58 protein-coding genes, 3 tRNA genes and 2 pseudogenes (1 of these 63 running past the window's edge) are annotated in these 52187 nt (G+C 68.2%); 14 read left to right on the forward strand and 49 right to left on the reverse strand.

Annotation, left to right across the window (positions count from 1 at the left end; translation table 11 throughout):
* The 42 genes from Z164_RS0107520 to Z164_RS0107720 form a co-directional block, all read right to left on the reverse strand.
* On the reverse strand, positions 1-189 hold the 5' portion of the coding sequence (locus Z164_RS0107520; RefSeq protein WP_024890094.1) for a TIGR03745 family integrating conjugative element membrane protein. Its footprint begins 171 nt before the window's first position; only the first 189 of its 360 coding nucleotides appear in the window; its start codon is at positions 187-189; its stop codon lies beyond the left edge, outside the window.
* Between the two features lie 20 nt (positions 190-209).
* On the reverse strand, positions 210-443 hold the full coding sequence (locus tag Z164_RS0107525) for a TIGR03758 family integrating conjugative element protein (RefSeq protein ID WP_024890095.1): 234 nt from the start codon (positions 441-443) through the stop codon (positions 210-212).
* Complete coding sequence (locus tag Z164_RS0107530) at positions 440-820, reverse strand: integrative conjugative element protein, RAQPRD family (RefSeq protein ID WP_024890096.1); 381 nt, start codon at positions 818-820, stop codon at positions 440-442. Before Z164_RS0107530 ends, Z164_RS0107525 begins: the two co-directional genes overlap by 4 nt.
* A gap of 98 nt (positions 821-918) precedes the next feature.
* Complete coding sequence (locus Z164_RS0107535; RefSeq protein ID WP_024890097.1) at positions 919-1668, reverse strand: TIGR03747 family integrating conjugative element membrane protein; 750 nt, start codon at positions 1666-1668, stop codon at positions 919-921.
* Complete coding sequence (traD, locus tag Z164_RS0107540; RefSeq protein WP_024890098.1) at positions 1665-3848, reverse strand: type IV conjugative transfer system coupling protein TraD; 2184 nt, start codon at positions 3846-3848, stop codon at positions 1665-1667. The genes Z164_RS0107535 and traD overlap by 4 nt, the downstream gene beginning before the upstream one ends.
* A gap of 4 nt (positions 3849-3852) precedes the next feature.
* Positions 3853-4401, reverse strand: coding sequence for an integrating conjugative element protein (locus Z164_RS0107545; RefSeq protein WP_024890099.1), 549 nt, complete (start codon positions 4399-4401; stop codon positions 3853-3855).
* The gene (locus Z164_RS0107550) at positions 4398-4988 is read right to left on the reverse strand and encodes a transglycosylase SLT domain-containing protein (RefSeq protein WP_024890100.1); all 591 of its coding nucleotides are present in this window, start codon (positions 4986-4988) and stop codon (positions 4398-4400) included. The genes Z164_RS0107545 and Z164_RS0107550 overlap by 4 nt, the downstream gene beginning before the upstream one ends.
* Positions 4970-5692: a TIGR03759 family integrating conjugative element protein gene (locus Z164_RS0107555; RefSeq protein WP_024890101.1), complete on the reverse strand. Its 723-nt coding sequence runs from the start codon at positions 5690-5692 to the stop codon at positions 4970-4972. Before Z164_RS0107555 ends, Z164_RS0107550 begins: the two co-directional genes overlap by 19 nt.
* A gap of 16 nt (positions 5693-5708) precedes the next feature.
* Positions 5709-6350, reverse strand: coding sequence for a hypothetical protein (locus Z164_RS0107560; protein ID WP_024890102.1), 642 nt, complete (start codon positions 6348-6350; stop codon positions 5709-5711).
* Entirely contained in the window at positions 6347-6934 is a 588-nt protein-coding gene (gene pilL2, locus Z164_RS0107565) for a PFGI-1 class ICE element type IV pilus protein PilL2 (RefSeq protein ID WP_024890103.1), read from the reverse strand. Before pilL2 ends, Z164_RS0107560 begins: the two co-directional genes overlap by 4 nt.
* Positions 6935-7175: 241 nt before the next feature.
* Positions 7176-7619: a hypothetical protein gene (locus Z164_RS0107570; protein ID WP_024890104.1), complete on the reverse strand. Its 444-nt coding sequence runs from the start codon at positions 7617-7619 to the stop codon at positions 7176-7178.
* Positions 7620-7738: 119 nt separating this feature from the next.
* Positions 7739-10018 (reverse strand): DEAD/DEAH box helicase family protein, encoded by a 2280-nt coding sequence (locus Z164_RS0107575; protein WP_024890105.1) that lies wholly within the window; start codon positions 10016-10018, stop codon positions 7739-7741.
* Positions 10019-10121: 103 nt separating this feature from the next.
* Positions 10122-11255 (reverse strand): DUF6094 domain-containing protein, encoded by a 1134-nt coding sequence (locus tag Z164_RS0107580; RefSeq protein WP_269079009.1) that lies wholly within the window; start codon positions 11253-11255, stop codon positions 10122-10124.
* Between the two features lie 40 nt (positions 11256-11295).
* Positions 11296-11946 (reverse strand): hypothetical protein, encoded by a 651-nt coding sequence (locus Z164_RS0107585; RefSeq protein WP_024890107.1) that lies wholly within the window; start codon positions 11944-11946, stop codon positions 11296-11298.
* 76 nt (positions 11947-12022) lie between these two features.
* Positions 12023-12283, reverse strand: a complete 261-nt coding sequence (locus tag Z164_RS0107590; RefSeq protein WP_024890108.1) for a hypothetical protein — start codon at positions 12281-12283, stop codon at positions 12023-12025.
* 15 nt (positions 12284-12298) lie between these two features.
* Positions 12299-12706 (reverse strand): hypothetical protein, encoded by a 408-nt coding sequence (locus Z164_RS0107595; RefSeq protein WP_024890109.1) that lies wholly within the window; start codon positions 12704-12706, stop codon positions 12299-12301.
* A 103-nt stretch (positions 12707-12809) separates the two neighbouring features.
* Positions 12810-13136, reverse strand: a complete 327-nt coding sequence (locus Z164_RS21845) for a conserved plasmid protein (protein WP_081770113.1) — start codon at positions 13134-13136, stop codon at positions 12810-12812.
* Positions 13137-13229: 93 nt separating this feature from the next.
* The gene (locus Z164_RS0107600; RefSeq protein ID WP_024890110.1) at positions 13230-13919 is read right to left on the reverse strand and encodes a DUF3275 family protein; all 690 of its coding nucleotides are present in this window, start codon (positions 13917-13919) and stop codon (positions 13230-13232) included.
* Between the two features lie 60 nt (positions 13920-13979).
* A complete protein-coding gene (locus Z164_RS0107605) occupies positions 13980-14897 on the reverse strand; it encodes a DUF3577 domain-containing protein (protein WP_024890111.1) in 918 nt (305 codons plus the stop codon).
* 263 nt (positions 14898-15160) lie between these two features.
* A complete protein-coding gene (locus Z164_RS23310) occupies positions 15161-15670 on the reverse strand; it encodes an XF1762 family protein (RefSeq protein ID WP_024890112.1) in 510 nt (169 codons plus the stop codon).
* A gap of 5 nt (positions 15671-15675) precedes the next feature.
* Complete coding sequence (locus Z164_RS0107615) at positions 15676-16515, reverse strand: phosphoadenosine phosphosulfate reductase domain-containing protein (RefSeq protein WP_024890113.1); 840 nt, start codon at positions 16513-16515, stop codon at positions 15676-15678.
* 148 nt (positions 16516-16663) lie between these two features.
* Positions 16664-17017 carry a DUF3085 domain-containing protein gene (locus Z164_RS0107620; protein ID WP_024890114.1) on the reverse strand — a complete coding sequence of 118 codons (354 nt, stop codon included), beginning with the start codon at positions 17015-17017 and terminating at the stop codon, positions 16664-16666.
* Between the two features lie 82 nt (positions 17018-17099).
* On the reverse strand, positions 17100-17318 hold the full coding sequence (locus Z164_RS0107625; RefSeq protein ID WP_024890115.1) for a hypothetical protein: 219 nt from the start codon (positions 17316-17318) through the stop codon (positions 17100-17102).
* Positions 17315-18127 carry a hypothetical protein gene (locus Z164_RS0107630; protein ID WP_024890116.1) on the reverse strand — a complete coding sequence of 271 codons (813 nt, stop codon included), beginning with the start codon at positions 18125-18127 and terminating at the stop codon, positions 17315-17317. Before Z164_RS0107630 ends, Z164_RS0107625 begins: the two co-directional genes overlap by 4 nt.
* Positions 18128-18409: 282 nt before the next feature.
* Positions 18410-18688 carry a hypothetical protein gene (locus tag Z164_RS0107635; RefSeq protein ID WP_024890117.1) on the reverse strand — a complete coding sequence of 93 codons (279 nt, stop codon included), beginning with the start codon at positions 18686-18688 and terminating at the stop codon, positions 18410-18412.
* Positions 18689-18784: 96 nt separating this feature from the next.
* Complete coding sequence (locus tag Z164_RS0107640; RefSeq protein WP_024890118.1) at positions 18785-19522, reverse strand: DUF5983 family protein; 738 nt, start codon at positions 19520-19522, stop codon at positions 18785-18787.
* 79 nt (positions 19523-19601) lie between these two features.
* Positions 19602-20288, reverse strand: a complete 687-nt coding sequence (locus tag Z164_RS0107645) for a hypothetical protein (protein WP_024890119.1) — start codon at positions 20286-20288, stop codon at positions 19602-19604.
* A 173-nt stretch (positions 20289-20461) separates the two neighbouring features.
* Positions 20462-20854 carry a hypothetical protein gene (locus Z164_RS0107650; protein ID WP_024890120.1) on the reverse strand — a complete coding sequence of 131 codons (393 nt, stop codon included), beginning with the start codon at positions 20852-20854 and terminating at the stop codon, positions 20462-20464.
* 21 nt (positions 20855-20875) lie between these two features.
* Positions 20876-21100: a hypothetical protein gene (locus Z164_RS0107655; protein ID WP_024890121.1), complete on the reverse strand. Its 225-nt coding sequence runs from the start codon at positions 21098-21100 to the stop codon at positions 20876-20878.
* Positions 21101-21430: 330 nt separating this feature from the next.
* Positions 21431-21988, reverse strand: coding sequence for a hypothetical protein (locus Z164_RS0107660; RefSeq protein WP_024890122.1), 558 nt, complete (start codon positions 21986-21988; stop codon positions 21431-21433).
* Positions 21989-22231: 243 nt separating this feature from the next.
* Positions 22232-23839, reverse strand: a complete 1608-nt coding sequence (locus Z164_RS20195) for a DNA cytosine methyltransferase (protein WP_043689569.1) — start codon at positions 23837-23839, stop codon at positions 22232-22234.
* A 527-nt stretch (positions 23840-24366) separates the two neighbouring features.
* The gene (locus tag Z164_RS0107675) at positions 24367-26379 is read right to left on the reverse strand and encodes a DNA topoisomerase III (protein ID WP_024890123.1); all 2013 of its coding nucleotides are present in this window, start codon (positions 26377-26379) and stop codon (positions 24367-24369) included.
* Positions 26380-26653: 274 nt separating this feature from the next.
* Positions 26654-27106 (reverse strand): single-stranded DNA-binding protein, encoded by a 453-nt coding sequence (locus Z164_RS0107680; RefSeq protein ID WP_024890124.1) that lies wholly within the window; start codon positions 27104-27106, stop codon positions 26654-26656.
* Between the two features lie 73 nt (positions 27107-27179).
* Positions 27180-27707, reverse strand: a complete 528-nt coding sequence (locus tag Z164_RS0107685; RefSeq protein WP_024890125.1) for a DUF3158 family protein — start codon at positions 27705-27707, stop codon at positions 27180-27182.
* Positions 27704-28486: a PFL_4669 family integrating conjugative element protein gene (locus Z164_RS0107690; RefSeq protein WP_024890126.1), complete on the reverse strand. Its 783-nt coding sequence runs from the start codon at positions 28484-28486 to the stop codon at positions 27704-27706. Before Z164_RS0107690 ends, Z164_RS0107685 begins: the two co-directional genes overlap by 4 nt.
* Before the next feature lie 317 nt (positions 28487-28803).
* Positions 28804-30048, reverse strand: coding sequence for an STY4528 family pathogenicity island replication protein (locus Z164_RS21850; protein WP_081770114.1), 1245 nt, complete (start codon positions 30046-30048; stop codon positions 28804-28806).
* Between the two features lie 3 nt (positions 30049-30051).
* A complete protein-coding gene (locus tag Z164_RS0107695; RefSeq protein WP_024890127.1) occupies positions 30052-30612 on the reverse strand; it encodes a DUF2857 domain-containing protein in 561 nt (186 codons plus the stop codon).
* A gap of 15 nt (positions 30613-30627) precedes the next feature.
* Complete coding sequence (locus Z164_RS0107700) at positions 30628-32286, reverse strand: ParB family protein (RefSeq protein ID WP_024890128.1); 1659 nt, start codon at positions 32284-32286, stop codon at positions 30628-30630.
* Positions 32279-32527 (reverse strand): hypothetical protein, encoded by a 249-nt coding sequence (locus Z164_RS0107705; RefSeq protein WP_024890129.1) that lies wholly within the window; start codon positions 32525-32527, stop codon positions 32279-32281. Before Z164_RS0107705 ends, Z164_RS0107700 begins: the two co-directional genes overlap by 8 nt.
* A complete protein-coding gene (locus Z164_RS0107710; RefSeq protein ID WP_024890130.1) occupies positions 32511-33386 on the reverse strand; it encodes a ParA family protein in 876 nt (291 codons plus the stop codon). The genes Z164_RS0107705 and Z164_RS0107710 overlap by 17 nt, the downstream gene beginning before the upstream one ends.
* 42 nt (positions 33387-33428) lie before the next feature.
* Positions 33429-33641 (reverse strand): AlpA family transcriptional regulator, encoded by a 213-nt coding sequence (locus Z164_RS0107715; protein WP_024890131.1) that lies wholly within the window; start codon positions 33639-33641, stop codon positions 33429-33431.
* 118 nt (positions 33642-33759) lie between these two features.
* Entirely contained in the window at positions 33760-34506 is a 747-nt protein-coding gene (locus Z164_RS0107720; protein WP_024890132.1) for a hypothetical protein, read from the reverse strand.
* 794 nt (positions 34507-35300) lie between these two features.
* On the opposite strand from Z164_RS0107720, the gene Z164_RS0107725 reads away from it, so the two are divergent.
* Together Z164_RS0107725 and Z164_RS0107730 are read left to right on the forward strand one after the other, a co-directional pair.
* Positions 35301-35374, forward strand: a tRNA-Cys gene (locus tag Z164_RS0107725).
* A gap of 105 nt (positions 35375-35479) precedes the next feature.
* A tRNA-Leu gene (locus Z164_RS0107730) sits at positions 35480-35566 on the forward strand.
* Positions 35567-35625: 59 nt separating this feature from the next.
* Here Z164_RS0107730 and Z164_RS0107735 read toward each other — a convergent pair.
* Positions 35626-35841 (reverse strand): hypothetical protein, encoded by a 216-nt coding sequence (locus tag Z164_RS0107735; protein WP_024890133.1) that lies wholly within the window; start codon positions 35839-35841, stop codon positions 35626-35628.
* Positions 35842-36027: 186 nt separating this feature from the next.
* On the opposite strand from Z164_RS0107735, the gene Z164_RS0107740 reads away from it, so the two are divergent.
* The gene (locus Z164_RS0107740; protein ID WP_024890134.1) at positions 36028-37677 is read left to right on the forward strand and encodes an FMN-binding glutamate synthase family protein; all 1650 of its coding nucleotides are present in this window, start codon (positions 36028-36030) and stop codon (positions 37675-37677) included.
* A gap of 27 nt (positions 37678-37704) precedes the next feature.
* Here the strand turns inward: Z164_RS0107740 and Z164_RS0107745 are convergent.
* From Z164_RS0107745 to Z164_RS0107755, 3 genes and pseudogenes are all read right to left on the reverse strand, one after another.
* Positions 37705-38259 (reverse strand): annotated as a pseudogene (locus tag Z164_RS0107745) (PhoH family protein); the annotation flags it as partial.
* Positions 38260-38350: 91 nt separating this feature from the next.
* The gene (locus Z164_RS0107750; protein ID WP_024890136.1) at positions 38351-38830 is read right to left on the reverse strand and encodes a peroxiredoxin; all 480 of its coding nucleotides are present in this window, start codon (positions 38828-38830) and stop codon (positions 38351-38353) included.
* A gap of 8 nt (positions 38831-38838) precedes the next feature.
* On the reverse strand, positions 38839-39471 hold the full coding sequence (locus Z164_RS0107755; protein WP_152540884.1) for a glycine cleavage system transcriptional repressor: 633 nt from the start codon (positions 39469-39471) through the stop codon (positions 38839-38841).
* A gap of 131 nt (positions 39472-39602) precedes the next feature.
* Between Z164_RS0107755 and dapA the strand changes: the two genes are divergently transcribed.
* Both dapA and Z164_RS0107765 read left to right on the forward strand, forming a co-directional pair.
* Entirely contained in the window at positions 39603-40508 is a 906-nt protein-coding gene (dapA, locus tag Z164_RS0107760) for a 4-hydroxy-tetrahydrodipicolinate synthase (RefSeq protein ID WP_024890138.1), read from the forward strand.
* Positions 40509-40522: 14 nt separating this feature from the next.
* Positions 40523-41041, forward strand: coding sequence for a hypothetical protein (locus tag Z164_RS0107765; protein ID WP_024890139.1), 519 nt, complete (start codon positions 40523-40525; stop codon positions 41039-41041).
* 92 nt (positions 41042-41133) lie between these two features.
* Here Z164_RS0107765 and fdxA read toward each other — a convergent pair whose 3' ends face one another.
* Together fdxA and Z164_RS0107775 are read right to left on the reverse strand one after the other, a co-directional pair.
* Positions 41134-41457: a ferredoxin FdxA gene (gene fdxA / locus Z164_RS0107770; protein WP_024890140.1), complete on the reverse strand. Its 324-nt coding sequence runs from the start codon at positions 41455-41457 to the stop codon at positions 41134-41136.
* A gap of 165 nt (positions 41458-41622) precedes the next feature.
* Positions 41623-41698: transfer RNA gene (locus tag Z164_RS0107775), tRNA-Glu, on the reverse strand.
* 204 nt (positions 41699-41902) lie between these two features.
* Here Z164_RS0107775 and pcnB point away from each other — a divergent pair.
* From pcnB to pgi, 6 genes and pseudogenes are all read left to right on the forward strand, one after another.
* Positions 41903-43201, forward strand: a pseudogene (gene pcnB, locus Z164_RS0107780) (polynucleotide adenylyltransferase PcnB); the annotation flags it as partial.
* Positions 43198-43710, forward strand: a complete 513-nt coding sequence (gene folK, locus Z164_RS0107785; protein ID WP_024890142.1) for a 2-amino-4-hydroxy-6-hydroxymethyldihydropteridine diphosphokinase — start codon at positions 43198-43200, stop codon at positions 43708-43710. The pseudogene pcnB and the gene folK, both read left to right, overlap by 4 nt.
* A 40-nt stretch (positions 43711-43750) precedes the next feature.
* Positions 43751-44560: a 3-methyl-2-oxobutanoate hydroxymethyltransferase gene (panB, locus tag Z164_RS0107790; protein ID WP_024890143.1), complete on the forward strand. Its 810-nt coding sequence runs from the start codon at positions 43751-43753 to the stop codon at positions 44558-44560.
* A gap of 45 nt (positions 44561-44605) precedes the next feature.
* Positions 44606-45463 carry a pantoate--beta-alanine ligase gene (gene panC, locus Z164_RS0107795; RefSeq protein ID WP_024890144.1) on the forward strand — a complete coding sequence of 286 codons (858 nt, stop codon included), beginning with the start codon at positions 44606-44608 and terminating at the stop codon, positions 45461-45463.
* A 141-nt stretch (positions 45464-45604) separates the two neighbouring features.
* Positions 45605-45985 (forward strand): aspartate 1-decarboxylase, encoded by a 381-nt coding sequence (gene panD / locus Z164_RS0107800; RefSeq protein ID WP_024890145.1) that lies wholly within the window; start codon positions 45605-45607, stop codon positions 45983-45985.
* Positions 45985-47520: a glucose-6-phosphate isomerase gene (pgi, locus tag Z164_RS0107805; protein ID WP_024890146.1), complete on the forward strand. Its 1536-nt coding sequence runs from the start codon at positions 45985-45987 to the stop codon at positions 47518-47520. The genes panD and pgi overlap by 1 nt, the downstream gene beginning before the upstream one ends.
* 30 nt (positions 47521-47550) lie before the next feature.
* On the opposite strand, the gene queG is transcribed toward pgi, so the two are convergent.
* On the reverse strand, positions 47551-48630 hold the full coding sequence (queG, locus tag Z164_RS0107810) for a tRNA epoxyqueuosine(34) reductase QueG (RefSeq protein WP_024890147.1): 1080 nt from the start codon (positions 48628-48630) through the stop codon (positions 47551-47553).
* Between the two features lie 23 nt (positions 48631-48653).
* Here queG and Z164_RS0107815 point away from each other — a divergent pair, with 23 nt between their 5' ends.
* From Z164_RS0107815 to Z164_RS0107825, 3 genes are all read left to right on the forward strand, one after another.
* A complete protein-coding gene (locus Z164_RS0107815; RefSeq protein WP_024890148.1) occupies positions 48654-50147 on the forward strand; it encodes a bifunctional ADP-dependent NAD(P)H-hydrate dehydratase/NAD(P)H-hydrate epimerase in 1494 nt (497 codons plus the stop codon).
* On the forward strand, positions 50144-50620 hold the full coding sequence (gene tsaE / locus Z164_RS0107820) for a tRNA (adenosine(37)-N6)-threonylcarbamoyltransferase complex ATPase subunit type 1 TsaE (RefSeq protein ID WP_024890149.1): 477 nt from the start codon (positions 50144-50146) through the stop codon (positions 50618-50620). Before Z164_RS0107815 ends, tsaE begins: the two co-directional genes overlap by 4 nt.
* A gap of 88 nt (positions 50621-50708) precedes the next feature.
* Positions 50709-52187 (forward strand): N-acetylmuramoyl-L-alanine amidase (locus tag Z164_RS0107825; protein ID WP_024890150.1); only part of this gene is annotated, 1479 nt, incomplete at its 3' end.

Here is a 52187-nt window from a genome sequence, read left to right on the forward strand (position 1 = left end):
CAAGGCCACGAGCATGACGATGTCGTAGCCGTAGTTGCGGATGGTCTCCATGATGCCGTTGCCCGTGCCACGGCTCGGGTTCTCGATCGTCGGCAGGCCCTGCGCGAACGAGAGCGCGGGAAGCGTGAAGGCGCCCAGGGCAATGGCAGCGCGCTGGGTAAAACGGGAAGAGAGGTTGCGGCTTTGCATGATCAGTCCTTTCAGGTGGTTCAGGAGAGGAGGAAGAAACTCAGGACGAGGTACATCGCGATGAAGCGGATGCAGACGCCCACGAACTGGCGCTGGTTGAGGCGGTTCTCCGCCCAGCCCACGTAGGCCGTTCGGATGGCCCACACGCCCCAGACGAGCAGGACCGCGAACACGACGCCGACCAGGACGGTCGCCATCGCGGAAGGCGCGATGCCGCTGTTGGCTTGAAACGCCGAGACCTGGGCGCCGTTCATGGCTTGCCCTCCGCAGTCGGCGGCGGCGATGGCTCGATGGCCCGCTCGGTGCGGTAGTCGCCGGCCAGTTCCGAGGGATCGCGCGGTTGGGCGCGCGACGGCGTGAGGTGCGCCTGGATACCGGCGCGCACGCGCGCCAGGTCAGCCAGAAGCCGTGGGTAGTCGAAGTGGTAGCGTTCGCCCGGCCTGACGGGGGCATGCACGGCGCTGTCCGCGACGGTGCGCTCCAGCGCGTCGAGCTGGCGCAGCGCGGAGGCCAGTTCCTGACGCTGTGCTGGGGATTCGGAGAGGGCCGTCGGCGACTGGCCCATCAGGAGGGCCGTCACGAGGAGAATGGGCACGCCGCGATGCGCAGCGCGCCAGGTTAAAGCCACCATCGCGCCATTCCTGTGTGATCAGCAATGGGTTGATCGTGGAGATCAGGGCGGCTTCAGGCCGCAAACAATAGGAACCCGCACCCGACCGGATTGATGGCCTAGAGGTACTTCTTGAAGCTGGCCGCCGTCAGGCTTACTGCCAGTCCCAGCAACGCGGCGCTCGGCAGCAGGATCAGCAGCGGATGCACCGAGATCGGCAGAGCCAGGTAGGTCACCCACGGCAGCACGGCGAGCGGCATCAGACTCGCCTTCGCCCGGTGGTAGATGAAGCCGGATTCCCGGCCCGCGCCGAAGCGGCGCACGTCCCTCCGCACGAGACCGTCGATCAAGCCGACGAAGGCTGCCGTGAAGATCAGCGGTAGCGTGAGCACCAGGACCAGCAGACGCACGAGGAAGGTCAGTGTCGTGAAGGCCGCTGCGATCAGATAGCTCTCGGTCCAGACATAGACCTGGCTGATGTAATAGCGGAAGTTGCGGGCCTGACCATGGCTGGGCGCGCGGGCTCGTTCGGCGGTCTGGCTCATGCGCTCCAGCAGTCCCGTGCGCACGAAGACCCACTCGTAGCCGGTATCCACCAGATCGTGCGCGGTGCGCCCTGGCTCCTGCACGACCACGCTGCGCGTGAAGTGGTTGGACAGGTTTCCCAACTCGTACTGCAGCATCTGCCGGGAGTGATGCCAGCCCTGGTCCTTCCAGAAAATGTGCATGCCGACACACTCCATCACGATCGAGAACAGCAGCGAGCCGATCAGCACACCAAGCAACCGAAACGGCAAGGTGATGGTGCCGACGATCAGGCCTTGCCGACGGTTCTGTTCCCGCTGCGTGGCGGTGGCGGCGTCGCTCATGGCGCTGCCTCGTCGCTGGCCGTGCCGTCCACGCTGGCGGCTGGCGCTTCGGTTGTCGCCTCGTCGAGCAGATCCTTGGGCAGGGCCACATCCTGCAAGACCGGGGAGCTGGTGAACTCCCACCACTGCGTGGCCTCGCTGTAGCTCTGGCGCATGTATCCGGCCAGTTGCTGCAGGTCTGCCGGCATCACTTCGTCCGGGTCTGGCGCCGGCAGTGGCATGCGAACCTTCCAAAGCTGGCCGCCCTGCAGCAGCGCGAAGCACTGTCCTTTGGGCAGGCCGACTACATGCGATGGATCGATCATCGGCACGCTGGACATGCTGATGCGGTCCTGCGTGTTCGAGGTGAAGTCGGTCGCGCCGCGGATGTCCGAGCTGTCCGTCGCACCGGAGACGATGGTGGTGGTATAGACCTCGACCTTCGGCAGTTGCTTGGTCAGCAATTCGGCGGTGGCCGTCTCCCGCACCCGAAGCATGAACAGATTGTTGAAGTTCCCGATGACCTGACCGGCCTTCGCACGGTTGCCGATGCGGGCCTCGATGTCAGAGAGGGTCTGCGTGTACGCGGTGACTTGCAGCCCGGCGCCACCGCCCTTGTTGATCAACGGCACGAATTCGTCGCCCATGAGTTCATTGAATTCATCCGCATGGACGTTGATCGGCACGCGCGCGCCAGCCGAAGCATCAGGCAGACCGTCGTCGATCCCGTGCTTATAGATATGGCCTGCGACCGATACCAGGTCGGAGAACATGGAGTTGCCGACCGCTGCGGCGACCTCGGCGTCGGATAGCGCGTCCAGGCCCACATAGACGACGGCGCGCTTCCTGATCACCTGCATCCAATCGAAAATCGGGCGCGGGTCCGCCAGGTCGGAGTAGTTCGGGGCCAGGAGCTGCGCGATCTTGCCGCTGGTCAGCTTCTCCAACAGGGGCAGGAGCGAAGCGACGATCTTGTCGAAGTAGGTCTTGTCGTAGCGGACCGCCGAGCGCAGTCCGTCGAGCACCGGGTCGTAGTTGCGAGCCTGGCTCAGGTACTGCTCCAAGGCCACGACGCGCTTCTCGCGCCCGATCATGTTCCTGGGAATGTTCTTCTCGTTGAGCTTCGCCTCTATCTGGACGATCACCTCCCAGGCCTTGGGCTCGGTCTTGGCGAAGTAGTGCTGGGCGTACTCGATGAACAGCGCGTCGATGTTGATGACGTGCCGCTGGATCAGCATGTAGTCCGGGCGCTGCCCCAGTTCCACCAGGGCGCGGGCGATGATGTTGACGAAGCGCCATGCGAACTCGCGGAACGCCGCGCTGTTGCCTTCTCCCGAGAGTTGCCCCGCAACGCGGGTCGCCACTTCGCTGATGCGCCCGAAGCGGCCGACGGCGTTGTAGCGCGCGGAAATGTCGGGCCAGCCCAAATGGAAGACATAGAACTCGCCTTCGCGGCCTGCGCGCTTCGCCTCGACGTACATCCGCTTCAGGAGATCGGCATCGCCCTTGGGGTCGATGACGATCACGACTTCGTGCTCGCCCGCATCGTTCTTGCGCCGGATGTCCTGGGTCACGAACAACTCGGCAAGGCGCGTCTTGCCCACGCGCGTGGTGCCCAGGACCAGGGAATGTCCGACGCGCTCGCCGAGCGGCAGGCTGACGTCCCCTTCGTCTGGTTCGATGCCGTGCAGGCGCGGTAGTCCTCCAACGGGCGGCAGAGGCCGTACCGGGTTGAATGGCACATCCCAACTCGTGAGCGCGGACAGGCGAGACAGCGGGAACGGCGCGAACTCCAGCCGTTCCTCCAGGCGCCGCGCCAGCCGGTAGGCTGGTGTCGGCTCCACGTAGCGGCGGAACTCCGGCCGATACGTCTGCATCAGCCTATGGGTGTGCTTCTGCTCCCACAGGAAGCCGCGGCCCACGAACAGGCGTTGCTGGCTGACGGGCACGTCCTTGTTCGTCATCACGTAGCGAGGCAGGCGGCGGATGTTGCGCCGGTAGCGCAGGATGGTGCGGGCGTCGCGGTAGCGGATCGCGCCGTAGGCGCCGAACGCCAGCGCGCTGCCGACGCCCATCGACGGGCTCAGCGCGAGCGACCACGGGGCCACCAGGCACAGAAACGCGGCGCCTGCACACGCCGCGACGGTGTATAGCTCCACCGCGGGACGAAGCAGAACCTCAACCGGCAGTTTCCCCGACATGGCTTCATTGCTCGATGCCGGTGGCCGTGATCAGCGCCGGGTAGTGCCGCAGGCCCAGGCGATCGGCCAGGTCGTCGCCTGCCACGGGGGCGAGCGGGACGCCTGGCGCCAGTGCGCGCAGCCGCGCGAGGGCCTGCACGGTCTCGACATTGACGACCAGCCCGACCGCGCCACGCTCGCGCAGCGAGGCGACACGGCGCTGCAACCAGGCCCGGGAAACCTCGTCGTCGCCGACGACCACGAATGGCCGCAGGCCCGGTGCCTCAATCACCCGCCGCGCAACGGTGCCGGGCGAGAGCTTGGCGCTGCGCACCGGCAGCATCGCGGCTTCGTCCGCGGGCGTGGCGGGAACCTGGGGCGTCGGGATGGGCGGTCGGACCGGGGCATCGGTACGCGGTTGGAGATTGAGGGCTTCGTAGTACGGCAGCGCCGACGTGCCGCCGCGGTCCTCGACCACGATCAGCGGCTCGCCGGCATGCGAGGCCAGCGGCAAAGCCGTCAGCAGCACGAGCAGGCCCTTCAAGGTGCGGTTGGCCAGATGGAGTTTCGTCATGGGGAAGCCTCCTGACGCGCGGCGAGCGCCGTGGTGGTTGGCCGCGTGCCCTGCACGCGGGCGAGGTGGCGGGAAACGCTCCGCCGATAGCGGGCTGCGGGCTCGCCACCCGCGGGGCGGTGGTAGCGGCCGATCGCCAACAGCCAGTCCTCGCCCGGGCTGTGCTGTTCCTTCAGGATCTCGGACGCGATAGCGAGGTTGCGGTACGGATCGAGCAAGTCGCACGCGCTGGTGAAGCGGTGCTTGTGGTAGCCGAGGTTGATTTGACCCAGTCCTGCGTCGATGCGCGTGTGCGGCGTGGTACGCATCGCCTGCTGCAAGCCTGAGCAGGCCTCGGCGCGGGTGGCGAAGCGGCGCGACTGGCCGGCGACGTTGAGGGACCAGGGCCACGGGACGATGCGCCCGTTTCGCCGGATGCCGCTTTCTTGCAGGGCCACGGCGTAGAGCACGGTCGAGGGGATGCCCGCGCGCTTCGCGGCAAGCTGATAGGCCGGTGGCGGAACCTCCTGGGCAAGGGCCGCGCAGGCGTGGAGGCCAGCAGCGAGCACCAGTGCGCGCAGCGCCGCCGCTACGGCTGGCGCTGCCATTGGCCGTTCACCTCGCGCACGACTGCGGGCAGATCGCCGGGCAGGCCCAGCGACAGCCAGCGGCCGCCGTCATGGTTGAGCGTGATGGTGCCGCTGCGCACCCGTGCCGGATCGACGTTCGCGCGCTTGGCCCAGTCGCGGATGCGCGCGTCGTCCTGGCGACTGCCGACCATGTACAGGTCGAACTCGGCTCCCGAGGATTGCAGGCGCTGCACGAGCTGGCCGCAGGCGGCGCAGCCGTCCTTGACGAACACCGCCGTGCGACCACTGCCGCGCCCGGCGGCGCCCGGCTTGTCATCGGGCAGGTTCACGCGCTGCATACCGGGGTTCAGGCGCTGCCAGGCGTCGTCGTAGGCACGCTGGTAGGCCAGCAGCTTTTCCACGCGGCGCGCTTCGACCTGTACCTGCAGCTCCGCGTAGCGCCGCCGCTCTTCGTCGGAACGGGCCTCGATGCCCAGCACGGACAGCGGGTCCAGGTTCGGCGAATAGACGCCGATCGGCCCCTCCATCAGTTCGCGATAGCGGGCGAACTCGTCGTCGCGCAGGCCCCATTCCTTCGCCAGCCGTGTGTCCTGGCTGTGCGCGATCTGGCTCTGGCTCGTGCGAGCAGGCTGCACGTTGGAGGCTTGCTGGGGCGGCTGCTGTGCCGAAGCCGGCAGGTGCAGCGCAGACAGCAGCAGGAGGAGGATGGCGTGGCGTTTCATCGCGTGGCCCTCTGATTCAAGGAATCGCCACGCGGCGAGTCTGCTCACCGGCCTGGAACACCGCGGCGTTTCCGTCGATGGCCTGCAAGCGCCAGGAGCCGACGGCATCCCCCGGCAGCAGCACCTGCACCTGGTCGGCGGTGAAATCGCCGACGCTCGGCGCGACGGATACGCTGCGTTGGCCCGCGCGCAGCTCGGCACCCACGACGCGGAATGGCAATGGAGGTGGCACGAGGGTGGCCGCAACGGGTTTGGACGGGCGCGGCGGGTTCGGTTTGGTAGCACGCGCAGTTGCCTGGCGCGTCTTGATCTGCTCGACCTCTTCGCGCAGTGCTTGAAGGTCGGCGGCGGCCGCACGGTCACCCTGCGCCTGCTCGACCTTCGTGATGCGGGCTTCCAGGGCCTGGCGTGTCTCTTGCAGTCCCGCTGCCGTCGCGGGTGCAGGCCGCTGCTGCAGGGCCTGCGTGGTCTCCGCCAGGCCGGCAACCAGCGCTTCGAGGCGTTGCAGGCCGGAATCGACCCGCTCCCGGTCGGCAGGGTCGTTCATGGACTGGTAGCCCATGAGCACGAAAACGCTGAGGCAGATCAGCCAGAGCCACAGCAGGCTCTGCGCCACCACGGAGGCGGTCGGACGCCGGGGAGTCCGCGGGGCGTTCACTGCCGGTCTCCGGCGAGCGGGAACGTCTGCACTGCCTCGGCGGCAGGCGGTTCGGGGGCCGGCGCCGCTGCAACGTCGCTGCCGGGCTGCTCGAAGCAAACCTGTCGTGCCCGATCATCCGCGTGCAGTTCCCAGGCCGGTCCGGCCAGGGTCAGCAGCGCGTCGCGCAAGGTCATGGGGCCAAGATGTAGGTGCGCCACCGGCAACGGCAGTCCGTACAGATCGATCACCACATGTGCCGTTTGGCAAAGGCCGTAGCCGCTGCGCTTGAGCACATGCCGCAGCCCATCGCCGACAGTGGCGCGGGCATCCTCGGGCATGGACACGTCGATGGTCTGCAACAGCAAGTCGCGCTGTGCCGCTGTCGGTGCCAGCTCGACCAACGTGTAGCGGCCGTAGCGCACGACGGGAATGAACTCGGGTGCCTCGTGTTCGGTGGCCGCCGAGACTTCCTCGATGCCGTCGGATACGAGCGGCGCCGTGGTGGTCGCGCAGCCGCCAGCCAGCACCGACCAAAGCAGGCCAAGGAACCCGGTCATCAGGCGGCGTTCGGGGTGGTGAAACCAGGGTGGAGAGGGGCACATAGCTCGGCGTCCTGAAACATCGAGCCCTCACCATCGCCGCTAGGGTCGCGCGCGGCAGCAAACAATGCGAATCACGCCCCGTCCGGTTTTCCGGGGCGGCATTGGGGAGGCGGTCATTCCCAGCAATCTCTCGCGATGCCCATCGGGCCATTGGCCAGGATGGTGAGCAGCCCGAACTTTGGAGATCAATGGTAAAAAAAAACGGCCCCGAAGGGCCGTCATGGTGCAGGGAATGCGCGGATCAGTCGCGGGCCTTGATGAGGCCCGGATCGACGTCCGCGGTCCGGATGTGCGCCCAGCAGCGCACGAGTGCGCCGTTCTCGCCGACAGGGTGCTCGGTCACGACATCATCAGGTGCTTCGTCGAGGTTGCTTTCGTCGTAGCAGATCACCTTGATCTGTCCGGCGTCGCAGCACACCGAATGCACCTGGCCGTTGGTCATGTCGATCACGACGACCTGGGGAACCAGATCCAGTTCGTTGGCCGCCGACAGGATGGCGCTCTGTTCCGTCGCGTCGAAGAAGACAAATGGGCCTTCATAGCCGGCCTCATCGGCCAGCGCCTGTGCCCGGTCGTAGTGGGCGCCGATGTGATACTCGGCATCCGTCACGGTGACGTCGAAGATGGGCATGTCGGCCATGCCCGAAGCGTTGCGGCACGCGGCCGCGATACGTAGGGTTTTCATACGATGACTCCTTGGGATGAGAATAAGCGCAGCCATGCCCGCGCAGAGCACGGGCATGGCTGCAGGGCGGGAAGGAACGAGAAAGCCGGCGGCGCGAGGGCCGGCGTATGGCTTGGGAATCAGGCGGCGACCAGTTGCCGGGCCAGAGCGACCTCGACGGAATCGCCGTCCTGGTTGAGTACATCCAGCCCGGACTCGGGCACGTCGCCCGAGGTGGACTGCGAGACCATGATCTTCTTGGCCATCAGTTCCAGGCAGGTCATCTGAGAGGAGCCGGCGTAGCCGAGGTAGATCACGCGCACGGGCTGTTTCTGCCCGATACGCCAGGAGCGGCGTGCCGCCTGCTGGAGCGAGTACACGTTGTAGCCGCTTTGCATGAACACGATCGTCGGGAAGTCCAACAGGTCCAATCCCGTCTTCACAAGCTCGGGGTTGGTGATGAGCACGTCGATGCCACGGTCCAGTTGCTCGGCGATCCAGTCCTCGCGGCGGCTGGCATCCACGCTTGCGCGCAACACCGCCACCCGGAAGCCTTCCTGCTCCAGCAGCACCTTCAACCGGCTCGTCGTATCGCGCGTGCCGGTATAGACCGTGTAGGCCAGGACCTTGCGGCCCTGTGCCTTCTCTTCCTTGCAGATGTCGATCAGCTCGCGCTCTTTCGGCGTCACCTCGAACTCAGAGAACTGAGCCGGGACGAACGCCAAGGTGTTGCGCGTGCGCGGATGCACCACGGTCTCCGACCGGAAGCAGCAATCCGGCCAAGCCAGCAGCACGTTGAGGACCACGCCCAGCAAGGTCGTGTCGCGTCGCGCCAGAGCCTGTTTCAGCTCTGCGGTCAGCCGACTCGCCAGATCGCGGTAGGCCGCGGCTTGCGCCGTGTCCATCGCGACTTCACGGAACTCCTCGTCATACGGCGGCAGGACATTGCCACCGATGTCCTTGAGCTTGAGGAAGATCGTGAACGGCAGGATGCAACGCAACACGCCCTTGGGGCCGAAGCCCGGGGCCTTGACCGTTCTGACACTGACTTTCGTGCCTTTCGCGGTCTTGTGCGCCGTGCCGGTACTCTCGGAATAAATATCCCGAAGAATCCCGTGATCCCTCATGAACGCCATCGCGGCCGACGTCATGCTGCCGCTCGTGGTCGGGCGGTAGCCGTCTTCGATCATCCGCCCCGGGAGGGCTCGGAACAGCAGGTAGAACAGGTCGTCGCCGTAGCCGCCCATGAGCGTTCCGGTCAGCAGCAAGGTCTTGCGAGCCTTCGCCGCCAGTACGCCCATCGCCTGGCCCTGGGCACTACCACCGTTCTTGTACTCGTGGGCCTCATCGGCGATGAGCAGGTCGAACGTGCCTTGTGGCAGGTAGCGCTTGATGAACTCGGACGGCTGGTAGCCGCCTTCTCCAAAACCGAACTCCATGTTGGCCATGGCACGTTCCATGCGCGTGGCCTGACGGTCGGAAAACACCAGCTCGCCGTTGCCGTCCATCAAGTTGATGAACTCGTGGATGTTGTCGCCCAGCATCGACGCCAGGAACCCGTCGCCGAACTTCTGCATCAGCTTCTGCGCGGTGACTTCCCCAATGGTCGGGATGCGCTTCAGCGCTTTGAGAACGGCCGAGGACTGATCGCTGCCGGACAGGCTGCGCGGGCGGATCAGCGTCCACAGGGGGGCGGCGCAATGGCTGCACTTCCTGCGGTACTCCTCTGCTTCGAGTTCGATCGGATTGACCGGCTCGCCGTCGAGATCGGTGATGACCGTGCCGCAGTCCGGGCACGCTGCCACGTCGCCGTGGCGAGTACGCCGCGTGGTGAAGACAGGCTTCCAGTGGAACCCCATCCTCATCCTGACGCGGCCAAGGACAAAGAACTCCTGGCCCGAGGGCTGCACACCCAACTGCTCGCGCAGCTTGATGAGCTTGACCAAGGTGTCGGGGCCGTTGAGCACCCACACCTTTGCGCCCGCTACCGTCTCCTGGATCTCGCGCCGCCACTTGTAAACCAGATGCGGGGGCGAAAGAACCAGGGTGCGGCGGTAGCCTTCGGCGTTGAGTACGGCGGCCGTGGCGATGCCGACGGTCGTTTTGCCGCAGCCCATTTCGCCATTGACGATCGCAGCGCGTTCGTTGCGATCGATCAGCAGCTCGGCGACGGCATGGACGACTTCGGCCTGAGCCTGGAACAGCTTGCGCTTGAGGCTGGCGACGATGAGTTGCCGGTGCGCCTGCGGCTGGCCGGCATAGACCGGCGGGTTGGCGCTGTTGAGGGCGTCGAGCAGTTCGTCGCCGAACTCACCGACGAAATCCTGAAGGCTCAGGGTCAGAGGGGAAGAATCCGCGTCGAGCAGTTCGCCTTGGACGGACGTGGCATCGGCAGCGGTAGTTTCGAGATCGAGGGACATGGTGATGCTCCAAAGAAAATGGGGCATGCACCACCCCCAGCGGGGCGATGGCATGCCCCGTGGTGGGAAGAGAGACGGCGAACCGTCAGCGGTGGAGAAACAATCAGCGGATGGTCAACACCTCGCCTCGTGTCGCGGAGCCAGGCGTCATGTCCCACGCGCGGATGACGGGAACAAACTTGTCGGTGAGGATGCGGGTCTCGGCGATCGAGCCGTCTTCGCGTTCGGTGAATTCCCGCTGGAGCGTCTTGTCCTTGTGGGTGTCACCTTTGACGACGAGCACGCGCCCCGCCTTGGAGCGCACGACGCCGGAGATCGCGCCCGCGGCCAGAGCCAGGGCGAGATGCCATTGGGACAGGGCCCGCGCCGGTGGACGCAGCGACTGCTGCGCGGCCCCCAGGTGCGTGTCCAGCGACGGCCAGAGACCTTGCAGGCGGCCAACTTCGTCGGCGAACTGCTCGGGCTCCATCGTCACGCGGAAGAAATGCTCCGGCTCGGCCGGGCTGGCAGGGACGATGTACGGCAGGAACGGCCATTCGCTCGGCAGTTCCTCGGCTTCGACTTCGCCCAGCCCAACCTGCAGCAGCAGATTGCGCACGGCCTTGACGCCATCGGGTACCTGCTCGCGCTGGCGCACCCGGCGTCCGAAGATGACCACCTGTTTGAACTGCGTTTCCACCGCTCGGTAGATCCTCAGGTCCGTATAGTGGCGAGTCAGCCAGCCGACCAACTCCGCGTCGAGCACGTAGCCGGGGACGATGAAGACCAGCACGCCGCCGTACTGCAACAGCGACAGGCTGCGCTGGTAGAACAGCTTTTCGAGGCGGGCACGGCCTTGGCCCTGGTAGCCGATGTTGCCGTTGACGTCCTTGGACAGGTCGCCATACGGCGGATTCAGCCACAGCAGCCCGAAGGACTGCTTGGAGATCATCGTATCCATCAGGTCTGCGTGCAGGCAGTGATCGACAAGGCCGCGGGCATGGCGCGCCCGCTCCGCATCGAACTCGACGGCGAACGCCTTGGCGTGCTCGCGCCCGAGGGCATGAGCGGCTTCGGCGATCGCCACGCCTTCGCCGGCGCAGGGATCGAGGATGCACATCGGCCCATCGCTGGGCATCAGTGCGTTGAGGGCTCTTTCGAGCGTGGGCTCATCCGTGGGGAAGTAGCCGTTGCGAATGAAATTGCGGGCGAGCCGCGGAAACATGAGAGCCATGGAAGTCTCCTGGTTGGCGGGGATGAATCGCGGAGGCACGCCAAGGCGTGCCTCCGCAGGTGGCTCAAGCCGTTACCGCTTCCGGCGTCCAGATCCTGGCCGGGTACGGGTAGGCGGTGAGTACGTCACTGCGGATCAGGGAGCCCAGCGCCAAGGTCAGCGCCGGCACGTCGATAGCGAGCCGATGGCCTTCCAGCGGCCCGAGGGCGAACGGAAGGCGGGCCAGCATCTCGCGGGTTTGCAGCAGTTCCAGCACGGTCTCGCGCCAGTGATCGAGCAGCGGCAACGGGCAGGTGTCCCGCACCAGCATCCACAGGCGGTCGAGCCGGTGGGTACTGTCGCGTGGCAGCAGCGCCATCGCGCTGGCGTTGGCCTTGTCGGGCTTGACGCAGCGCCGGTCGAACAGCCACACGTTGGACAGCGAACCGAACAGCGTTCGCCGGTAGGCGCGCGTCATGCGCTTTTCCAGGCGATCGACGTTGCCGATGAATACCGGGATGCTGCCGCCCTGGTCCGTGATGACGTGGAACTGGTCCAGCCCTTGCTCGTCGCGCCCGAGGGTCAAGCGAGCAAGGAACTGCTGGATGGCGGTATCCCGCGCCCAGATAGACAGGAAGATCAGGTTGCCCTGGTCATCGCCGACGCAAGCGTCGGCCATCACGTCCGGGCATTCATCGATGCGATACAGCGTGGTGGAAGAAGGATTTGCGGGCATGGTGGTGTCCTCGGATGAACGGGAACAGCACCGCCCGATGGGGCAAGCACTGCCCCAAGGGGTGGAAGAAAATCGCTCAGTCCGGCTCGAACTGCCGGGTGTACGGGTTGAAGTGAAGCGCCTCGTCTACCGCGGTGATCGGCGTGAAGCCGTCCAGGTAGATGTTGTTGAGGTACTGGTCGCGGTAGGTCAGTGCCTGCCGCGCCTGTTCCTCGGTGAGGCCGTTGTCGATGAAGTACCCCAGCATTTCCTCGTCGGAGCACACTTCGTCGTTGGACAAACTCCCCTCGACGAGCTTCAACAGCGAGTGCGGGAGCGCAGCCAGGATCGGGTCCATGTCGGTCCTCCTGGCTCAGGCCATCAGCACCGCGGCGGTTGCCGCGGATGCCGTGGGGATGCGCCGCCGTGTGTGGTAGGCGCGAACGCCTGCACGCCAGTCGGCGGACTGCTCCGGTGCAAGGTCCAGATAGGACAGCGGGCACGTGTAATAGTACGGGTGCATGGACTCGTCCAAGGGCTTGTAGCCCCACTGGCCGCCGCTGCGTTCGAGCAGATCGCAGCGGATGTAGCGCAAGCTCTGGCCCGGTGCCAGATCACGATGCACGCCTTCGACCTTGGCAGTCATTTCGACCACGGACCACAGCACGTTGCCGCGCAGGGCGTGGGCGATGACCTTCGCGCTGGTGCGCTCGGTTTCCTGCGGTGCGATCAATTCCGCGATCAGTTCAGTTCGCGATTGGTTTGAGAAGTACCAGCCCATGAGAGGCCTCCTGAATAAGTTGAGCCGGAGGCCTCCCGCAGGGGAGAACCCCCGACGGGTGATGGAATGCCGCATGTGCGGCGATGGAATCCAGTGGCGGCTTTCAGTACGAACCGCAACCGGCCGGGCAGCAGCCCAGCGTGATCCCGTGCGAACAGCAGCCGTTTTCGGCAAGCCAGTCCTGGGTTTCCTGCCGCTCGGCAGGCGTTGCGTAGTCCCATTCCTGGGCTGCGATTTCCAGGGCCTGAGGGCGCTGGTCTTCCGGCAACCGACCGACTTGCGTGTCGATCTCCGAACTGAAAAGCGTGACCCAGTGTTCCCAGGACAGGCCGCAACCACGCTGGGCGTGCTCGGCGGCTGTCTTGCAAACAGCCCGCCACGCGGATTCATCCAGCGCGGACCGGGGGACATCGCAAGCGATGGTGGACATGATGGAGACCTCCAGAAAAAAGCCGGGCCTCCCCCGCAGGGGGAAGGAACCCCGGCGGGTGGATGAAAAACACCGCGGATGCGGCGTCTGCGATCACGCAGGTTGCAGTTCGGCCTCGCGGCTCCACTCCTGCGTCTTGGGGTTCATCTCGTAGCCCAGCTCGCGCAGGCGGGCAACCTGCGCGCGCAGGGTGCGGCGGTCGATGGTCGAATCCAGTCGCACGGTTTCGCCCAGCGGCCACAGCAAACTGAACAGCACTGCGTCCCCGTCTTCGGTGCCGCCAGAGGCAGCGGCCGCAGCGGGTGGCGGTGCATCCACGCCGAAGGGCGTGGTATCGACCAGCGGGTCCGCGGACGCCTGCACGGGCGCGGGCTTGGCGGGCCTGGACGTCTTGGCGGGCTTGGCCGGCGTTGCCGCAGGCTGCGTCCCCAGCTCTTCATCGAGCGGATCGACGTCCTGCGTGGCGAAGCTGCGTGCTTCGTCGCGGCTCAGTTTGTCGATGCCGTAGAGCGTCATCCCGTCCAGGCTGGCGCGGATCTCGAACCGCATGCCACCGCCGACCGGGTAGGACTTCGGGAAGATGTACCTGATGATGAATTCCCCGTCGTACTTGCCTTCGGGGTACTGCTCCAGTTCCGGGTCTTTGACCTCGAACGTACCGAGGTGCGTGGCGAGGCGGCCGACCGTGAACGGGCCGTTCTTGCCGCGAATGGTGCGCAGCGTGAGTTGGCCGGGGACGACGACGGGCGAGACCGATTTTTCGGGCGCCGATGTGACTGCCATGATGGTTCTCCTGTTGACGAATAGGAAAAACGACAAGGCCCCGTGAGGGGCCATGCCGGATCAGAACGAAGCAGCCAATGCCGGCTCCTGCTCCTCGACTTCACCTGCGGGCTCGCGCTCGGCGGGCTCGTCCGGCTGGTCGGCAACGGTGTCGGCGGCAACCTCGGCTTCGGGCGCGGGTGCGTCCTCGGCCTGCGGCGCCTCGGCTTGCGCCTGGCTCGTCGGATAGACCTGGGTGCCGTCGATCTTGATCAGACCGATATGGACCAGCGTCGATTCCAGGCTCGCTCCCGGTTCCCCGGCGCGCTCGCCCTTGGTGCGGATGTACGGATCGACCTTCATGTCGTTCAGACGGAAGGCGATCAGCACCTTGCGGTCCCCTTCGATGGCCTGCACGCACCGGCGAACCAGGTGCTCGGCTTCAGGGGTGGAGACGATGGTGTCGATGTACCGATACTCCGGTTCATCGACAGGCCCGGCCAGCGCGGCGACGGTGCATGCGAGGAACGGATCGCCATCCTTGGGGGTGACGTCCTTCGGGCGGCTGAGGTAGCCGATGCCGCGGGTGATCAGTTCGTGCTGCCTGATTGAAGCCAGTTCTGCCCGGTCAAGCGGCTCGGCCTTGAGCAGTCGCGCCTTGAGGGACGCGCCGGCCTGGCCCTTGTGCTCACCCTTGTCGCGGATGTACGCATCGCCCCAGAGGTCGCCGAGGCGGAAGCGCACCAGCGGGCGCTGCTTGGGATCGTCAACGCCGATGTAGCGCTGGACGAGCTTCTTGGCCTCGGCACCGGAGACCTTGACGTCGAAGTAGCGGTAGATCGGGTCCTTGGCGGAACCGACCAGCGCTGCGATGGTGCATGCCAGGAAGGGCTGCGCGCGGCGGCCGCCCCGGACAGGCACTTCACGGGCACGCTGGATGTAGCCGATGCCCGAGGTGTGGATGTCGAAATACGATTTCTCGTTGGACGTGGTGTTCATGGTGAATCTCCATAGGGAAGAAGCGGAGACACACCGGCCCACGCATGCGGGGAAAGGTGCGTAACCCCGCGGTGGGTTGAAAAGGCGAAAGCATCCGCCACCAGAGACTGGTGGCCGCTCGCGAACGGATGCGGTGCGAGCTGGCTCGGTCACGCAGCGGGAGCTGCGCCGCAACCTCAAAGACCGATGGCTGCCTGGCATGTCGCTGACAACGTCAGCAGGCATGGGATCAGCATGGCCGGGCCTCGCGCGCGCGACAGCAATCAATCGGCATCCGGGCGCTTCCCTTTGTCCACGCCGCCCGGCGCCTGCCACAGGCACTTGGGGCCGCGCAGGTGGTCGGGCGTGTCGGCGCGGGGACGGCTGGGGCGGCTCCAGGCACCGCCGCCGCGCGTGCCGACCAGCCGCCAGCCGGCGGCGCGCAGGCTGGTGCCGCCTTCCATTGGCAGCGTGTAGGTGATCAGCCGCGTGTAGCCCAGGGCCTTGGCCGCCTTCCATGCCGCCCCGTAGAGCTTGCTGCAGGCGTTCGGCGTGCCATCGGTGCAGAGCCTGGTCACTTCGAGAGTCCAGCCGTCGTCCAGGTGGCGTGCGACCGGACGGCCGACGATGGCCACGCCGCAGATGCAGTCGCTGCCGGACAGCGTGATCGCCAGGGCGAACTTCGCCCCCTGAACCGGACGGTGGTGGCGATGGTGCTTCTGCACAAAGGCATTGGCACAGCGCAAGGACACCGGCAGCAGTTGCAGCGATGGCGAGATCGGTTGCCTGGCCATGCGCGTCAGTCGCCGCAGAAGCAGGCGATCGGCTCCTCGGCGTCGAACAGGTCGCCCTGGTCGGCGGCGAAGCGCGCCAGGTCGGCGTAGCTGGGGCCGTCGGCGCGGAACCGGGCGCCGCTGGGCTTGCTGGCCAGGTTCAGCGATTCCATGCGAATCCACCACACGGCGGTCTCCGGTCGGGCCTTGATGAGGGCCAGGCGCTGTCCGCGCGGCTTCAGGAAACACAGATCGCAGTTGCCTTCCAGCGTGCGCCCGTTCACCGTCAGCAGGTCGAGGTCGAACGGCTGCGCCTGCCAGAAGGTGCCCACGTCGCGCACGGTGACGCCGGTGTCCGCCAGCGGCATGCACATCGTCTCGTGGGTCGATTCGGTGGAATGGCCGCGCGCACGAATCTTGGCGACGCGCCGCTGCTCGTCGGCGCGGATGCCGATCATCTGGTCCCAGTCCGTCCAGCCCAGGTGCCGCAGGAAGCGGTGCATCGGGCGAATCTTCAGGCTGGTCGTGCAGCCACGCGCGACGGGATTGGGCAGGTACTGGCGCTTGCGGATCAGCGCCTCGAACGGTTCGCCCTGGCGGCTGGCCCGCTCGAAATCGACCAGCGTGAAGCCCGGTTCTGTGGGCAGGTACTCCAGCCAGTGGATCGGTACCTGCCAGTGTTCGGCGCAGTCGCGCACGAAGCGCAAGGTCGCTTCCACTTCCTTGCCTGTGTTGGCGAAGCAGACCACGGTGTCGGCAGGCAGGCCACCATTGGTCTGCAACACGCGCCAGAGCATGTAGGCGCTGGTGCGGCCACCCGAAAAGCTGATGCAGGTGGGTTGAGTGATCTTGAATGGGTCGTGCATGCGGTCTTCTCCGTGGGCATGTCGGCGGTGGGCCGACGAGGCAGGCCATGGCGGCCAGAGACGAACGCGCACGCGCGGCGATGGCCGCGTGCGAAGAAAAGAAAGCCCCCGGTGCGGGGGCTGCGAGGGTCGCGCGGCGGTTGCTGCGCTATGCCGGAGGAACCACCTCCAGCGATAGATGCGTGGCGGTGGCGGACAGCATCAGGTCGTCCGTGCCGTGCAGGATGCGTGCGAAGACGCCTTCCTTCGGGTCGAAGAACTCGCCGAAGTCGTCACCGCCCAGTTCGGCGCGCGCCAGTTCCCACCAGTCATCGAACGGGTCGGTGTCCGGGTTGCAGCCGACGGCATAGGCCAACAGCTTCACCCGGCCGTCCGGGCGGCGTTCCCCACGCTCGGCGAGGAAGTACACGCCCTGGTCCTTGGCGAGGACGATGCGGCATTGGTTGGCGACGGCCTCGGCCAGCACGGGACGCAGGTCGGAGCCTTTGAATCGAAGTGACATGGTTGAAATCTCCTGAAGAAAAAGGCCCTCCACCCGAACGGATGGAAGGCCTGTGGGGGCAAGTCGGCGGGAGGTTGAGGACTCAGCCGTAGTGCCGCGTGGCTTCCTGCCAGGGAACGATGCGTGCATCACGGCCGGTCGAGGTCGGAAGCGGCAAGCTCCCGGTCTCTTCCGTCGAGAAGCGCGTCGCCTGGTCGAGCCGGACCCAGCCGAACTCGTTGGACCAGAAGCCAGCGCTGTCGCTGATGGCGGACTCGTTGGGCGAATACACCACCCAGCAGTCGCCCGACTCGGACGTCACGCCGGCACTGCCTGGCGCCGCCGGGGAGCCTTGGCGTCGAGAACGGTTACGTCGATCAGGCGCCAGCGCCCGTCGTCGATGAGCCGCTCCAGCACTTCACCGAGCATGTCGAAATACACCTCGTCATGCCGATCGACCAGTTCACCGTCGCGGCGCAGCTCTACAACGTAGGTGTCGCCGCCGCGGTCGTAGAGGATCGTCACCTGGCCGTCAAACTTCGCGGTCGAGACCGTGAAGCTGATCGCCGGAGGCGTTTCGATGATCTTGGACGGCTTGGGATCGACCCAGGTGAAGTCGCGGGCGTCCGCATCGACCAGCATGTGGGTGATGCGCCGGAACCCGTCGGGCGCCGGCATTTCCTCCAACTGCTGGATGAGCTGGCCCAGTTCCATGCACTGCGGCTCGGGGATGGGCAGCTTGGCCGGCGCGGAACCGAGGATGTGCCTGGTGATGGTGTAGGGAACACCATCCGAGGTCTTCTCGGTGGTCACTTCCGGGGTGTCCGCGCGCAGGCCGTCGAAACGGCGGCGGGCATACGGTTGGACATGCACCTTGGCGCCTTCGCTGGGAACGGAGGTCACCAGGTTGGGGTCGAGCACGGCGAACTCGGAAGGCTTGAGCTTGACGACGATGGCATTGTCTGTCGCGGCGACCACCTTGCCGTCGAAAGGCTGGGGGTCGAAGGCGAAGCCCAGCGCCGAGGACTGCGGCTGATCATCGAACACACGGTACTTGATCGACCGCACATTGCGGGGCACATGGCCCGCGACAAGCGAAGGCATCAGAGTCTTGATGAGAGAGCGATCCATGGGAATCTCCTTGAGGAAAAACAAGGGATTCCCCGCCCGCAAGGGAGAGGTCCCTTGTGGGTGGATGGGCGCGATGCGTCCGTAGGAAGAAACGACCAGCACGGTCTCCCGCGCTTGCAGCCTCGAAGGTCTCGGCTGCCTGGGCATGTGTCGGCGACGCCGACGAACATGGGGCAAGGATGGCCTTGGGGTGAGCGGCCCGCCCGCAGGAAACCGCACCGCGCCGCATCCGCTTTCTTGAACTGCGGGCAAGAAAAAGCCCCTCGAAAGGGGCTGGATGGGTCAGGCTTCGTACACGAAGTAATGCTCGCGCTGACGTGGAAAGAAGACATGCTTCCACGTGTCGCCGCTGGTATTGCCACCGTCGAACACGACCATTTCGTAGTCGTCAAAGTCGGTGTCCACCAGGTCGGCGCTGGCGATATGGCGCATGTGCAGCGTGCCGCTCATGCGCTCGAATACCAGGATCTGGCCGATGGCGTCGTCCTGGCCCATGGCGTTGACGCAGGCTCCAAGCTGATGCTCGAAGTCGCGTGTGGGTGAGATGAGATCGGGGAACATGAGGTTGCTCCTATGAAAACGGACCAGCCCGGTTCCTGGCGAGGAGACGGGCTGGCATGGGGGGACAAAGAGGAAGGCTGGCGCGTAGCGCGGCTGCTAGGACTCGGCCAGTGGCAGGCCCAGCAGCGCGGGTGCGTCGGCGTCGAGGATCAGGATGCGCACATCGGCCTGGCCAGCCAGTTCAAGGATGTTTGCCAGGTCGTCCGGCATGTCCTTGTTCCGGTGTTCCTGCCGAAGCTGCTCCGCGGTGATGCCCTCGGCATGCTCCAGGTTCCCGTCCGTCCATGGCGTGGAGATCAGCTTGATGCCGATCGCCGGGCTGTACGGAACCCGGAAGGCGATGAACAGGAAGGCTTCGGCCGTGGCGAGGTCTGCCAGATTGGCGAGGTAGTGCCAGGTCTCGATGGAGATGTGATCGCGGCTGATTTCCCAGGCCCGGCTGAAGTACCCGGTCTCGAAACTCAGGCGCTGTACGACTTCCCGCGCGGCCTCGGCCGAGTAGGTGTCACCGACGTGGACCGGGCGGCCGTCGAAGTTGTCGCCATGGATGGCATAGACCACGGCACCGATCACGCCTTCGCCGTTGACGCCTTGACCGGCATCGCACTCGGCCAGCACTTCGGCACTCACAGGTTCAGGGCCATTGCTGACCACGGCGAAATCGCCGGTGACGATGCAGGAGGACGAAACCAGGTCCTCGTCGGAGAAGTGCTGTTGGCTCGCGTGGATGTTTCGCCAGACATGCGGGCTTCCGTCCTCGTAGCCGATACACAGCGTGCGGACAATTTTCAGATTCCAGTAGCCGCGGAGAAAGGGATTGGGTTTCTGGGACATGGGAACTCTCCAGATTGAATAATGGAGCCAATTCCCGCCACCGGGAATTGGACCCGGTGGGTTGAAAGGGGGAAATGCGTCAGTCGGCGCTGATCGTTGGCATCTGGGCCAGTCGTTCGGCGGCGCGATGGCGGACATTCAGGCGGAATTGCTCATCGCTGATGCCTGCGAGCAAGTTGGCTGCCTCCAGCGCGATCAACGCCGAGGCCTCCTCGATGTCGGCGGCCAGGATGGTTTTGCGCAGTTGGTCGCCGAGTTGGAGCGCCTGCGATGACGTTCTGAAAACCTCAACCTCGCGGCTCAGATAGCAGCCATTGCCGCCGAACTCGAACAGCCTCGGCCTGCTGCAATGCCAGCAACCCTCGAACTGGATGGCGGTCAGGTGATGGCCGTCATCGAAGCAGGTGGCAATCAGAAGCAAGGCTTCCAGATCGGCACTGTCCTCGAACTGGTGGTGTTCGATCAGGTTCTCCAACTCTTCGTCCTGCTCGGCACCGAAGTGCGCGGCCAGTCGTTCGAGCAGAGGTGGAATCGACAGCTCTTCGTCGTCGGGCATGGGGATGTCGAGTTGTGCAGCCAGCTCTTCCAGACCGTCCAGCACATCTGTCCATCGCGGATCATTGGTCTCGGCGATCAGGGCGATGTAGGCCTGCCCATTGCCGGGATGACTCTCGTCCAGTGCGAAGGTGCCGAACAGCGCCTTGATGACGGGGGTCACGTGGTCGAGCACGAGAACGCCCGTACCCTCGTAGTAGTTGTTTGCCATGGGGGCTCCTTTCGGGAAGTGAGCGGAGCCAGCCCATGCGGACGATGGCATCCGCAGGAAATTGCCCAAGGCCGGTGGCGTTGGGCGATGAGGAAGAAATCGAGGGACATGGCCTTGTGGGCGCATGTCCCTCACGGGGGGAACGAGGAGACGGTGGTGTGCCGGAGACCGGCTCACCAGCCGCTGTAGTTCACCAGCAGGTCGGCGATGACCTTGCGGCGTTGCAGATCGAGGCCATCGAAGTCCGACAGCCCGTCGAAATGGCAGCGTTTGAGCATGGCACCGCCCTCACGCGCGTTGTAGAAGCTGACCATGGCGGACAGGAACATGCGTTCCCCGCTGCTCAGGACGCCGAGGGCGTCGTTGAGCCGCAGCATGTTGGGACGAAGATCCCACTTGCTCTTGGCCTGGTTCAAGCCTTCACGAGTGCCGTCGCCGAACCATTCGGGGCCAGCGATCTCGACGCCGCGCTTCCAGGCCTCGAAGAAGGCTTGGGGCGCGGCAGCGAAATGCTGCTCTTCCCGCATGATCTGATCGACGACTTCCTGGGGCAATAGCTGGTTCATGACGTGATTCCTCCAGTTGGATCAGGGAACGGCGAGCTGGGACCAGCCGCCTCTAACGAGGGCACGTTGAGCCGCGGCATAGCTGCGGAAGTACTCGCGGGATTCCCGCGAAACCGGGCCTTCGGTGTCGCGCGTGCCGATGTAGTGACCGGCGGCGCTTTGCAGGACTTCGAGCGGCAGGAACTTGCCGCAGTAGGTCAGGGCCAATTTCCCGAAGGACTGGCCGAAAGAGGCTTGCTGGGACATGGATGGGCTCCTTGGAAAGAACGGGGCCGTGTCCCTCACGGGATGGCAGCTCCCGCACGCGGTGGATAAAAAGCATCGGCGTCACGGGGACGCTCGCCCGCGGAATGGATGCGATTCGGACTGGTGGGTGACGCGGGTGAGACCCGCGACAGCCTGAAACCCTGGCTGCTGGCATGTGCTGACGAATCAGCGAACATGCGGGCAGCTTCGTGCGAGGCCCGCACTACGTCAGTTGGAAAACGGCATCCGGCCCAGCCCCGATTGATGGGTGCAGAAAAAGAAAGCCCCGCATCGAGTGCGGGGCTGTCAGGCTCGTGCGTCGGCGCTGGGTCAGTCGGGCTTACCGCCCAGGACATGCTGCTTCCACAGGTCGAACGCCTGAACGGGAGGAAGCTCGGCGAGGATGACGATGGGCTGGGCCTGCCGGGTGCGCAGCGAAGCGAAGTACGCTTTGCGGTCGGCGATGGCCTTGAGCTTGATGCCCTTGATGAACAGCAGTTTGCCGTCCTTGATGAACAGCACCTTGTTGCCGATGTCGCGGTTGAACGCGGCTCGCACCTTGCGATCGGCGTGCATGGCATCGGCCAGTTCATCGACCAGGAAGTCGAGCGTCATGTCGATGTAGTGAGGGTCTTCACCCTCATGGCCGAGATCGAGCGGCGCAGGCGGCAGGCTCTTGGCGAAGGCTTCGGCCTGAGCCAGCAGCGCCGCCTTGCCATTGAGCGCGCGGACGAACGTCGAGCCGCCATGCCCGTCGTTGCGGGCCTCGGCGATGGGAGTGCCGTCGAACACGACGGTGGCGCTGAAGCACATCGTTTCCTCGCTGGCGAAGTCGGCCACCTTGAGGTTCTTCAGCGTGATGCGGTCTTGCTTGGTGATGTTTTCCATGTGAAGTCCTGAAATCGACCGGGTGGCGACATGCCCCTGACGGGACGTGGCAGCCATCCCGTGGGTTGGAGAAAAGAGGCATCGGTGCCCCGGTGGGCAGCGTTCGCCGGTGAGATGCCGAGGCGAACTGGCGGGTGGCGTGGGCGGAACCCACGGCAGCCTTGACACCCTGGCTGCGGGCTGCTGCCGATACATCGGCAATGCAGGAGGGAGAATGGCGCGGCCCGCAGGCTGCGTCGCCGATCAATCCGAAGCGGTCGAGCCCGTCTTGTGCAGGCACTGCACCAGGCGCTGGCCCAGCCATGCCATGCACGGGACGGCCATGGAGTTGCCGATCGCCTTGTAGCGCGGTGCGTCCGCGGCGGGCTTGCCGCGGTACGGGATCAGCGTGTAGTCGTCGGGCATGCCTTGCAGCCGCTCGCATTCCACGGGCATCAGCCGCCGCACGCGCCAATGCGACCAGTCTCCGTGGCCGGGGTCAGTCCAGTCGTACCGGAAATGCGCCTCGAAGTCGGGGGTCAGCACATGGGGCTTGTCCGCGCCGCCGCCGCTGGTGCGCAGCGCGGCCGCTACGCCGCCACCCAGCTCAGCGGCAAGACCATGCTGCCGTCCCCGTAGGGCAACGCAGGCCACCATCGGCACCCCGTAGCCCGGCTTGCCGTTGGACAAGACGGTGCAAGCCACCTGGCCGTGGCCCGACTCGAAGCGCACTTCGCCGCGGTTGTTCTGCGCGAAGGCGATGGCGGGCACGACACCGGCGTTCGCATGGCTGTTGCAATGCCCGCCAGCACGCAGCGTTGGCGTCAAGTCGATCGTGGCATCCGCGCCGCTGCCCTGGGCGGTGAAGGCGATGATCGGCACCCCCTTGCCCGTGCCGTCCTCGCTGCTGCCCTTGCCGTTGTTGGCGGTGTCGAGGGTGTGGGCGATGCTGCCGGCGATCGACTGCACCATGAACGTCTCCGTGCGGATGTCGTGCTTGGGGCCTGCGGCCATGAGGCATGCCGCCACATCGACGGGGCCGGCGCCGCCGCTGAATCCGAACGTCGTCGTGACCGTGCCGTAGGGCTGCTTCAGTCCTGCAAATCCCGCGTGTCCGCCTGCTGCTGCAACACCCGGTCCAGCAGCGTGGGCAACTTCTTGCCACGGCGCGCGGCACGCAGAAGAATCCCCGAGCAGGCCTGCGCGCTCAAAAAGTACTTCGACGGGATCGAGGCCATCTCCACCACTTGCCACAAGAAACACACGCTTGCGGCGTTGGGCGACGCCGAAATATTGAGCGTCGAGCACGCGCCAGGCGATGCGGCGGCGGGGTCCAGACACACAACCTGCGTGCGCCCATTTTTCCCCTGGCGGCTGGAGCGCACGGCCTTCTCCGGCCAGTGCGCCCAGGAAATGCCCGAAGGCATTGCTGCGGTCGTTGAGGACGCCGGGGACGTTTTCCCAGACGAGCGTTGCCGACGGGCGGCGGTCTTGATGGCGGGTTTGGTCGATGGCATTGGCAAGCTCCACATAGGCAAGGGTCAAGGCACCGCGCGGGTCATTCAGTCCCTGGCGTGCGCCGGCAACGCTGAACGACTGGCACGGCGTGCCGCCGACCAGGATGTCGGGCGCGGGCACGGTGCCGGCGCGCACTTGGCAGGCAATCGCGGTCATGTCGCCCAGGTTGGGCACGCGGGGGTAGCGGTGGGCGAGCACGGCGCTCGGGAACGGCTCGATCTCGGCGAACCAAGCGGCTTCGAGGCCGAGGGGTTGCCAGGCGAGGCTCACGGCCTCGATGCCGCTGCACACGCTGCCGTACAGCAGTGGCGCGGCCTGGGGCGCACCCTGAAGGGTGCATGGTTGCGGGTTCATGTCGGGTCTCCTGTTCGTGTGGCCCTGGGCCCCTGGGCGGGCCGGGACGTTGATGGGCAGGAGAAAGGCGCCGAAGGCCCATCGGCCTTCGGCTCGGGAGGACAGAACCACCCGTGGGCTGTTGCAGGCCCGGTCGTCGCTAGAACCGTCTGCTGTCAGCAATCACACCCGGCCCATGTCGTGGCTGGGGCCGGCATCGTCTGGCGCACATCCGCGCACAAAGGGAGCCCGTTTTTGCGCCGGCGGGCACCGGCACCGAATACCGCTGACCACGAAGGGTCTCCGGGTGGCTCGCGCAACCTGGCAAACCATCAGGGGACCCTTCGCAGAGGCGGAAAAAATGCAGATCAGCAGAACGCGCAGGAAGCGGTTCGCGGAAGAGCTACCTTCAGGTCCCGCGGCCGGGGACGGCTGGGCGGGACGCGCACACGGACGAAGAAGGCGTTGCGCGCTGGGCGTCCCGCAGGGCGTGCGGGACACAGGCCACGCCGCCGATGGCGGGCACGGCTCACGGGGAATGGGGTCGGTCAGGAGCCCTTGCGGCCGCTACTGCGCGGGCGCGAGGCACCACGCTTGGACGTGCCGGTTTCGACCGGCAGCGTGCCTTTGCAGCCGGGGTAGCGACTGCACGACCAGAATGGGCCGCTCTTGCCGGTGCGCTGGCGCGTCGGTGCGCCGCACTGCGGACAAGCCGGCCCCAGGGGAACCTTGATGGACAGGGACGTGCTGCCGTACTGCGCGATCAACTGCGAAATCCACGCGGCCTGCTTGCCGATGAACACGTCCAGGGTGAGCTGTCCGGCCTCGATCATGTCGAGCGCCTGCTCCCACACCGCCGTTGTACCGGGATCTGCAATCGCCGCAGGTACGGCGTCGATCAGCGTGAATGCCGCATCCGATGCGCGAATGGAGCGTCCTTTCTTCACGAGGTAGCCGCGGGCGATCAGCCCGCTGATGATGTTGGCCCGTGTCGCCTCGGTGCCGATGCCCGTCGTGTCCTTGAGCTTCTGCTTCAACCGCGGATCGCTGACGAAGCGCGCAACGCCCTTCATCGACTTGACCAGTTCGCCCTGCGTGTAGGGCTTGGGCGGCATCGTCTTGAGCGCCTTGATCTCGGCCTCGGCCACTTGGCACGCCGCGCCCTCGCATAGTGCAGGCAGCATCTGGCTGCGCGCGGCGCTGTCGCCGTCCTCGTCCGCTTGCGGCTCGGCCAGCACCAAACGCCAGCCCTTGACGATCACCTGCTTTCCTGTGGCCACCAGCTTCTGCTGGCCACAGGAAAGCTCAGCCACGGTGCGGTCGAATTCGTGGTGAGGAAGGAACTGCGCCAGGTAGTGCGCCCGGATGAGCCGGTACACCGCCAGTTCCTTCTCGCTCATGGCAGAGAGGTTCGCAGGTTCGAGCGTCGGGATGATGCCGTGGTGCGCCGTCACCTTGCCGTCGTTCCAGGCGCGCGAGCGCTGGCAGGAGTCGAGCTGGCCCATGATCGGGCGCAGCGAGGGATCGGTCTTGAGCAGGCTGTTCAGGACCGTGGGCACCTCGGCGAACATGCTTTCGGGCAGGTAGCCGGAATCCGAACGTGGGTACGTCGTGGCCTTGTGCGTCTCGTACAAGGCCTGCGCGATTTCAAGGGTCTCTTGAACATCCAGCCCAATCTGCTTGGAACAAACCTCCTGAAGCGTTCCCAGGTCGAACAGCAGCGGCGGGCCTTCGCGCACGCGCTCTGTCTCGACCGATACTACCTGGGCGCTGCCCGCAGCGCGGATCTGCTGCACGGCCTGCTGAGCGATGGGCTGCTGCAGACAGCGGCCGGCGTCGTCGGTGCAGCCATCGGGCGGAACCCACTGCGCGCTGAAAGCCTGTCCACCCTCGGACAGGGATACGTCGATGGCCCAGAACGGCACCGACTTGAAGGCTGCGATCTCGCGGTCACGGTCCACGACGAGCTTCAGGGTCGGCGTCTGAACTCGGCCGACGGACAGCACGCCGTCGTAGCCGGCCTGTCGGCCCAGCACGGTGAACAACCGGCTGAGGTTCATGCCCACGAGCCAGTCGGCGCGCGAGCGCGCCAGTGCCGAGTAGTACATCGGTAGCGTGTCGGAAGACGGCCGCAGCTTGCCGAGCGCGGTGCGGATCGATGCATCGTTGAGTGCCGACAGCCATAGCCGCTCGATGGGGCCGCGGTAGCCGCACAGGTCGATGATCTCGCGGGCGATCAGCTCGCCCTCGCGATCGGCGTCGGTTGCAATGACCAGATGGGTCGCCTTCGCCAGAAGCGCTTTGACGACCTTGAATTGCGTGGCGGTCTTCGGTTTGACCTCGGCCCGCCATTGCTGGGGAATGATGGGCAATTGCTCCAGCGACCAGCGCTTGAGCGCCGCGTCATAGACCTCGGGAGCTGCCGCTTCTACGAGATGGCCGATGCACCAGGTGACGGTGACGCCGGAGCCGCTGAGACAGCCTTCACCGCGCTGCGTCGCGCCGAGAATCCGGCCAATGTCTTTGCCCTGGGAGGGCTTCTCGCACAAGAACAGCCGCATGTCCGTCCATCCGAATTCCGTGGTTCATTGAGTTGCTGGAATCGAGGATGCCGAGCAGCACCGGGGGCAGCAGCAAACAAGCCGCATGCGATGGCGACCACTTTCACGGGATGGAATGGCTGGGACGGGAGAGGCGTGCGGCCCGGGGGGGTGTGGGCCGGGAGCCGCGGTTTTCGGGAGCGCGTGGAATCCGGTGGAAGTCGATGGAGCTATCCCCTGGGGATAGCTCGCAAGGGCATGGGGCGACGGACAACTGCCGCCGCCCCATGCCGGATCACTTCCTGCGCTTCGGCTCCTTCGGCGCGGTCGGTTCCTGGGCGGCTTGGGGTTTCGGCTGCGTGTCCTGCGTGTTCTCCGGCTGCCTGGGGCTGACGGTCACGGACTCGATGCGGAACGGCAGGATGCCGACGCTGCGCGCGTTGATCTGCCAGGTCTCGCGCGGCTGATCCTCGTTGTCCGTCCAGGGTTCGCGCTCCATGCGGCCGACGACCAGCACGCGCATGCCTTTCTGGTACAGGTCCTTCCAGTGCGCGGCATCGCGATGCCAGATTTCCACCGGCGCCCAGAAGCCGCCGCGATCCTCGAAGTCGCCGCCCTTGGTGGGGACCGGGTTGTCGAAATACACGTTCAGCCGCAGCAGCCGCCGCGGCTCGTCGTTGCCGTTGGGGAACTCCCGGTACTCGGGGGGCGAGCCGATGTTGCCCTCGCCAGAAAAATGCGTGCTCATGTTGCAATCTCCATGGTGGTTGAAATACCCGCACCTGATCGGCGTCGGGCGCGTGCTGGGGTGCCCGGCGTGATCACCGATCACGTAGTGCGGGTGGGGTGGACTTGAGCCGGCGCAGGTAGGCGTCTTCTGCCTTGGACGCCTTGCTGGCGCATTCCTGAGCCTGCCTGCCCAAGGTGTGCAACAGGCTGATCTGCATGTTCAGCGTGATGCGCTGAAGCTCAATGGCGTGCAGGTCGGCGAGCAGGTTGACGGGCGTGCTGGTGCTCGCCATCAGCTCCTGCCACAAGGCCACGCCCATGGCCGACCTGTCGTGCTTGCGCCAGCGCAGAAACGCTGTGCCTGCGCCAGTGGTCTGCTGGGCCAGTTCGATGGGTAGCAGGTGGAAGGGATGCCCGACTGCCTGTTGCAGCACCTGTCGCTGCGCCAGGGCAATCAACTCGTCGCGCATGGCGAAGCACTGGCTGGCCCAGGCCTCCAGGTCCCCTTTACCTTTAAAGGGCTTTAAAAGGCCTTTTTGAGAGCCTGCGTGTTCCAGCCGCATGAAGGCTGTCTGTTGCAGCGGGTGGAAGTAGCGGGCTTCGCGGTTCGGGTCGCTCATGCCTGCTCGTCCTCGCCGGACGTCGCTTCGGGGGCCTCGGTGGCGGCGGCTTCGTCACTCGCGGATGGTGCTGCGGCAGGACCGTCACCGCGCTGCTGCAGGCCACGGCGCACGATGGGCGGCGCGAACTTCGAGCGGCGCGTGCCTTCCAGCACGTCCTGCGGCAACTCGCCGAATTTCTCCAGCGCCGCCCGGGCTGCGGCGTTTTTCGCGGCGAAGTCGTCGCGGGTGCAGCCCGAGTAGCGGTACTGCTGGGCCAGCGAGAACAGGCTGCGCAGTGCATGGGCGCCTTCGTTGAGCCAGCGTTCGAGCGTCGAGCGATCGATCAGCGCAGTGTGGTGCGCGAGGATCAGCTTGCGGGCGATGTCGTCGTAGTCAGCGAGCAGATACACGGCGGCAAACCCGAGCTGCGCATTGACGAACAGCGGCAGCTTGACGGGCTGTACGTTGAGGTTCTCGCCCAGGGTGAGTGCCGGCGGCACGCTCGCGAGCGCCTGGTCCACCTGTTCGCGCAGCGATTGCAGCGTGGCCTTGGTCTGGTCGAGCTTGTCCTCGATGCGCAGCATCCAGAAGTCGCTGTACGGGTCGTCCTGCTCCGAGCCGCGCCGCATCTTGTTCATCTGGGCGATGTAGCCGTTCAGGCCGACGATGCCCGGTCGTCCCTCGGCGGCGGCGCGGCCGTGCCAGATGCGCGAGGCGTGGTGCGTGTGCAGCGTCAGCGACATCGCGCTGCGCAGGGCTCCGAGATTCAGTTGCAGGGGGTCGTTGGTAGTTGCCATGGTGTCCGCTCGTTGTTGGAGAAAGAGCGGCCAGCTTCGGCAGGAAGCGGAAGGCAGTCAGTCAACAAACCGAAACCCGCCAGTCCCCGGTTCAGGGTGCGGCGGGTGCATGCGGTGCGAGCTATCCCCAGGGGATAGCTCCATGGAGCGCCAAGGAAGGCTGCACGCCCGGATCAGCGCGGACAAGGCCGATCCCGCGGCAGGCGATCAAAGCCTGGCGTGCAGCGGTTCGACGTCGTAGCCGTCAGTGGAACTATCCCCAGGGGATAGCTCTACTGGAAGCCACCGGCATCCACTTCACCGCCTTGCAGGCCCGCTTACTTGCTGGCGAGCAGGTTGCGCAGGCGCTCGATGTGCTGCTTGGCGACTTCTGGCGGGACAGGCTTGCCCTGCGGCTGGGATGGTGGCGGTGCTGGTGGTGACGGCCGCTCGTTCGGCGGAACGGGTGACGATGGCGCGTCCTTCTTGGCCCAGGCATTGAACTCGCCATGGATGGCCCGCTGGATGATGCCGAACAAATACCCCGCAGGATTGCGGATGCCGTGGCTGCTGCATCGCGTAGCCCATTCGTCCAGCACGGCCTGTCTCAGCGAGGCATCGACCTGCTGCAATGCCACCCTGGCACCTGTCTGCTGCTCTGCCTTCAGTTCTGCGAAGCGCTTGGGCCATTGCAGGTCGCCTAGCGCGCGTGCCTGTGCGGTAGTACGTACTTCATTAATACGACTACTACGTACTGTACGGGCCTGCTTCGGATTCCGAAGAGAGGCGGCTGGCGCGGGTTTCGGCCCTGCTTCGGATTCCGAAGACGGGTCATCAGCATTCCGAAGAAGGCTCGGAGCCCCTGCTTCGGATTCGTGGGCGGTGTCTTCCTGTGGATAACTTTCGGTGGCCGTGATGCCTTGGCTGGCAAGGCGTTCGGCCAGAACCTGCAACCGCGACGGCAGCGTGCGGCCGGATAGCAGCGGGTCTTCCGCGATCTCCCGGAGCGTGTTCAATCCGACCATCTGGATGGCCTTGGCCGAATGGCCCAGGGACTGGCTGACCAGCGCCAGGTAGTCGGCATCCAGTTGCATGGCCTCGAACGGCGTCAGGGGTTCATCGTGCAGAACGTAGAGGTTGCCGAGGATGCGGCCGGTCTTGGGGTCGCGCCGTCGCCGCACGAGGCTCAGCCATCGGGTGAGGCGCAGCAGCGTCAACGCCCGTGCCACGGTTTCATGCGAAGCCTGACCTGCGCAGGGCATGGAAGCCAGCCAGGGCCGCAACTGCTCATAGGTGGGAAATGCGGTAACGCCATCGTCGTTGAGCATCAACCGAAACACCTGCCAGGCATTCCGTTCTAGCGGCGTCAGGCGGCGGTCGAGGAACAGCCTCCGCGGCACCGTCTCGTGCCGGTTGCCACTGAACAGGAACGCATCGCCGGACGTGGTGGGCGTGGGCGGCGGTACAGGTGTGGACGCTGGCGTGCTGGGATTGAGCTTGGGCGCAAGGTCTTTCAGCGCAGCGTCGAACAGGTCTGCGAGTGCGATGGGGCCACGGCGTGGTGCGGTGTCGTCCACGGCCATGGCTCAACCTAATCCCTGATCGACCCAGCTCTTGATCGAGGCCCAGACCACCGACAGAGGCAGCGTCATGCCTTCGGCCAAGTCCATGGCGGCGTCGAGGATGGAGGTTTCGTCTTCGAGATCGACGTTCCTGCTGCCGGTCACGGCCTTCCATTGCCGCCACAGCTCCGTGTCTTGCTTCTCGTCCAGCACGGGGTGCCGGCCTTTGCGCTTCGGCAAGCCGAGGATGTCGCGGCGAAGCGCCACTTCCTGGTGGGTCAAGCCGTAGAACCGGCTGACCATCTCGGTGCTCGCGCCCAGCCTGAGCATGCGATCGACCGTGGCGATTTCCTTCTCCACGTCCTGCGCCTGCCTGAGCAGACGCCGAAGCACTTCGCGGTTGACCGTCACAGAGCACCACGACACGTTGGCGTTGGCCAGCACGCTAATCAGCGCGGGATGCTTGAGAGCGTCCAGTTCTGCCTCGCCAAACCCCATCAGCTTGCAGCGGCGCAGTTGCCCATTGCGCAGGTCATAGAGGGCCTGGGCGATGACGGCCTGGTTGAGTGGGTGTGGTGTGGACATGCTGGCCTCTCTCGCTCAGGTTCCAGAGGCCGCAGCCCCAGCTTCCAGGTCGAGCAGGCGACGGGCCAGCCGCAGCAGCCGGAACAGCTTGACCAGCGCGGTGTCGCTCAATCGCCGGGTTGCGTTGTCCTGGCCGTGCAGCAGCGCCGGCAGGTCGATGACGACCTGCCCGTTGTCCAGGCCGACGTCGGCGGGCTGCTGACCGGCCAGGCAAGCCAGCAGCGCGAGGACGGCACGGCCTAGCACCACAGGGTTTTGGGCGCGGGCGCGACAGGCGAAGCCGATGCCGTCTGGACGGTCATCGATGCACCCGTCCAGGCCTGCCTCGCCCGCGATCTCGCGGGCGAACTGCGCGATGTGGATGCGCAAGCGCTCGGGTGTGTCCAGGCCGGGATCGATGTACCAGACATCGGAGATCGGATAGAGACCACCGGCTTGCACCGGGATGGACTGCAAGACGTTCTCCGAGAAGTCGGGCGGCAGCGCATCGCCCAACTGGTCGGCAACCATGCGCTGGATGGACTGGAGCCGTTCGGTCGTCGGCGCCGGCGAGACGATGTGCTCCTGAAGCAAGTCGCCATCTGCAGCGGAACTGGCTGCGCCCGCCTGGCTGGCATCCGCGTCGCTCTCGCACGTCGAGGGCGTTCCCGCAGGCCGGCCTGCAGACGGTGGCGCTGACGCAGGCCTTGCGGCGGGGGGCGCGGTATCGGCAGGTGGGCGCGCGATGGCTCCAGGCTCTGGCAATGCAGGCGGCGTCGAGGGTGGCGTCGGATCGCTGGCCAAGGCACGTTGGCGGCTATCGGATTCGGTCATGTCCAGGGCGAGCACGTCGTAATCGACGCCCAGCAGTTCGGCCATCTGGCCGATCAGCTCGTCCTGTACACGCTGCGCGGAGAACTCGTCAGCCTGGACATCGAATTGCGACAGCACTTCCTGAAAGAACTCGTCGAAGTCCTGGACCAGTGACCGGCCTTTGGCGTAGCGCTCCCATGCGAGCATGCAGGCTTTGCGCATGACCGACAGGCGTTCAACCTGGTGGCGTCCGAGGCCGCCATAAAGCACCGTGGGGATCGCCGGCAGGAGGTAGCGCACCGCGTCGTTCATCCGGCTGATGTGCGATTGCTGGACCGGGAAGCCATCGGCAGCGAGGCGGCGGGCCAACTCGGACTGGCTCAGGGCGGTGACGCTTTCCTGCTCGTAGAACTCGCGCGCCTTCTCGACGCCGAGGGCGCGTTCAATGAAAGTGAGCCCGCCGCGCAATTCGTTTTCGGCCAGGTGGCCGGTCAGCATCACAACTTCGCCGCGGCTGGGCCAGGGCCGGAACAGGCACGAGATGCGGAAGAACCGCTCGTCCTTGGTCTCCGACCACAGTTCGCGCAGGATGGCCAGCCGCGTATTTCCGCCGTTGCGGATGATGTAGTGGTCGTCGCCGGGCCGCCGCGTGATGGCCGGTGCCGCGTCCAGGCCGCGCTCGCGGATGGACGCCTTGATTTCCTCGTAGGCCGAGTTGCGTTTTTTCCTGGGATCGTGGTCGTAAGGGCGCAACTGGTCCAGGGTCACGACCATGGGCGTGTCCGCGATGGGGTCGCTCAAGGCCAAGGCGGACGGGCCGCTGCGCTCGAATCCGGCTGCGAGCAGTTTGCCGGCCATCTGCTGGGAGGTGATCTCAGCCATGGCGGCATCCCTGCGCTTGGGACCGGGCCTCGCGCTCGGCGCGGCGGATCTGCGCCCGAGCGTTGAGCGCCGCCCGATGGTCGCTGGCCGTCGAGCTGGTGTAGATCGCGGCGCAGCCTGCCTTGGTGAATTTGAGGTGTCCGCCCGGAGTGCGTTTGACGTGCCAGCCTTCGCCCACAGCGAACTCGATCAGGGCGCGCAGTCGTTTGTGGCCGCGGGCCAGGTCATGTGCGTTCGCCATGATGCCTCCCGGTTGCAAGAGGACGTGGCGGGCGGCCGGAGACCTGTGCAAATCGATCTTGCCATGGCGGGAACAGTTCACTGGCGAGCGCGCGCATGGTGTGGAGCGCAGCGGGAGCAACTCTGCCCACTGGCTGGCGATGTTCGACCCGATGCACCGGCAGGCCACGGGTCGCGGCGCGTGGATAGGCTTCGATGGCCGGAACGTCGGTATCCAGCACGCGGATGCCGACATGCCCCTGGAACAGGTCGCGCAGGGCTTTCTGGATCATCCGGGCGTTGGCCGACACCGGGTGGGCGCGGTTGATCAGCAGGTGCAGCGGCGGCGGCTCGATGCCCAGGTGCCTGTATGGCGCGATGTCTTCGAGCAACTGCATGGTGCCGCGCCGCAGCTCGCGGGCCGCGAGAATCTCCGGGGTCACAGGCGACAGCGCAAGGTCGGAGGCGAGTACCGCCATCTCCAGCAACACCGAGCGCGCGCCCTGCGTGTCGATCAGTACCAGATCGTAGAGGGGGGCCAGCACTGGCAGCAGGTGCCGCAGCCGCAGGCGACCATCCGGCGCATGCAGCAGCAAGGTGTTCAGCTCGCCCCGGTGGTCGTTGGAGAGCACCAGATCGAGACCCGCGATGATTGTGCGGGACACGAGCTGGCCGAGGTCGCGCTCATTGAAGGCCAGCAACTCGTAGATGCCGCCAGGTGCGCGGTGGCCCAACTCGTAGTAGGACGACAAGGTGGGCTGCACATCGAGATCGAGTAGCAGCACGCGCAGCCCCGCGTCCGCGGCGAGCCCGCCCAGGTTCGCGGCTGTGGTGGTCTTGCCGACGCCACCTTTGGTTGAAATGATGGATACGACCTGCATGGCGTTCTCCGTGTGAGGATGGGAAGTCCGCGGGAGAACGGGTCACGCCCGGTTGTTGACGCGCTCGGCGATCCACTGATCGATCTCGATCGAGTCCCAGCCCACGGCGCGCACGCCCAGGCGCAGCGCCTGGGGGAATTGGCGCTTCCTCATCAAGGCGTAAATGTGGGCGCGCTTGAAGCCGGATTTCGCTTCGACTTCTTCCAGGCGCAGGATGCGGCGCTCGTTCGGTGGCAGTGCAGGTGTTTGCGACATGTCGGTCACTCCTGAACGCTCAGTGGCGTTTGTTGGCGTGACCCCTATTCAATAGACTTGGCTGCGGAAAGACATTGCAAATGCAATCTCCGCGATTGCACATACAAGCTGGAAAATCTCAGAGGGTGGCGCTATGCAGCCGGCGCCTGGCCGTGGCGAACTTGCCGTTCAACGTCCGCTCCGCTATGCCCATGGCGCCGCTGTGATGGGCGACCAAGGCGCTCACCACGGCCTCCTGCGTCCTGAAGCTGGAGTACGGCGTGCCTGATGGGGACTGGCCGAGCATCAGGCCCAACATCCCGCCGATGATGTTCAGGTAGGTGGCCTCGGCCCGATCGCTGATCGGGCACTGGGCGCAGGCCGGGATCATCGTGGACTGCTTGAGCAGCGCGTCGTGCTTTTCTTGCAACTCGTGCAGTTGCCGCTTGCATTGCTCCAAAGCGGATTTCAAGGCCAGCCGCTCGACCAGCATGGCTTGCCCAGTTTCCAGCGAGATGAAGGGATGGGCGATGCGCTCGCTGCGGGAGAAGAGAAAGCCGGGCCGCTGCTCGGGGTAGTGCTGGCACATCCAGCGCTTCAGATCAACGTGGCGAACCGTCAGATCAGGAGAGTCGATCAGTGCGGTATCGCGCGTCGTGATGCCGTTCCTCCCGAAGGGAAGTTCCCCATTGAGGATGCCGTCGTAGATGCGTTCGGTGTACAGCCTCAGCTCACCCCAACGTGGGCAGTCCAACGACTGTGGCAGATTCCTTGACGACGAGATTGAAGTCAGGATGACATGCTCGAACCGCAGAAGCCCGGCCCAACGCAGGGAGGCTTCAATGGGACGATAGAACACCTTCGATGTTGGTGCATTGTTGTTCATGCTCCCATCTCCTTCCAGGAGAACTACATGGCCGACTCCTTTGGCGCCGACCCGATGGGCCGGCCTGTTGTCTGTGCGTGAAGCGAGGTCCGAGACCCGCTTCGTCATGAGTCCTGAGCGCTACTCGCCAACTGGTGTCACTGGTAGCCGCCATGTGCTCGATGTGTAAGAATCCGTGATCGCAAGATGGTCGATCTGCCCCAAGGCAAGGTTCGACGGTGACGTTCACATCGGCAGCGTCATGAGTGGCGGCGATCCTCGCAAAACCGTTCCGGTATGGCCTGATATGCCAGCGGTTTCACAAGGCGCGAGGGGATGGCAATCGTTGCACGACGTCCAGCGGAACGTAGCGATGCCCGAGCCTGTCATGCTTGCCCGGCATCCTGATATAGCGACAAAGAATCGTGCGGGGACGCACGATGGAGGGATGCACGAGCCGCGAACGCGGCGGTCTGTGGTGAGTTCGAGTCCGTGGTGGACGGAGACGTACTGTGTGCGACTCCGGTGTGCGGAGTGGGGGTCTATGGCCGTCGGTGGATTTCTTTAGACGGACTTGTTGCCGAGGGCAAAAAACAAGGCTACAATTGAGGTCTTCGCTGGCCACCTCGGCGAAGAAAGTGTTCGGGAAACAACGACTTACGCGCCTAGTAAACGTCTCGTTTCCCGCTCCAGTTTTCGATGCGAGTCCCCCGCCGCAGGCGGCGCGGATCGCCCCGGCCAGGACCCCGCTTGCGGGGTCTTGTCTTGTCGGGGCAGCCCGATCGGGTTTCCGATAGACTCGCCGCAGCGTCGCCGGCCTGGTGGCAGAGTGGTCATGCAGCGGACTGCAAATCCGCGTACGCCGGTTCGATTCCGACCCAGGCCTCCATCGCGATCGCGATGAAAGACCCGCCCTCGTGGCGGGTTTTCGCTTTCCGCGCCGCATGCGGCCGCGCTTTCCCCGCCGCGGCGTCTCGGGCACTCTATGCCGCCTGCCCGGATGGCGAAACTGGTAGACGCAAGGGACTTAAAATCCCTCGGTGGCGACACCGTGTCGGTTCGATCCCGACTCCGGGCACCACAGTTGTGGCCGCAGTGCGCGGCGAACGCGGGAGCCCGCGGGGACTCCCGCGCACGGGCTCAGAAATACTCGCAATAGGGGCGGTCGTAGTAGCAGGTCTGCAGCAATTGCCAATGGCCCACGCTGCAGAGCCATTGGCTTTCTCCACCCGGGAAGAGTTCCAGGTAGACCATGCCGTCGTTGGCCGTAGTGCAGGGCATTGGCGGTACGGCGGCGGCGACCCCCGAGACCCCCATCAGGGCGACGAACAGTGCGGACAGCATCGTGCGCTTCATGGCGTACTCCTTGTGTCGGCGTCCGCCCCGGCGATGGCGACACGCGCCTCGCGCATCGGCGAAGTGCGGAACGCGGCGGGGCGGCGTTGGTCCGTAGGCACTTCGCGCGCCGACTGTAGCACCGGTCCGCCTCGGCGGCCTGCGTGCACGGCAGGCATGCGGCCGCAGCCGTTAGACTGCCCGACCATGAGCCAGTCCACGCATCTGTCCGGGGCCAGCCGCTATCTCGCCTGGTGGGCCGCCATCGCGCTGACGCTCGTCAGCCTGCCGCTCGCCTTCGTCTGGCCCGCCTGGTGGTGGGGCGTCGGGCTGGGCGCGGCGCTGACGGCCGTCGGTGTCGTCGATCGCCTGCAGACGCGCAGCACGCTGCGCCGCAACTATCCGCTGCTGGCGCACTTCCGCTACGGCCTGGAGTCGATCGGGCCGGAGATGCGGCAGTACTTCATAGAGGGCGATACCGCCGAGGTGCCGTTCTCGCGCCAGCAGCGCGCGCTGGTCTACCAGCGCGCGAAGTCGGTCAGCGACGTGCGGCCGTTCGGCTCGCAGCAGGGCGTGTACGCGGTGGACTACGAATGGATCAACCATTCGATGCGTCCGTTGCACCTGGAGGGGCACGACTTCCGCATCGACATCGGCGCCGGCTGCGCGCAGCCGTATTCGGCCAGCGTCTTCAACATCTCGGCGATGAGCTTCGGCTCGCTGTCGGCCAACGCGATCCTGGCGCTCAACGCCGGCGCCAAGGCCGGCGGCTTCTATCACGACACCGGGGAGGGCTCGATCTCGCGCTATCACCGCGAGCACGGCGGCGACCTGGTCTGGGAGATCGGCTCCGGTTACTTCGGTTGCCGCAACGCGTCCGGCCTGTTCGATCCCGGCCGCTTCGCCGACAACGCCGCCGACCCGCAGGTGCGGATGATCGAGCTGAAGCTCTCGCAGGGCGCCAAGCCCGGCAAGGGCGGGCTGCTGCCCGGGGCCAAGGTGACGGCGGAGATCGCCGAGGCGCGCGGCGTGCTGGAGGGCGTGGACTGCATCTCGCCGGCCGGCCATTCGGCGTTCTCCACGCCGAAGGAACTGCTCGACTTCATCGCCCGGTTGCGCGAGCTGTCGGGCGGCAAGCCGACCGGCTTCAAGCTCGCCATCGGCCATCCGTGGGAATGGTTCGGGATCGCGCGGGCGATGCTGGAGACGGGCATGGTCCCGGATTTCATCGTCGTCGACGGCGCCGAGGGCGGTACCGGCGCGGCGCCGGCGGAGTTCATCGACCACGTCGGCCTGCCCATGCACGAGGCGCTGATGCTGGTGCACAACACGCTGGTCGGCATCGGCCTGCGCGAGCGCATCCGCATCGGCGCGGCCGGGCGCATCACCAGCGCCTTCGACATCGCCCGGGCCATGGCGATGGGCGCGGACTGGTGCAACTCGGGGCGCGGCTTCATGTTCGCGCTGGGCTGCATCCAGGCGCAGAGCTGCCACAACGACCGCTGCCCGACCGGCGTGGCGACGCAGGACCCGTCGCGCTGGCGGCACCTGGACGTGGCCGACAAGGCCGCGCGCGTGCGCAACTTCCACGACAACACCCTGCGCGCGCTGCGCGATCTGATCGCCGCCGCCGGGCTCACCCATCCCTCGCAGATCGGCCCCGAGCACATCCTGCGGCGGGTGTCGCCGACCGAGATCCGCTCGCTGGCGGCGCTGTATCGCTTCCTGGAGCCCGGCGAGCTGCTGCACGGCGAACCGCACCACGCGGTGTTCCGCGCCTTCTGGCCCGACGCGCGCAGCGATTCCTTCGCCCCGCCCGAGCGCATCCGCCGTCTCCAGGACAGCAAGTCGCTCTGAGCGCGGCGGCGGGAGCGCTCCGGGCCTTCAGAGCACCTCGGACGCGTAGTCGGCCAGCCGCGAGCGCTCGCCGCGGCGCAGGGTGACGTGGGCGCTGTGCGCCCAGCCCTTGAAGCGGTCGACCGCGTAGGTCAGGCCGGAGGTGGTCTCGGTGAGGTAGGGCGTGTCGATCTGTTCGACGTTGCCCAGGCAGACGATCTTGGTGCCCGGACCGGCGCGGGTGATCAGCGTCTTCATCTGCTTCGGGGTCAGGTTCTGCGCCTCGTCCAGGATCAGCCAGCGGCTGAGGAAGGTGCGCCCGCGCATGAAGTTGAGCGAGCGGATCTTGATCCGGCTGGCGAGCAGGTCGTTGGTGGCCGCGCGGCCCCAGGCGCCGCCTTCCTGGTTGTGGGTCAGCACCTCGAGGTTGTCGGTGAGCGCGCCCATCCACGGGGTCATCTTCTCCTCCTCGGTGCCGGGCAGGAAGCCGATGTCCTCGCCGACGCTGACGGTGGCGCGGGTCATGATGATCTCGCGGTAGCGCTGCTGGTCCATCGTCTGCGCCAGTCCGGCCGCCAGCGCCAGCAGGGTCTTGCCGGTGCCGGTCCGTGTGGGGTGGGGGTGGGGCGCGCGCAGCCGCAGTCCGCCGCGGCCCGCGGGGCGGGGCGGCGCGTACGCGTTGCGGGGGCGGGGCTCACCGGGCGCGAGCCGCCTTCAGGGCATCCAGGACGGCCTGCGCATGGCCGGGCACGCGCACCTTGCGCCAGGCCCGCGCGATCCGTCCCTCGGGGTCGATCAGGAAGGTGCTGCGCTCCACGCCCAGCACCTTGCGGCCGTACATGTTCTTCTCGCGGATCACGTCGAAGGCGCGGCACAGCGTCTCGTCCGCATCGCTGACCAGCGGGAAGCGGAAGCCCTGCTTGGCGCGGAAGTTGTCGTGCGACTTCACCGAATCGCGCGAGACGCCCAGCACCGCCGCGTCCTCGGCCTCGAACGCCGGCAGCAGGGCGTCGAAGTCCAGTCCCTCGGTGGTGCAGCCCGGGGTCGAATCCTTGGGATAGAAGTACAGCGCCAGCCAGCGGCCGGCGTAGTCGCCGAGCGTGGCCCGCGCGCCGCCGGACAGCTGCAGCGGCAGCGCCAGGACGGTGCGGTCGATCGTGTCGCCTTCGTTCATCCGCGCGCTCAGAACTTCATCGGGTCCATGATGGCGTCGAGGTTCAGGTGGTCGCAGAACTCGAGGAAATCGTCGCGCAGCGCGGCGATGTGCATGTCCGCGGGCACCCCGATGGTGACCTGCGCGGAGAACATGTCCGCGCCGGTCTGCATCGCGCGGTAGCGCGAGGAATGCAGGCTCTCGATGGTGATGCCCTGGCGGTCGAAGAAATCGGCGAGCTGGAACAGGATGCCGGGCTTGTCCGCGGCCACCACCTCGACCACGTAGGGCAGCAGGTTGGACTGCAGCGGCTTGGGACCGGTGCGGTACCAGATCAGCTTCAGTCCTTCCTCGCGGTCCAGCCGCGACAGCATCGCCTCCAGCTTGGCCACCGCGTCCCAGGAGCCGGTCGCCAGCGCGGTCACCGAGACGTCGCGGCCCACGGTGGACAGGCGCGCGTCGACCAGGTTGCAGCCGCTGTCGGCGATCCGCCGGCTCACCGCCAGCAGCGGGGAGTGCGGATGCGTCGTATAGGCGTTGATCAGCAGGTGGTTTTCGTTCGGCGCAGGCCGGGAAGCGGGGTCTGGATCGGTCAAGGCGGCGTCCGCGGCAGTCGGGTCTGAACGGCAGGCCGGCGGGGGCCGGATGCCGGCCGCCAGCATACTTGCCGCTGCTTCCGAGCCGCAAGTAACATTCGTGGCCCCGCGGCGCTCCGGCGCCGCCGTCCGCGCGCCAGGCGGCGCTGTGCCGCCGAATGCGCGATCCCCGCGCCCCAAGCCCCGGAACCGGCATCTTGCGACTCTCTGGCAGCATCACCGCTCTCGCCACCCCGTTCAGCGCGGCCGGCGAGCTCGATCTCGACGCCTGGAAGCGGTTGCTCCAGTGGCAGCTCGAGGCCGGCACCTCGGCGCTGGTCGTGGCCGGTTCCACCGGCGAGGCGGCCGCGCTCTACGACCCGGAATTCGACCTGCTGCTGCGCACCGCGGTGCAACTGGTCGCCGGCCGGGTGCCGGTGCTCGCCGGTACCGGCGGTTCCAACACCGCGCGCACCATCGAGCAGACCCGGCGCGCCGCCGCGCTCGGCGCCGATGCCGCGCTGGTGGTCACGCCGCCCTACGTGCGGCCGACGCAGGCCGGGCTGCTCGCGCACTTCCGCGCGATCGCCGACGACGGCGCGCTGCCGCTGGTGCTCTACAACGTGCCGCCGCGCACCGGCTGCGACCTGCTGCCGGAAACCGCGGCCGAACTCGCCGCGCACCCGCGCATCGTCGGCATCAAGGAGGCGCGCAGCGAGCCGGAGCGGATGCAGGCGCTGCTGCCGCTGCGAGGCGAGGACTTCGCGGTGCTCAGCGGCGACGACCCGACCGCCGCGCGCGCGATGCTCGCCGGCGCCGACGGCGTGATCTCGGTGGTCTCCAACGTCGTGCCCGCCAGCTTCCGGCGGCTGCACGCGCTGGCCGCCGCCGGCGACGCGGACGCCGCCGGCGCGCTGGATGCGCAGCTGCAGCCGCTGTACGCCTTCGCCTCGGTGGAGCCCAACCCGATCCCGGTCAAGGCGCTGCTGGCCCGTCGCGGCCTCGGCCACGGCCTGCGCCTGCCGCTGACCGCGCTGTCGCCCGAACATGCCGCCGCGGCCGATCGCGCGCTGGCGCTGGCGGAGACGCTCGAGCGTGCCAGCCGCGATACACTCGCCGCCTGACTCAGGAGATCCCGATGCCCCGTTCCCATCCCCGCGTCCGCACCGCCGTCCTCGTCATGCTGGCCATCGCGGTGCTGGGCGCTTCCGGCTGCCGCTGGTTCCGCAAGGAGAACGCGCTGTACGCCGAAAGCCCCGAGGCCCGCCCGCTGGAAGTGCCGCCCGACCTCGATCGCCCGCGCACCGACGGCGCCATGGCGCTGCCCGAGGCGCCGCAGTCGGTGTCGCGTTCGCAGCTGGGCGCCCAGCGCGCGCCGGCCGCCAGCGCCGCCGGCTTCAGCGTCGCCGGCGAGCGCGACCAGGTGTTCGCCCGCGTGGGCGAGGCCCTGAACGCCATCGAGGGCGTCACCATCGCCAGCAGCGCGCAGCTGCTGGGCAGCTACGACGTTTCCTACCAGGACGCGAGCTTCCTGGTCCGGGTGTCGGAAGCCGGCGACGGCGTCTACGTTTCGGCGGTCGATCCGCGCGGCCTGCCCGCCGCGGGCGGTCCGCCGGAGCAGCTGATCGCCGAGCTGCGCACGCGCCTGGGCGGCTGAGGCCGCGGCCACGCACGATGCGAAACGGGCGCCCCGGGGCGCCCGTTCTCGTTGCGGATGAAGACATCGATCGCGCGCGAATGCGCGCGCGCCTACCGCTCCAGCAGCGGCAGCTTGTTCGGCTTGCCCTCCCACTCCTTGGCGTCGGGCAGCGGATCCTTGCGGGTGGTGATGACCGGCCACTCGCGCGCCAGCTCGGCGTTCAGCGCCACGTAGTGTTCCTGGCCCGCGGGCACGTCGTCCTCGGGGTAGATCGCGTTGATCGGGCACTCGGGCTCGCACAGGGTGCAGTCGATGCACTCGTCGGGATCGATCACCAGGAAGTTCGGGCCTTCGTGGAAACAGTCGACCGGGCACACCTCGACGCAGTCGGTGTACTTGCACTTGATGCAGTTCTCGGTGACGACGAAGGGCATGGGGTCCTCGGGGGCCGGCGCGGGCTGCGTGCAGCCTGCAAGTTTAAATCAGCCGTTGCGCGTGGGGTGCGAGCGATTCGCATCCGCTTCACGGCGAGGGCGCGAAACGAAAGAACCCGGCCGGGGCCGGGTTCTTTCGGCGGCGCGCTGTGCGGGCCGGGTAGATGGCGCTCCCTACGGGATTCGAACCCGTGTTTTAGCCTTGAGAGGGCCACGTCCTAGGCCTCTAGACGAAGGGAGCGGGGATCGGCCCGAGGGCCACCGGCTGGACGACCGGCCTGCGCGGACCGGATCGGCCGTGCAGCTTGCTAGTATAGCAGCCCATCGGGCCGGTGGAATCCCTACCGCGCCCATCGGCGGGAAATTTCTTCCGCCGCCTTCCGTCCCAGAACCAGAGTCGATGACCCCGACGCCCCAACCTCTTCTCGCCGGCGCCCCGCACGCCATTCCGCGCGACCAGCACCCGATCTCCCGCAAGTCCATCAGCCCCGGCGCGCTGCGCGTGCTCTACCGGCTGCACGAGGCGGGCCACGGCGCCTTTCTCGTCGGCGGCGCCGTGCGCGACCTGCTGATCGGCCGGCAGCCCAAGGACTTCGATGTCGCCACCGACGCCACGCCCGAGCAGGTCAAGGCGTTGTTCCGCAATTGCCGCCTGATCGGCCGCCGCTTCCGCCTCGCGCACGTGGTGTTCGGCCGCGAGATCGTCGAGGTCGCGACCTTCCGCTCCAACGCCGACGACGGCAGCGGCGATCGCGAGACCCACGAAGGCGGCCGCCTGCTGCGCGACAACGTCTACGGCACCATCGAAGAGGACGCGGTCCGCCGCGACTTCACCGCCAATGCGTTGTATTACGCGATCGAGGACTTCTCGGTGCGCGACTACGTGGGCGGCTTCGAGGACGTGCGCAACCGCGTGCTGAAGCTGATCGGCGATCCCGAGCAGCGCTACCGCGAGGATCCGGTGCGGATGCTGCGCGCGGTCCGGCTGGCCGCCAAGCTCGGCTTCTCCATCGATGCCGCGACCGCCGCGCCGATCCCGCTGCTGGCGCCGCTGCTGCGCGAGGCCGCGCCGGCGCGGCTATTCGAGGAATGCCTGAAGCTGTTTTTGTCCGGACACGGGGAGGCCAGCTTCCTGGGCCTGGAGGCGCACGGGCTGCTGCCGATCCTGTTCCCGGAGAGCGCGGCGGCGATGGCCAGCAACCGCAGCGGCGCGCTGCGCCGGGTGGTGCTGGAAGGGCTGCGCAACACCGACGCGCGGGTCGCGGCCGACGAGCCGGTCTCGCCGGCGTTCCTGTTCGCGCTGCTGCTGTGGCCGGCCTACTGCCACGCGCTGATCGGCCTGCAGGCCGCCGGCGCCAATGCCGCCGAGGCGCAGCGCCGCGCCGCCGACCGGGTCACCCTGCACCAGCTCGCGACCATCGCCCTGCCGCGCCGCTTCTCGTTGCCGATGCAGGAAATCTGGCTGCTGCAGACGCGCTTCCCGCTGCGCCAGCGCAAGCGCGTGGTGCGCACGCTCTCGCACCCGCGCTTCCGCGCGGCGTTCGACTTCCTGCTGCTGCGCGAAGCCGCCTCCGGCAGCCATGCGGAGGACGTGGCGTTCTGGCGCGAGGCCCAGCACGATCCCGATCACGCGCTGGCGGTGCAGGCGGGCGCCGCCGAGGACGCCGGCAACGGCGAGGAAGGCCCCGCGCGCCGGCGCCGTCGCCGGCGACGTCCCGCCCGCGCCGGCGCCGTCGAGGGGTGAGCGGGCGGGCGCGCTGCGACGCCGCGATCGGCCTGGGCGCCAACCTGGGCGATGCCGCCGCGACCGTGCGCGCCGCGTTCGCGGCGCTGGCCGCGCTGCCCGCGACCGAGCTGGTCGCCGCCTCGCCGCTGTACCGCACGCCCGCCTGGGGCATGGAGGACCAGCCCGATTTCGTCAACGCCGCCGCGCGCGTGCGCACCGCGCTGGCGCCGCAGGCGCTGCTGCAGGCGCTGCTGGCGATCGAGGCCGCGCAGGGCCGCGTGCGCGCCGCCGATGGCCGCGACCGCTGGGGCCCGCGCGCGCTCGACCTGGACCTGCTGCTCTACGCCGATCGGGTCCTGGACCTGCCCGGCCTGCGCCTGCCGCATCCGCACCTGCACCAGCGCGCCTTCGCGCTGGTGCCGCTGCTCGACGTGTGGCCGGAGGCGGAGATCCCCGGCATCGGCGCCGCCGCGCAGGCCCTGCGCGCGCTGCCGCGGGCCGGCATCGTGCCGCTCGCGCCGCGCTGAAGCGCCCGCAAGGCGCGCGACACGCTCTACACTTGCGCGCATGACCGCCTCCGACCGCCCGCTGACCGTTCCCGATCTCGCCGTCGCGCGCGCCGAAGGGCGCCGCCTGGCGATGCTCACCGCCTACGGCGCCGGCTTCGCGCGCACCTGCGACGCCAACGGCGTCGACCTGCTGCTGGTCGGCGACTCGCTGGGCATGGTGGTGCAGGGCCACGGCTCCACGCTGCCGGTCACCGTCGACGACATGGTCTACCACACCGCCTGCGTGGCCCGCGGCATCCGCCGCGCGTTGCTGGTGAGCGACCTGCCGTTCCAGGCCGATGCCACCCCCGAGCGCGCGCTCGACGCCGCCACCCGCCTGCTGCAGGCCGGCGCGGCGATGGCCAAGCTCGAGGGCGCCGGGCCCAAGCTCGAGGTCGTGCGCTTCCTCGCCGAGCGCGAGATCCCGGTCTGCTCGCACCTCGGGCTGACCCCGCAATCGGTGCTGCGCATGGGCGGCTTCAAGGTGCAGGGCCGCGAGGCCGCGGCCGCCGCGCGCCTGCGCGAGGACGCGCTGGCGGTGGCCGAGGCGGGCGCCGCGCTGATCGTGCTGGAAGGCGTGCCGGCGGCGCTGGCGGCCGAGATCACCGCCGCCAGCCCGGTGCCGACCATCGGTATCGGCGCCGGCCCGCACTGCGACGGCCAGGTGCTGGTGCTGCACGACATGCTCGGGCTCGACAGCGGCCACCGGCGCCCGCGCTTCGTCAAGGATTTCCTGGCCGAGGGCGGTTCGGTCGCCGGCGCGGTGCGCGCCTACGTCGCCGCCGTGCGCGACGGCAGCTTTCCCGCCGCCGAGCATTCGTACCTGTAGGCGGCGATCTGCCAGAATCGCGTCTTTCGCCCGCGCGCCGTTGCCATGATCGACATCGTCCACGACCTCGACGTCCTGCGCGCGCGCATCGCCGGCTGGAAACGCGAGGGCCTGCGCATCGGCCTGGTGCCGACGATGGGCAACCTGCACGCCGGCCACCATTCGCTGGTGCGGCTGGCGCGCGGCTACGCCGATCGCGTGGTGGCCAGCGTCTTCGTCAACCCGACCCAGTTCGGCCCGCACGAGGACTTCGACCGCTACCCGCGCACGCCCGAGGCCGACGCCGCGGGCCTGGCCGAAGCCGGCTGCGACCTGATGTGGGCGCCGACGGTGGCGACCATGTACCCGTTCGGCCCCGAGGCGGCGGTGCGCATGCACGTGCCGGGGGTGACCGAGGTGCTGGAGGGCGCGCGGCGGCCGGGCCATTTCGACGGCGTGGCGACGGTGGTCTCGCGGCTGTTCCTGCAGGTGCAGCCGGACGTCGCCGCGTTCGGGCGCAAGGACTACCAGCAACTGGCGGTGATCCGGCACCTGGTGCGCGACCTGGCGTTCCCGCTGGAGCTGCTGGCCGGCGCGATCGTGCGCGACGCCGACGGGCTCGCGCTCAGCTCGCGCAACCAGTATCTGGCCGCGCACGAGCGCCGCGTCGCGCCGCGGCTGTACGCCACGCTGCAGGCCATGCGCGACGGCCTGCGTGCCGGGCTCGCGCGCGAGGCGGTGGAGGCCGACGCCGCGCGCACGCTGGAGGCGGCCGGCTTCGAGGTCGACTACGCGGTGGTGCGCACGCCGTCCCTGCAGGCGCCCGCCGACGGCGACCGCGGCGAGCGGGTCGCGCTGCTGGCCGCGCGGATCGGCCGCACACGGCTGATCGACAACCTGGAGTTCGAGCTCGGTCCGGGCTGAACGCGCGCCGGCGCGGGAAGCCGGTTTCACCGGGGACAGCGGCGCCTGAACCGCGCGGACCCCTTGTTGCGGTGCGGGGTCTATACTGGCGGCTTCTGCGGAAATCCCGCATCACCCACCCGCTCGCTGCGGGCCGACGCCATGCAACTGACCCTGCTCAAAGCCAAGATCCACCGCGCCACCGTCACCCACGCCGAGCTGCACTACGAAGGCTCCTGCGCCATCGACGGCCGCCTGCTCGACCTGTCGGGCATCCGCGAGTACGAGCGCGTGGAGATCTACAACATCAACAACGGCGAGCGCTTCGCGACCTACGCGATTCGCGCCGAAGAGGGCAGCGGGGTGATCTCCGTCAACGGCGCCGCCGCGCACAAGGCGCAACCCGGCGACCTGGTCATCATCTGCGCCTACGGCGCCTGCGACGAGGCCGAGGCGGCGCGGTTCAAGCCGACGCTGGTGTACGTGGACCGGCAGAACCGGCCGACGCATACCAACGATTCCATCCCGGCGCAGGCCGCCTGATGGCCGCCGCGGCGCAGCGCCTGCAGGCCTCGCTGGCGCCGCACGCGCGGCGCCTCGCCGATACCCGCATCGCCGAGCTCGTGGCCGGCGCCCCCGACCGCGCCGCTGCGATGTCGCTGCGGGTGGGGCCGCTGTACGCCAACTTCGCCCGCCAGCGCATCGACGCCGAGGCGCTGCGCGCGCTGCTCGCGCTCGGCGCGGAGGCGGGGCTGCCGGCCGCGCTGCGGGCGCTGTTCGACGGCGAGCGGGTCAACGCCTCGGAAGGCCGTCCGGCGTTGCACGTGGCGCTGCGATCCGACCTGGGCGCCGGCGCGACCGCGCGCGAGGCCCACGCGCAGGCGCTGGACGCGCGCGCGCGCATGGCCGCGATCGTCGCCGCGCTGGCCGACTCGGACGTCACCGACGTCGTCAACGTCGGCATCGGCGGCTCCGACCTCGGCCCGCGGCTGGTGGTCGATGCGCTGAAGGACGCGCATACCGGCCGCTTCCGCGTGCATTTCCTCACCAACGTCGACGGCAGCGACGCCCAGCACACACTGCGCGGGCTGGACCCGGCGAAGACCGCCGCGATCCTGGTCTCCAAGAGCTTCGGCACCCAGGAGACCCTGCTCAACGGCCGCATCCTGTTCGACTGGCTGGGCGGCGGCGAGCGCCTGTACGCGGTCAGCGCCAACGTGCCCAAGGCCGAGGCCTTCGGCGTGGCGCCCGAGCGCGTGCTGCCGATGTGGGACTGGGTCGGCGGGCGCTATTCGCTGTGGTCGGCGGTGGGGCTGTCGATCGCGCTGGCGATCGGCATGGAGGGCTTCGAGGCGCTGCTGGCCGGCGCCGCGGAGATGGACGCGCACGTGCTGGAGGCGCCGCTGCAGGCCAACCTGCCGGTGCTGCACGCGCTGGCCGCGGTATGGAACCGCAACGCGCTCGACCTGCCCACGCACGCGGTGCTGCCCTACGACGAGCGCCTGGCGCTGCTGCCGGCCTACCTGCAGCAGCTGGTCATGGAGAGCCTCGGCAAGTCGGTGACGCCCGGCGGCGAGGCGGTCGGCGTGCAGACCGTGCCGGTGCTGTGGGGCGGCGCCGGCACCAATTCGCAGCACAGTTTCTTCCAGGCCCTGCACCAGGGCACGCAGACGGTGCCGGCCGATTTCATCGGCGTGGTGACGCCGCACCACGGCTATGCCGAGAACCACGCCGCGCTGCTGTCCAACCTGCTGGCGCAGACCGAGGCCCTGGCCAACGGCCACGGCGCCGACGATCCGCAGAAGCGCTATCCCGGCAACCGGCCCTCGACCCTGCTGCTGCTCGACGCGCTCGTTCCGCGCGCGCTGGGCGCGCTGATCGCGCTGTACGAGCACAGCGTCTACGCGCAGTCGGTGCTGTGGGGCATCAACGCGTTCGACCAGTGGGGCGTGGAGCTGGGCAAGCGCATCGCCGGCGAGCTGCTGCCGGCGGTGAAGGGCGAGCCGGCCCGCGTCGAGGATCCGGTCACCCGCGCGCTGCTGGCCGAGATCGCCGCGCGCCGCCGCGCCGCACCGTAACGAAGCCGGCGCCGGCCGGCCCGCGCGCGCTCAGGGCGACGCCGCGCCGGTGTGGCGCGCCAGCGCCCATTCCACGTGCTCGTCGACCAGCGCGTCGCCGGAATCGCGTCGCGCGCGCAGCGCGCCCACGGTTTCCGCCGTGGTCGGCGCATTGCCCAGCGCCACGGCGATGTTGCGCAGCCAGCGGCGGTGGCCGCTGCGGCGGATCGGCGAGCCCTCCGTGCGGCGCAGGAACTCCTCCTCGCTCCAGGCGAACAGCTCGGCCAGCCCGGCACGGTCGAGGTCGTTGCGGGCGCGGAAGTCGGGCTCGTCGGTGCGCCGCGCGAACTTGTTCCACGGGCACACCAGCTGGCAGTCGTCGCAGCCGAAGATGCGGTTGCCGATCGCCGGGCGCAGCGCCTCGGGGATCGCGCCCTCGTGCTCGATGGTCAGGTAGCTGATGCAGCGGCGCGCGTCCAGGCGGTAGGGCGCGACGATGGCGTCGGTCGGGCAGATGTCGATGCAGCGCCGGCAGGTGCCGCAGTGCGCGCTGGCCGGCGGGTCCACCGGCAGCGGCAGGTCCACATAGATCTCGCCGAGGAAGAACCAGGAGCCGCCGTTGCGGTCGATCAGGCAGGTGTGCTTGCCGATCCAGCCCAGGCCGGCGTTGCGAGCCAGCGCGCGCTCGAGCACCGGCGCGGAGTCCACGAACACGCGGTAGCCGAACGGGCCGATGGACTCGGCGATGCGGTCGGCCAGCGCCTGCAGGCGGCGGCGCATCAGCTTGTGGTAGTCGCGGCCCAGCGCGTAGCGCGCGACGTAGGCGCGGCGGCCGTCGGCGAGTGTGCGCCAGCTTTCCTCGTGGTCGCCGCGGCCGTAGTCCAGGCCGACCGAGATCGCGCGCACCGTGCCGGGCACCAGCTCGGCCGGCCGCGCGCGCAGGGTGCCGTGGCGGGCCATCCAGTCCATGGTGCCGTAGAGGCCTTCGGCCAGCCACGAGGCGAGGTGCGCTTCGTCCTCGCCCAGCTCGATGTCGGCGATGCCCACGCGCTGGAAGCCGGCCTCGCGCGCGAGCGCGCGGATGCGCTCGGCGAGCTCTGCGAGGTCGTGGTCGGGCGCGGGCGGGTTCACCGGCGAAGTATAGAATCCGCGCCATGAGCGCTTCGTCCGCCCGCGCGTCCGACGACCTGTACGGTCATGCCGCGCTGCGCGCGCTCGAGGCCGAGGCGATCGCGCAGGCGGGCGACGACGACGCGCTGATGGCGCGCGCGGGCGAATCCGCCTGGCGGCTGGCCGAGCGGGCCTGGCCGCGGGCGCGACGGCTGCTGGTGCTGTGCGGCCCCGGCAACAACGGCGGCGACGGCTACGTGTTCGCGCGGCACGCGCTGGCGGCCGGGTGCGAGGTGCGCGCATTGCATCTGCCCGGACATGCGCCGCGCACCGCCGCCGCGCAGCGCGCCGCCGCGGCGTTCGAGGCGGCCGGCGGACAGGTCGAGGCGACCGCAACCGCCGTGCTCCCGCCGGCCGACCTGCTGGTCGACGCGCTGTTCGGCATCGGCCTGGACCGTGCGCCCGCAGGCGATGCCGCCGCGCTGATCGAGGCGGCGAACGCCTGCGGCGCCGACGCGCTCGCGCTGGACGCGCCCAGCGGCGTCGATGCCGAAAGCGGCGCGGTGCCGGGCGCGGCGATCCGCGCCACGCGCACGCTGCAGTTCCTCGCGCCGCATGCGGGCCTGTACACCGGCGCCGCGCTCGACCATGTCGGCCGCCTGCACCTCGATACCCTCGGCACCGCGCCGGCGCTGCTTCGGCGCGCGCGCCCCCTGGCGCGGCGGCTGTCGGCGGGCGATCTGGCCGCGCGGCTGCGGCCGCGCGCGCGCGACAGCCACAAGGGCGCCGCCGGTCACGTGCTGTGCGTGGGCGGCGACCACGGCAAGGGCGGCGCCGTGCTGCTGGCCGCCGAAGCCGCGTTGCGCAGCGGCGCCGGCCTGGTCACCGCGGCGACGCGCGCCGAGCACGTGCCCGCGCTGCTGGCGCGGCGGCCGGAGGCGATGGCGCAGGCGGCGGAGGCGGGCGCGGGCTTCGACGGTCTGCTCGAGCGCGCCGATGTCGTCGCGCTCGGCCCCGGGCTGGGCACCGGCGCCTGGGGCGAGGCGCTGTACGCGCAGGCGCTGGCCTGCGGCCGCGCGCTGGTGCTCGACGCCGACGCGCTGAACCTGCTGGCGCGGCGCGGCGACGCGCTGCCGCCGGAGACCGTCCTCACCCCGCATCCGGGCGAGGCCGCGCGCCTGCTCGGCACCGGCACGCGCGAGATCCAGCGCGACCGCTACGCCGCCGCCGCGGCGCTCGCGCGGCGCTACGGCTGCGTCGCCGTGCTGAAGGGTGCGGGCACGGTGGTCGCGGCGCCGGGCGAGCTGTCGCGGGTGATCGCGGCCGGCAATCCCGGCATGGCGGTCGGCGGCATGGGCGATCTGCTGACCGGCTGCGTCGCCGCGCTGCGCGCGCAGGGCGCGGCGCCGTTCGAGGGCGCCTGCACCGCCGCGCTGCTGCACGCCTGCGCCGGCGACGACGCGGCTGGCGAGGGCGGCGAGCGCGGGCTGCTGCCGGCCGACCTGCTGCCGCACCTGCGGCGCCGGGCCAATCCATGAACGCCTCCCTGCAGCTCGCCGATGCCGCCGCGACCGAACGCCTCGCCGCGGCGCTGGCCGATGCCCAGCCGCCCGGCGCGGTGGTGTACCTGCACGGCGACCTCGGCGCCGGCAAGTCCACCCTGGCGCGCGCCTGGCTGCGTCGGCTCGGCGTGACCGGCACCGTGCGCAGCCCGACCTACACCCTGGTCGAGCGCTACCCCCTGGGCGCGGGGGGCGAGGCGCTGCACCTGGATCTGTACCGGATCGGCGATCCCGGCGAACTGGAATACCTCGGGCTGGACGATGCGGCCGCCGCGCTATGGTTGGTGGAGTGGCCGCAACGCGGGGCCGGCGCGTTGCCGCCGGCCGATCTGGAGGTCGCGCTGGCGCTGGCCGGAACCGGCCGGGCGGCGGCGCTGACGCCGCGTTCGGCGCGGGGCCGGGCATGGCTGGCGGCGTGCAGGCTGAGTGAAGTTGAGGGGCTTTCCTGAACCGAAGCCGCAGGAAGCGCCGGCAGGTGCCGGATTTCCAAGGGAAAACATCTTGCAAACATTCCTGGCTGGTGCTTGACTACCGGCCATGCGCGCCCGGGGCACCCGAATCCAGGAAATCGTGTTGGGGCTGGCCCTCGCGGCCGGGCTGGTCTGGGCGCTGCTGTGGAACGCCGCCCAGGCCGCCGAGCTGAACCAGGTGCGCCTGGCCGCCGGCGCCACCGGGACCCGCGCCGAGCTGAGCCTGCCGGCCGAGGTCGAATACCGGGTGATCTCGCTGGCCGACCCGCACCGCCTGGTCGTGGACCTGCCGGGCACCGATCTGGGCCGCGCGCTGGCGTTGCCGGCGCCGGCGGGGCTGGTCAAGGCCGTGCGCAGCGGCAAGCCCGAGCCCGGCACGACCCGCATCGTCTTCGACCTGCACGCGCCGGTGGTGGCGCTGAAGCCGCGCTTCGAACCCGCGGCCGGCGGCGTGAGCCTGGTGGTGGAGTGGCCGGGCGATGCGCCGGGCGAGCCCGCGCCGGTCGCCACCGCGCCCGCGCAGGCCGCGGCGCAGCAGGCCGGGCCGCAGGCGCAGGCCGCCGGGACGCCGGCCGTCGATCCGGTCGCGGCCTCGCGCGAGGCGACCGAGCGGCTGGTCGCAGAACTCGCCGCCCGCCGCCCCGCAGCCGAGCCGGCCACGGCCGCGACGACAGCGCCCGCGCTCGATCCGGCCGCCTCCAGCGCCGCGACCTCGCGGCTCATCTCCGAGATCGCCGCCGCCCGCGCGCCGGCGGCCCCGGCCGCTCCGCCGCCGTCCGCCGCGCCGGCACCGACCCCCGCGCCGCCGGCGCAGTCCGCGCAGGCGCAGGGGCAGGCGCCCGCGGCGCGCCGCGACGCCGCCGCGCCCGCCCGCACGCCGGCCCCGGCCGCCGCCGGCACCCGCGAACTGGTCATCGCCATCGATGCCGGCCACGGCGGCCAGGACCCGGGCGCGGTCGGCCCGACCGGTCGCCGCGAGAAGGACATCACCCTGGCCATCGCCCGCGAGCTGGCGCGGCAGGTCAACGAGACGCCCGGCCTGCGCGCCTATCTCACCCGCGACCGCGACGTGTTCATTCCCCTGCACCAGCGCACCCGGCTGGCACGGCAGGCCGGCGCGGACATGTTCATCTCGATCCACGCCGATGCCGCGCCCAACCGCAACGCGCAAGGGTCCTCGGTCTACGTGCTGTCGCTGCGCGGCGCCTCCTCGCAGCGCGCGCGCTGGCTGGCCGACAAGGAGAACGCGGCCGACCTGATCGGCGGCGTGCGCCTGCAGGAAGCCGACGACACCCTGGCCTCGGTGCTGCTGGACCTGACCCAGAGCGGGCAGATGAAGGCGTCGGAGGACGCCGGGCAGCACGTGCTCGCCGGTCTCAAGCGGATCGGCAACAACCACAAGCCGCACATCGAGCGCGCGAACTTCGCCGTGCTGCGCACCTCCGACATGCCGGCGATGCTGGTGGAGACCGCGTTCCTCTCCAACCCGGAGGAAGAGCAGCGCCTGATCGACCCGCGCTTCCAGCAGCGGGTGGCGCGCGCGGTG

The sequence above is a fragment of the Luteimonas huabeiensis HB2 genome (genome assembly GCF_000559025.1).
Classification (GTDB): Bacteria; Pseudomonadota; Gammaproteobacteria; order Xanthomonadales; family Xanthomonadaceae; genus Luteimonas; species Luteimonas huabeiensis.

Bases quoted from the DNA above. Each gene is read 5' to 3' on its own strand.
- Z164_RS0107620 (WP_024890114.1), bottom strand. From the start codon at position 17,017: ATGTCACTTCGATTCAAAGGCTCCGACCTGCGTCCCGTGCTGGCCGAG.
- Z164_RS0107680 (WP_024890124.1), bottom strand. From the start codon at position 27,106: ATGAGCACGCATTTTTCTGGCGAGGGCAACATCGGCTCGCCCCCCGAG.
- Z164_RS0107550 (WP_024890100.1), bottom strand. From the start codon at position 4,988: ATGGCAGCGCCAGCCGTAGCGGCGGCGCTGCGCGCACTGGTGCTCGCT.
- Z164_RS0107640 (WP_024890118.1), bottom strand. From the start codon at position 19,522: ATGTCCCAGAAACCCAATCCCTTTCTCCGCGGCTACTGGAATCTGAAA.
- Z164_RS0107660 (WP_024890122.1), bottom strand. From the start codon at position 21,988: ATGGAAAACATCACCAAGCAAGACCGCATCACGCTGAAGAACCTCAAG.
- Z164_RS0107615 (WP_024890113.1), bottom strand. From the start codon at position 16,515: ATGCACGACCCATTCAAGATCACTCAACCCACCTGCATCAGCTTTTCG.
- Z164_RS20195 (WP_043689569.1), bottom strand. From the start codon at position 23,839: ATGAACCCGCAACCATGCACCCTTCAGGGTGCGCCCCAGGCCGCGCCA.
- Z164_RS0107535 (WP_024890097.1), bottom strand. From the start codon at position 1,668: ATGAGCGACGCCGCCACCGCCACGCAGCGGGAACAGAACCGTCGGCAA.
- Z164_RS0107675 (WP_024890123.1), bottom strand. From the start codon at position 26,379: ATGCGGCTGTTCTTGTGCGAGAAGCCCTCCCAGGGCAAAGACATTGGC.
- Z164_RS21845 (WP_081770113.1), bottom strand. From the start codon at position 13,136: ATGTCCACCATCGCTTGCGATGTCCCCCGGTCCGCGCTGGATGAATCC.
- Z164_RS0107655 (WP_024890121.1), bottom strand. From the start codon at position 21,100: ATGTCCCAGCAAGCCTCTTTCGGCCAGTCCTTCGGGAAATTGGCCCTG.
- pgi (WP_024890146.1), top strand. From the start codon at position 45,985: ATGGCCGCCGCGGCGCAGCGCCTGCAGGCCTCGCTGGCGCCGCACGCG.
- Z164_RS0107575 (WP_024890105.1), bottom strand. From the start codon at position 10,018: ATGTCCCTCGATCTCGAAACTACCGCTGCCGATGCCACGTCCGTCCAA.
- Z164_RS0107630 (WP_024890116.1), bottom strand. From the start codon at position 18,127: ATGGATCGCTCTCTCATCAAGACTCTGATGCCTTCGCTTGTCGCGGGC.
- Z164_RS0107685 (WP_024890125.1), bottom strand. From the start codon at position 27,707: ATGAGCGACCCGAACCGCGAAGCCCGCTACTTCCACCCGCTGCAACAG.
- Z164_RS0107555 (WP_024890101.1), bottom strand. From the start codon at position 5,692: ATGAAACGCCACGCCATCCTCCTCCTGCTGCTGTCTGCGCTGCACCTG.
- panB (WP_024890143.1), top strand. From the start codon at position 43,751: ATGACCGCCTCCGACCGCCCGCTGACCGTTCCCGATCTCGCCGTCGCG.
- Z164_RS0107710 (WP_024890130.1), bottom strand. From the start codon at position 33,386: ATGCAGGTCGTATCCATCATTTCAACCAAAGGTGGCGTCGGCAAGACC.
- Z164_RS0107595 (WP_024890109.1), bottom strand. From the start codon at position 12,706: ATGGGCTGGTACTTCTCAAACCAATCGCGAACTGAACTGATCGCGGAA.
- Z164_RS0107695 (WP_024890127.1), bottom strand. From the start codon at position 30,612: ATGTCCACACCACACCCACTCAACCAGGCCGTCATCGCCCAGGCCCTC.
- Z164_RS0107605 (WP_024890111.1), bottom strand. From the start codon at position 14,897: ATGAACACCACGTCCAACGAGAAATCGTATTTCGACATCCACACCTCG.
- Z164_RS0107690 (WP_024890126.1), bottom strand. From the start codon at position 28,486: ATGGCAACTACCAACGACCCCCTGCAACTGAATCTCGGAGCCCTGCGC.
- Z164_RS0107635 (WP_024890117.1), bottom strand. From the start codon at position 18,688: ATGTTCCCCGATCTCATCTCACCCACACGCGACTTCGAGCATCAGCTT.
- Z164_RS0107570 (WP_024890104.1), bottom strand. From the start codon at position 7,619: ATGAAAACCCTACGTATCGCGGCCGCGTGCCGCAACGCTTCGGGCATG.
- Z164_RS0107715 (WP_024890131.1), bottom strand. From the start codon at position 33,641: ATGTCGCAAACACCTGCACTGCCACCGAACGAGCGCCGCATCCTGCGC.
- Z164_RS0107590 (WP_024890108.1), bottom strand. From the start codon at position 12,283: ATGGACCCGATCCTGGCTGCGCTCCCGCACTCGCTGTTGAAGCTCGTC.
- Z164_RS0107650 (WP_024890120.1), bottom strand. From the start codon at position 20,854: ATGAACCAGCTATTGCCCCAGGAAGTCGTCGATCAGATCATGCGGGAA.
- pilL2 (WP_024890103.1), bottom strand. From the start codon at position 6,934: ATGTGCCCCTCTCCACCCTGGTTTCACCACCCCGAACGCCGCCTGATG.
- Z164_RS0107530 (WP_024890096.1), bottom strand. From the start codon at position 820: ATGGTGGCTTTAACCTGGCGCGCTGCGCATCGCGGCGTGCCCATTCTC.
- Z164_RS0107525 (WP_024890095.1), bottom strand. From the start codon at position 443: ATGAACGGCGCCCAGGTCTCGGCGTTTCAAGCCAACAGCGGCATCGCG.
- Z164_RS0107720 (WP_024890132.1), bottom strand. From the start codon at position 34,506: ATGAACAACAATGCACCAACATCGAAGGTGTTCTATCGTCCCATTGAA.
- panC (WP_024890144.1), top strand. From the start codon at position 44,606: ATGATCGACATCGTCCACGACCTCGACGTCCTGCGCGCGCGCATCGCC.
- Z164_RS0107545 (WP_024890099.1), bottom strand. From the start codon at position 4,401: ATGACGAAACTCCATCTGGCCAACCGCACCTTGAAGGGCCTGCTCGTG.
- Z164_RS0107765 (WP_024890139.1), top strand. From the start codon at position 40,523: ATGCCCCGTTCCCATCCCCGCGTCCGCACCGCCGTCCTCGTCATGCTG.
- Z164_RS0107645 (WP_024890119.1), bottom strand. From the start codon at position 20,288: ATGGCAAACAACTACTACGAGGGTACGGGCGTTCTCGTGCTCGACCAC.
- Z164_RS23310 (WP_024890112.1), bottom strand. From the start codon at position 15,670: ATGGCCAGGCAACCGATCTCGCCATCGCTGCAACTGCTGCCGGTGTCC.
- Z164_RS0107600 (WP_024890110.1), bottom strand. From the start codon at position 13,919: ATGGCAGTCACATCGGCGCCCGAAAAATCGGTCTCGCCCGTCGTCGTC.
- Z164_RS0107585 (WP_024890107.1), bottom strand. From the start codon at position 11,946: ATGCCCGCAAATCCTTCTTCCACCACGCTGTATCGCATCGATGAATGC.
- Z164_RS0107735 (WP_024890133.1), bottom strand. From the start codon at position 35,841: ATGAAGCGCACGATGCTGTCCGCACTGTTCGTCGCCCTGATGGGGGTC.
- panD (WP_024890145.1), top strand. From the start codon at position 45,605: ATGCAACTGACCCTGCTCAAAGCCAAGATCCACCGCGCCACCGTCACC.
- Z164_RS0107700 (WP_024890128.1), bottom strand. From the start codon at position 32,286: ATGGCTGAGATCACCTCCCAGCAGATGGCCGGCAAACTGCTCGCAGCC.
- Z164_RS0107815 (WP_024890148.1), top strand. From the start codon at position 48,654: ATGAGCGCTTCGTCCGCCCGCGCGTCCGACGACCTGTACGGTCATGCC.
- Z164_RS0107705 (WP_024890129.1), bottom strand. From the start codon at position 32,527: ATGGCGAACGCACATGACCTGGCCCGCGGCCACAAACGACTGCGCGCC.
- Z164_RS0107755 (WP_152540884.1), bottom strand. From the start codon at position 39,471: ATGCTGGCGGCCGGCATCCGGCCCCCGCCGGCCTGCCGTTCAGACCCG.
- traD (WP_024890098.1), bottom strand. From the start codon at position 3,848: ATGTCGGGGAAACTGCCGGTTGAGGTTCTGCTTCGTCCCGCGGTGGAG.
- tsaE (WP_024890149.1), top strand. From the start codon at position 50,144: ATGAACGCCTCCCTGCAGCTCGCCGATGCCGCCGCGACCGAACGCCTC.
- Z164_RS21850 (WP_081770114.1), bottom strand. From the start codon at position 30,048: ATGGCCGTGGACGACACCGCACCACGCCGTGGCCCCATCGCACTCGCA.
- fdxA (WP_024890140.1), bottom strand. From the start codon at position 41,457: ATGCCCTTCGTCGTCACCGAGAACTGCATCAAGTGCAAGTACACCGAC.
- Z164_RS0107750 (WP_024890136.1), bottom strand. From the start codon at position 38,830: ATGAACGAAGGCGACACGATCGACCGCACCGTCCTGGCGCTGCCGCTG.
- Z164_RS0107740 (WP_024890134.1), top strand. From the start codon at position 36,028: ATGAGCCAGTCCACGCATCTGTCCGGGGCCAGCCGCTATCTCGCCTGG.